Annotated in this window: 55 protein-coding genes and 1 riboswitch (2 of these 56 running past the window's edge); of the genes, 9 read left to right on the top strand and 46 right to left on the bottom strand. The window is 38.7% G+C overall.

All coding sequences use genetic code 11. From position 1 onward, the window contains the following. The 11 genes from ftsH to GKE48_RS11185 form a co-directional block, all read right to left on the bottom strand. Positions 1-1,733 carry the 5' portion of an ATP-dependent zinc metalloprotease FtsH gene (ftsH, locus tag GKE48_RS11235; RefSeq protein ID WP_022099042.1) on the bottom strand. It extends 136 nt beyond the left edge of the window, so 1,733 of the gene's 1,869 nt are visible here — the first part of the coding sequence; its start codon is at positions 1,731-1,733; its stop codon lies beyond the left edge, outside the window. Between the two features lie 17 nt (positions 1,734-1,750). Next, positions 1,751-2,287: a hypoxanthine phosphoribosyltransferase gene (gene hpt, locus GKE48_RS11230; protein ID WP_012740090.1), complete on the bottom strand. Its 537-nt coding sequence runs from the start codon at positions 2,285-2,287 to the stop codon at positions 1,751-1,753. Between the two features lie 33 nt (positions 2,288-2,320). Continuing rightward, entirely contained in the window at positions 2,321-3,781 is a 1,461-nt protein-coding gene (tilS, locus tag GKE48_RS11225) for a tRNA lysidine(34) synthetase TilS (RefSeq protein WP_154301098.1), read from the bottom strand. Between the two features lie 12 nt (positions 3,782-3,793). Beyond that, on the bottom strand, positions 3,794-4,906 hold the full coding sequence (locus GKE48_RS11220; protein WP_055216342.1) for a PP2C family protein-serine/threonine phosphatase: 1,113 nt from the start codon (positions 4,904-4,906) through the stop codon (positions 3,794-3,796). A 124-nt stretch (positions 4,907-5,030) separates the two neighbouring features. Beyond that, positions 5,031-5,360: an FtsB family cell division protein gene (locus GKE48_RS11215; RefSeq protein ID WP_012740093.1), complete on the bottom strand. Its 330-nt coding sequence runs from the start codon at positions 5,358-5,360 to the stop codon at positions 5,031-5,033. Between the two features lie 7 nt (positions 5,361-5,367). Further along, complete coding sequence (gene yabQ / locus GKE48_RS11210) at positions 5,368-5,805, bottom strand: spore cortex biosynthesis protein YabQ (RefSeq protein WP_022099038.1); 438 nt, start codon at positions 5,803-5,805, stop codon at positions 5,368-5,370. Beyond that, a complete protein-coding gene (yabP, locus tag GKE48_RS11205; protein ID WP_012740095.1) occupies positions 5,802-6,086 on the bottom strand; it encodes a sporulation protein YabP in 285 nt (94 codons plus the stop codon). The genes yabQ and yabP overlap by 4 nt, the downstream gene beginning before the upstream one ends. A gap of 74 nt (positions 6,087-6,160) precedes the next feature. Beyond that, positions 6,161-6,400, bottom strand: a complete 240-nt coding sequence (locus tag GKE48_RS11200) for an RNA-binding S4 domain-containing protein (protein ID WP_012740096.1) — start codon at positions 6,398-6,400, stop codon at positions 6,161-6,163. 24 nt (positions 6,401-6,424) lie between these two features. Beyond that, positions 6,425-6,967 (bottom strand): stage V sporulation T C-terminal domain-containing protein, encoded by a 543-nt coding sequence (locus GKE48_RS11195; RefSeq protein ID WP_012740097.1) that lies wholly within the window; start codon positions 6,965-6,967, stop codon positions 6,425-6,427. A 209-nt stretch (positions 6,968-7,176) separates the two neighbouring features. Further along, the gene (locus GKE48_RS11190; RefSeq protein WP_012740098.1) at positions 7,177-8,169 is read right to left on the bottom strand and encodes a hypothetical protein; all 993 of its coding nucleotides are present in this window, start codon (positions 8,167-8,169) and stop codon (positions 7,177-7,179) included. Beyond that, positions 8,170-8,505: a PadR family transcriptional regulator gene (locus GKE48_RS11185; protein WP_012740099.1), complete on the bottom strand. Its 336-nt coding sequence runs from the start codon at positions 8,503-8,505 to the stop codon at positions 8,170-8,172. Between the two features lie 191 nt (positions 8,506-8,696). Between GKE48_RS11185 and GKE48_RS11180 the strand changes: the two genes are divergently transcribed. Both GKE48_RS11180 and GKE48_RS11175 read left to right on the top strand, forming a co-directional pair. Next, on the top strand, positions 8,697-9,200 hold the full coding sequence (locus GKE48_RS11180) for a hypothetical protein (protein WP_154301097.1): 504 nt from the start codon (positions 8,697-8,699) through the stop codon (positions 9,198-9,200). Positions 9,201-9,241: 41 nt separating this feature from the next. Then, positions 9,242-10,477 carry a glycoside hydrolase family 28 protein gene (locus GKE48_RS11175; RefSeq protein WP_154301096.1) on the top strand — a complete coding sequence of 412 codons (1,236 nt, stop codon included), beginning with the start codon at positions 9,242-9,244 and terminating at the stop codon, positions 10,475-10,477. A gap of 45 nt (positions 10,478-10,522) precedes the next feature. Here the strand turns inward: GKE48_RS11175 and GKE48_RS11170 are convergent, their stop codons facing one another. Further along, a complete protein-coding gene (locus GKE48_RS11170; RefSeq protein ID WP_012740102.1) occupies positions 10,523-12,262 on the bottom strand; it encodes a carbon starvation CstA family protein in 1,740 nt (579 codons plus the stop codon). A 1,059-nt stretch (positions 12,263-13,321) separates the two neighbouring features. Between GKE48_RS11170 and GKE48_RS11165 the strand changes: the two genes are divergently transcribed. Further along, a complete protein-coding gene (locus GKE48_RS11165) occupies positions 13,322-15,433 on the top strand; it encodes a methyl-accepting chemotaxis protein (protein WP_154301095.1) in 2,112 nt (703 codons plus the stop codon). Between the two features lie 60 nt (positions 15,434-15,493). Here the strand turns inward: GKE48_RS11165 and GKE48_RS11160 are convergent, their stop codons facing one another. The 4 genes from GKE48_RS11160 to GKE48_RS11145 all read right to left on the bottom strand — a co-directional run bounded on the left by GKE48_RS11160 (position 15,494) and on the right by GKE48_RS11145 (position 18,854). Then, positions 15,494-16,582 carry an ABC transporter ATP-binding protein gene (locus GKE48_RS11160; protein ID WP_022099032.1) on the bottom strand — a complete coding sequence of 363 codons (1,089 nt, stop codon included), beginning with the start codon at positions 16,580-16,582 and terminating at the stop codon, positions 15,494-15,496. Between the two features lie 32 nt (positions 16,583-16,614). Continuing rightward, a complete protein-coding gene (gene cysW, locus GKE48_RS11155; protein WP_154301094.1) occupies positions 16,615-17,460 on the bottom strand; it encodes a sulfate ABC transporter permease subunit CysW in 846 nt (281 codons plus the stop codon). Positions 17,461-17,474: 14 nt separating this feature from the next. Further along, positions 17,475-18,317 carry a sulfate ABC transporter permease subunit CysT gene (cysT, locus tag GKE48_RS11150; protein ID WP_022099030.1) on the bottom strand — a complete coding sequence of 281 codons (843 nt, stop codon included), beginning with the start codon at positions 18,315-18,317 and terminating at the stop codon, positions 17,475-17,477. A gap of 360 nt (positions 18,318-18,677) precedes the next feature. Next, entirely contained in the window at positions 18,678-18,854 is a 177-nt protein-coding gene (locus tag GKE48_RS11145) for a hypothetical protein (RefSeq protein ID WP_154301093.1), read from the bottom strand. Positions 18,855-19,039: 185 nt separating this feature from the next. On the opposite strand from GKE48_RS11145, the gene GKE48_RS11140 reads away from it, so the two are divergent. Next, on the top strand, positions 19,040-19,423 hold the full coding sequence (locus GKE48_RS11140; RefSeq protein ID WP_154301092.1) for a GntR family transcriptional regulator: 384 nt from the start codon (positions 19,040-19,042) through the stop codon (positions 19,421-19,423). A 60-nt stretch (positions 19,424-19,483) separates the two neighbouring features. Beyond that, on the top strand, positions 19,484-20,887 hold the full coding sequence (locus tag GKE48_RS11135) for a PH domain-containing protein (protein ID WP_154301091.1): 1,404 nt from the start codon (positions 19,484-19,486) through the stop codon (positions 20,885-20,887). Positions 20,888-20,946: 59 nt separating this feature from the next. Here GKE48_RS11135 and GKE48_RS11130 read toward each other — a convergent pair whose 3' ends face one another. Beyond that, entirely contained in the window at positions 20,947-22,845 is a 1,899-nt protein-coding gene (locus tag GKE48_RS11130) for an AAA family ATPase (protein ID WP_154301090.1), read from the bottom strand. 243 nt (positions 22,846-23,088) lie between these two features. Continuing rightward, a riboswitch (Fluoride riboswitch) is annotated at positions 23,089-23,161 on the top strand. A gap of 69 nt (positions 23,162-23,230) precedes the next feature. Between GKE48_RS11130 and GKE48_RS11125 the strand changes: the two genes are divergently transcribed. Further along, entirely contained in the window at positions 23,231-24,436 is a 1,206-nt protein-coding gene (locus GKE48_RS11125) for a cation:proton antiporter (RefSeq protein WP_154301089.1), read from the top strand. Between the two features lie 332 nt (positions 24,437-24,768). Here the strand turns inward: GKE48_RS11125 and GKE48_RS11120 are convergent, their stop codons facing one another. From GKE48_RS11120 to GKE48_RS14965, 6 genes are all read right to left on the bottom strand, one after another. Next, positions 24,769-25,824, bottom strand: coding sequence for a sulfate ABC transporter substrate-binding protein (locus GKE48_RS11120; RefSeq protein WP_055286526.1), 1,056 nt, complete (start codon positions 25,822-25,824; stop codon positions 24,769-24,771). 335 nt (positions 25,825-26,159) lie between these two features. Continuing rightward, positions 26,160-27,749: a sulfate adenylyltransferase subunit 1 gene (locus GKE48_RS11115; protein ID WP_154301088.1), complete on the bottom strand. Its 1,590-nt coding sequence runs from the start codon at positions 27,747-27,749 to the stop codon at positions 26,160-26,162. A gap of 1 nt (position 27,750) precedes the next feature. Next, complete coding sequence (gene cysD, locus GKE48_RS11110) at positions 27,751-28,650, bottom strand: sulfate adenylyltransferase subunit CysD (protein WP_154301087.1); 900 nt, start codon at positions 28,648-28,650, stop codon at positions 27,751-27,753. 11 nt (positions 28,651-28,661) lie between these two features. Then, positions 28,662-28,976, bottom strand: coding sequence for a 4Fe-4S dicluster domain-containing protein (locus GKE48_RS11105; protein ID WP_022099023.1), 315 nt, complete (start codon positions 28,974-28,976; stop codon positions 28,662-28,664). Beyond that, complete coding sequence (locus GKE48_RS11100; RefSeq protein WP_154301127.1) at positions 28,957-30,681, bottom strand: adenylyl-sulfate reductase subunit alpha; 1,725 nt, start codon at positions 30,679-30,681, stop codon at positions 28,957-28,959. The genes GKE48_RS11105 and GKE48_RS11100 overlap by 20 nt, the downstream gene beginning before the upstream one ends. A gap of 235 nt (positions 30,682-30,916) precedes the next feature. Continuing rightward, positions 30,917-31,042 carry a hypothetical protein gene (locus GKE48_RS14965; RefSeq protein ID WP_279238058.1) on the bottom strand — a complete coding sequence of 42 codons (126 nt, stop codon included), beginning with the start codon at positions 31,040-31,042 and terminating at the stop codon, positions 30,917-30,919. A gap of 409 nt (positions 31,043-31,451) precedes the next feature. Here GKE48_RS14965 and GKE48_RS11095 point away from each other — a divergent pair, with 409 nt between their 5' ends. Further along, positions 31,452-32,279 carry an amidohydrolase family protein gene (locus tag GKE48_RS11095; protein ID WP_173016927.1) on the top strand — a complete coding sequence of 276 codons (828 nt, stop codon included), beginning with the start codon at positions 31,452-31,454 and terminating at the stop codon, positions 32,277-32,279. A 114-nt stretch (positions 32,280-32,393) separates the two neighbouring features. On the opposite strand, the gene GKE48_RS11090 is transcribed toward GKE48_RS11095, so the two are convergent. Then, a complete protein-coding gene (locus GKE48_RS11090; RefSeq protein ID WP_154301085.1) occupies positions 32,394-32,663 on the bottom strand; it encodes a DUF1294 domain-containing protein in 270 nt (89 codons plus the stop codon). Beyond that, a complete protein-coding gene (locus GKE48_RS11085) occupies positions 32,663-33,157 on the bottom strand; it encodes a hypothetical protein (protein ID WP_154301084.1) in 495 nt (164 codons plus the stop codon). The genes GKE48_RS11090 and GKE48_RS11085 overlap by 1 nt, the downstream gene beginning before the upstream one ends. A 229-nt stretch (positions 33,158-33,386) precedes the next feature. Here GKE48_RS11085 and GKE48_RS11080 point away from each other — a divergent pair, with 229 nt between their 5' ends. Next, positions 33,387-33,881, top strand: coding sequence for a QueT transporter family protein (locus GKE48_RS11080; RefSeq protein ID WP_118008616.1), 495 nt, complete (start codon positions 33,387-33,389; stop codon positions 33,879-33,881). Between the two features lie 89 nt (positions 33,882-33,970). On the opposite strand, the gene GKE48_RS11075 is transcribed toward GKE48_RS11080, so the two are convergent. The 21 genes from GKE48_RS11075 to GKE48_RS10975 form a co-directional block, all read right to left on the bottom strand. Next, entirely contained in the window at positions 33,971-36,184 is a 2,214-nt protein-coding gene (locus GKE48_RS11075; protein ID WP_154301083.1) for a hypothetical protein, read from the bottom strand. A 34-nt stretch (positions 36,185-36,218) separates the two neighbouring features. After that, on the bottom strand, positions 36,219-37,409 hold the full coding sequence (locus tag GKE48_RS11070; RefSeq protein WP_055216375.1) for an SMP-30/gluconolactonase/LRE family protein: 1,191 nt from the start codon (positions 37,407-37,409) through the stop codon (positions 36,219-36,221). 592 nt (positions 37,410-38,001) lie between these two features. Next, positions 38,002-39,183: a hypothetical protein gene (locus GKE48_RS11065; RefSeq protein ID WP_154301082.1), complete on the bottom strand. Its 1,182-nt coding sequence runs from the start codon at positions 39,181-39,183 to the stop codon at positions 38,002-38,004. Between the two features lie 478 nt (positions 39,184-39,661). Beyond that, positions 39,662-40,330 carry an ABC transporter ATP-binding protein gene (locus tag GKE48_RS11060; protein WP_154301081.1) on the bottom strand — a complete coding sequence of 223 codons (669 nt, stop codon included), beginning with the start codon at positions 40,328-40,330 and terminating at the stop codon, positions 39,662-39,664. Further along, complete coding sequence (locus tag GKE48_RS11055; RefSeq protein WP_154301080.1) at positions 40,327-41,448, bottom strand: FtsX-like permease family protein; 1,122 nt, start codon at positions 41,446-41,448, stop codon at positions 40,327-40,329. The genes GKE48_RS11060 and GKE48_RS11055 overlap by 4 nt, the downstream gene beginning before the upstream one ends. A 13-nt stretch (positions 41,449-41,461) precedes the next feature. Beyond that, on the bottom strand, positions 41,462-42,664 hold the full coding sequence (locus GKE48_RS11050) for a hypothetical protein (RefSeq protein WP_118363020.1): 1,203 nt from the start codon (positions 42,662-42,664) through the stop codon (positions 41,462-41,464). Positions 42,665-42,700: 36 nt separating this feature from the next. Further along, entirely contained in the window at positions 42,701-43,642 is a 942-nt protein-coding gene (locus tag GKE48_RS11045; RefSeq protein WP_154301079.1) for a hypothetical protein, read from the bottom strand. A gap of 147 nt (positions 43,643-43,789) precedes the next feature. Next, positions 43,790-44,770, bottom strand: a complete 981-nt coding sequence (locus tag GKE48_RS11040; RefSeq protein ID WP_154301078.1) for a hypothetical protein — start codon at positions 44,768-44,770, stop codon at positions 43,790-43,792. Between the two features lie 271 nt (positions 44,771-45,041). Then, a complete protein-coding gene (locus tag GKE48_RS11035; RefSeq protein ID WP_154301077.1) occupies positions 45,042-45,515 on the bottom strand; it encodes a prefoldin domain-containing protein in 474 nt (157 codons plus the stop codon). A 44-nt stretch (positions 45,516-45,559) separates the two neighbouring features. Next, positions 45,560-46,234 carry an ABC transporter ATP-binding protein gene (locus GKE48_RS11030; protein WP_154301076.1) on the bottom strand — a complete coding sequence of 225 codons (675 nt, stop codon included), beginning with the start codon at positions 46,232-46,234 and terminating at the stop codon, positions 45,560-45,562. Positions 46,235-46,242: 8 nt separating this feature from the next. After that, positions 46,243-47,361 carry an FtsX-like permease family protein gene (locus GKE48_RS11025; RefSeq protein ID WP_154301075.1) on the bottom strand — a complete coding sequence of 373 codons (1,119 nt, stop codon included), beginning with the start codon at positions 47,359-47,361 and terminating at the stop codon, positions 46,243-46,245. A gap of 6 nt (positions 47,362-47,367) precedes the next feature. After that, positions 47,368-48,540, bottom strand: a complete 1,173-nt coding sequence (locus GKE48_RS11020) for an ABC transporter permease family protein (RefSeq protein ID WP_154301074.1) — start codon at positions 48,538-48,540, stop codon at positions 47,368-47,370. Between the two features lie 106 nt (positions 48,541-48,646). Continuing rightward, complete coding sequence (locus GKE48_RS11015) at positions 48,647-49,564, bottom strand: hypothetical protein (RefSeq protein WP_154301073.1); 918 nt, start codon at positions 49,562-49,564, stop codon at positions 48,647-48,649. Between the two features lie 76 nt (positions 49,565-49,640). Further along, complete coding sequence (locus GKE48_RS11010) at positions 49,641-50,018, bottom strand: hypothetical protein (protein WP_154301072.1); 378 nt, start codon at positions 50,016-50,018, stop codon at positions 49,641-49,643. An 80-nt stretch (positions 50,019-50,098) separates the two neighbouring features. Beyond that, positions 50,099-50,230 carry a cyclic lactone autoinducer peptide gene (locus tag GKE48_RS11005; protein ID WP_118010223.1) on the bottom strand — a complete coding sequence of 44 codons (132 nt, stop codon included), beginning with the start codon at positions 50,228-50,230 and terminating at the stop codon, positions 50,099-50,101. Continuing rightward, positions 50,214-50,864: an accessory gene regulator B family protein gene (locus GKE48_RS11000; RefSeq protein WP_154301071.1), complete on the bottom strand. Its 651-nt coding sequence runs from the start codon at positions 50,862-50,864 to the stop codon at positions 50,214-50,216. Before GKE48_RS11000 ends, GKE48_RS11005 begins: the two co-directional genes overlap by 17 nt. A gap of 89 nt (positions 50,865-50,953) precedes the next feature. Further along, entirely contained in the window at positions 50,954-52,258 is a 1,305-nt protein-coding gene (locus GKE48_RS10995; RefSeq protein WP_154301070.1) for a sensor histidine kinase, read from the bottom strand. Further along, a complete protein-coding gene (locus tag GKE48_RS10990) occupies positions 52,255-52,941 on the bottom strand; it encodes a LytR/AlgR family response regulator transcription factor (RefSeq protein ID WP_154301069.1) in 687 nt (228 codons plus the stop codon). Before GKE48_RS10990 ends, GKE48_RS10995 begins: the two co-directional genes overlap by 4 nt. Positions 52,942-52,965: 24 nt before the next feature. Continuing rightward, positions 52,966-53,538 (bottom strand): indolepyruvate oxidoreductase subunit beta, encoded by a 573-nt coding sequence (locus GKE48_RS10985; protein WP_118009934.1) that lies wholly within the window; start codon positions 53,536-53,538, stop codon positions 52,966-52,968. 31 nt (positions 53,539-53,569) lie between these two features. Next, positions 53,570-55,315 carry an indolepyruvate ferredoxin oxidoreductase subunit alpha gene (iorA, locus tag GKE48_RS10980; protein WP_173016926.1) on the bottom strand — a complete coding sequence of 582 codons (1,746 nt, stop codon included), beginning with the start codon at positions 55,313-55,315 and terminating at the stop codon, positions 53,570-53,572. A 26-nt stretch (positions 55,316-55,341) separates the two neighbouring features. Beyond that, entirely contained in the window at positions 55,342-56,976 is a 1,635-nt protein-coding gene (locus tag GKE48_RS10975) for a class I adenylate-forming enzyme family protein (RefSeq protein ID WP_055216401.1), read from the bottom strand. Positions 56,977-57,425: 449 nt separating this feature from the next. Here GKE48_RS10975 and GKE48_RS10970 point away from each other — a divergent pair, with 449 nt between their 5' ends. Next, on the top strand, positions 57,426-57,671 hold the beginning of the coding sequence (locus GKE48_RS10970) for an NAD(P)-dependent oxidoreductase (RefSeq protein WP_055286492.1). 990 nt of this gene lie beyond the right edge of the window; 246 of the gene's 1,236 nt are visible here — the first part of the coding sequence; the start codon lies at positions 57,426-57,428; the stop codon falls past the right edge of the window.

The raw sequence follows: 57,671 nt of genomic DNA, 5'->3' as shown, positions 1-57,671 counted from the left end.
TCAGATATTATCTTCTTAGCCTGTGCATAACAGTCATCAATAATATTCTTAACCTCTTCATCAATGGCTGTAGCAATATCCTCGCCATATGGTCTTGTATGTGCAAGGTCTCTTCCGATGAATACCTCATCCTCATCACTGCTTGCATAATTAATAAGTCCAAGTCTGTCAGAGAAGCCATACTTGGTAACCATATCTCTTGCTGTCGCAGTTGCCTGCTTGATATCCTGTGACGCACCTGTTGTAATATCATCAAATATCAGCTCCTCAGCAACTCGTCCACCAAGACTTACAATGATATTCTGTAACATCTTGCCCTTGGTATTAAACATCTCATCCTTCTCAGGAAGTGGCATTGTGTATCCCGCTGCTCCCATTCCGGTTGGAATAATAGATATAGTGTGTACAGGTCCGACATCAGGGAGTACATGGAAAAGAATTGCATGTCCTGATTCATGATATGCAGTAATCTTCTTTTCTTTCTCTGATATAATCTTGCTTCTCTTCTCAACACCGATACCAACTTTTACAAATGCATAGTTGACATCCGCATTAGTAATGAACTTTCTCTTGCTCTTAGCCGCATTAATGGCAGCTTCATTAAGAATATTCTCAAGGTCTGCACCTGTAAAGCCTGCTGTAGTTCTTGCAAGGCTATCAAGGTCAACATCATCACCTAAAGGCTTCTTGGCTGCATGAACATTAAGAATCTCAAGACGTCCTCTTACATCAGGTCTTCCTACTACTACCTTTCTGTCGAAACGACCCGGTCTTAATATAGCAGGATCAAGAATATCAACTCTGTTAGTAGCCGCCATAACGATAATTCCTTCATTAACTCCGAAACCATCCATCTCTACGAGCATCTGGTTAAGAGTCTGCTCTCTCTCATCATGTCCGCCACCCATGCCGGTTCCTCTTCGTCTTGCAACAGCATCAATCTCATCAATAAATATGATACAAGGTGCATTCTTCTTAGCTTCCTCAAACATATCCCTTACTCTTGATGCACCGACACCAACGAACATCTCAACAAAATCAGAACCTGATATGCTAAAGAAAGGTACTCCTGCCTCACCGGCTACAGCCTTTGCAAGTAAAGTCTTACCTGTTCCCGGAGGGCCTGTAAGAATAACTCCCTTAGGAATTCTCGCTCCAAGGTTAGTGTACTTTACAGGATCTTTAAGGAAATCAACGATTTCTTCCAGTTCTTCTTTCTCTTCATTAAGCCCTGCCACATCCTTGAATGTAACCTTATTGGCATCACCACTTATCATTCTTGCACGGCTCTTACCAAAATTCATCATCTTGGCATTACCGCCACCACCAGCCTGTCTAGTCATCATCAGCATAAGTGCTACAACAACGATAAGACACATACCAAATGGCAGAATAGTTGTCATCCATACACTGTCTCTTTTAACATCCCTTACAGTATATGTAATATTTTTATCATCAAGCTTTTGCTGTACAGAAACAACATCAGATACATTAAGAGTATCCCTGCTTCCATCAGTGAATGTAATTGTAAGTGTACCTGTTGGGACTTCTGCATTCTGACTTATAACAACATCTGTAATCCTGCCGCTCTTTAAATCAGATTCAAAATCCTTATACTTATAATTACTTGTTCTCTGGCTCATCTGTGCGATAACAGCCCAGACAATACCAATTATAATAATCATGAAGAAAATGCTTCCAAATCCTCCAGACCTTTTTTTCTTAGTATCCATCACTTCCTCCTTATTAATTATGCCTCTTCGTCAAGGTGTAAAACTCCTACAAAAGGAAGGTTTCTATAGCTCTGGTCATAATCAAGTCCATAACCGACAACGAATTCATCAGGAATGTTAAAGCCATTATACTTAACATCCACCTCAACCTCTCTTCTTTCCGGCTTATCAAGCAGAGTACATATACATATATCTGCCGGCTTTCTCTCCTCTAACATAGGCATAAGTCTTGCAAGAGTATTACCTGAATCGATAATATCCTCAATAACAATTACATGCTCTCCCTCAATGCTCTCATCAAGATCCTTCTTAATCTTAATCTGACCGCTTGATGATGTCCCGCTTCCATAACTTGACACCTGCATAAAATCAAACTTAACAGGTACAGTAATTCTCTTGGCAAGCTCGCATGTAAATATAATACTTCCCTTAAGAATACAGATAAGTTTAACCTCCTTACCCTCATAGTCTTTACTTATCTGCTCTCCAAGCTGTGCAATCCTTTCATTCAGCTTTTCCTCAGATATAAGCACACTGATAAATGGTTCTTTCATCGTTTCTCTCCTTTGTCAATCTTAATATTCACTCTATTGTATAGTTATATCCAGCACATTCCTTGTTTCATCATCGATCAGGGCGCACTCACTTCTTCTTACCCCGACAGCCCATAAAACTCCCGAATCATCAGAAACAACAAGCACATTATCTCTCATATCGGCAGGTACTTTACGGTCAATGAATTCTTTTTTCAGCTTGCGCCATGTTCCCGCCCTGTTCACAACAATCCTGTCGCCATCAGTACGGTGTCTTATGCAGAGCTTTCCTTGTATTTTATCATAATCAAAGGATTTCGCATAGCAACTATTAGCGTAATTTCTGTTTTTTTCATAATTAGAATGAAGTGAAATTACAATATGCACCTTTCTTAATTCCGTCTTGCCATCATTATTATAATAAATGTTTTCTTCTATGGTAATATTTTCACCTGAATTAAGTCTTTTAAGCTCCTGCGGCGTAAGTACATGTATGAGGTCCGAAGAAACCTGTATCCGAGATGCCACATTTTTCCTGCTTATTGTGATATCCTCATACCCTTTTACCGCACACAGTCCATAACATATATCTGCACTGCTGCCAACCTGTTTTCGTATAAGCTCATCTACAGCATTCACATGAACCTTATATATATCCTTTGCTGTCTGTGTAAGTGCATGTACTGCCTTGTAGATAACTCTCTTTCTTATGACCTCATGAAGTCCTGCAAACTCCTCCCCATAAAGCCTTAAAACCACCGTATCTCCCACATATACATACTTATCATAAGCCTTTTTGGCCTCTGCCTCAATAAAATCAAAATTCTTCTGCAGCTCCTCTGCTGCATCAGCAATATTTTCAACAGTGTGTGCATTAACCTTTTCTGTCATGTACGGAATAACAACATTTCTTAAAGAATTACGCGTATAATCATTGCACAGATTCGTTGCATCAGTAACATATGGCTGGTTAAAGTCTTTAAGTACTTCCTCAACCTCAGCTCTCGTCACTGAAAGCAGAGGTCTTATAATATTATCCCTTACCGGTCTGATTCCACCTATTCCTTTAAGTGAAGTTCCTCGGGAAAGATTCATAAGAACTGTTTCTGCCTGGTCATTCATATGGTGTGCAACCGCAATCCTTGCATTACGCCCTTTACATGCCTCATTGAATATACGGTACCGTTCTTTCCTTCCTGCTTCCTCAACACTCATTCCAAGCTGCTTTGCAAGGCCGGCGGCATCTATATGATACGCCATGAATTCAACACCCATGCGTTCACACAAGATTCTGGCAAACTCCTCATCATCTCCTGCCTCCTGCCTTATGCCATGATTGACATGCACCACACATAATTCTGTCTGTAGATGCTTCCTCTCTATATACCCCTTAAGCACCATAAGCAGACACACAGAATCCGCGCCGCCTGAAAGACCGACAACCACTCTTTCGCAGTCCGTAAGCATATTATTCTGTTCAATATATCTGTAAATCTTATCTATAATTTCATTCATGCGAGAATTATATTATACGTTCACATAAGTGTCAAACACTCCCAGTACCATAACTGTACAGTCATCAAAAGCCTCCATATTATTATTCTTCAGGGACTCCTCAAGAATCTTTTTCGCAATGCCTGCCGGCTTCTTTACATTTATATTATTAATAATCTCCACCATCTGTTCCTCCTTATTAATTCCAGACAGATTATCAAGCACACCATCACTTATCATTATAATATAATTACCATCATAAAGCTTTTTAGTCGTACAATCGTAGTCCACCTGTTCTAACACTCCCATCGGAAGCGTTGTTGACTTAATAATCTCAACCCAGTTATCTCTTTTTATAAATGTGGATACAGCTCCAAGTTTAATACAGTTAATAACTCCCGCCTGACAGTCAATAATACTCATATCCATAGTTACAGGATTGTTAAATGTAGTTCCCGCAATATACGCAGAATTAATAAGATCAATCGCTGTCTTTTCCTCGAATCCTGCTTCAATGCAGTTTTCCATAAGTTCAATCACCATACGGCTCTCTGCAAATGCCCTTTTACCACTTCCACAGCCATCTGCAATTGCTGCAACCATTTTTCCACAGTTCAGCTTCTTTAACAGGAAGTTATCCCCACTTGTATTCTCTTCCTCTTTACATTTTCTCGCCATACCTGAAAGAATCCTGAAACGATTCTCCTGATAGAACACATACTGGTCCGGTTCTTCATTTATAATCACCCTGTTGTCCTGATTAGAAAAGAATTTTGCCTTAAATACACTGCTCACTGTTTCTCTTAATACACGCTCAGACACACACCCCTTCATAAATGTTTTCGCAGTTACAAGTATCTCACGCCTCTTTCCGTCAACCAGTTTTATATCCTTAACAGATATCCCCATTGCCATACATTTACGCTCAAATTCCCTGCGCTCCTGTTTATCCGGCGCTTTAGCATCAAGATTCATTGCAACACATTCCTCTAATATATCTGCAGCCAGAATCAATTGTCTTTTAAAACCCGTCTGCTTCTGATTAGTTTCTCCATATGCATCTCCAAGATTTCTGAATGTTCTGGCTGTTTCCTGCAGACGGTTAATAGTATAAGTATATCCGGCATCTTTATATGTATTTTTCATTCATATCCACTTCCTTTCCGGCACTACACCAATGTGAAGTATATATGACTGCTTATAAATAAAATGTCGAAGCATGAAAGATTCAAAAAATCTTCCAGCTCCGACATAATATTTGGTATGAATTTTACTTGTTATTAGGCTTAAACACCAGTTCGTCAGGATATATAAGCCCGAATTTATTCTTGGCAATCTCCTCAACGAACTTCTTTGTCTTGACATACTTCTCATATTCAGACAATTCATCACTTCTTTTATTCTCGTCATCAATCTTGGATTGTAACTCTGTAATCTGAGCCTGATAATCAGCATTCTTTTCTTCAAGTCCTGCCTTGCCTCTCCACAGAACAACGCCAAGTGCCACGACAACAATAATTGCAATAATCATTCCTGCCAGCGTTGACCTTCTCTGCTTCTTAAGCCTTTCTGCACGCTCTCTTCTAGATTCTAATTTCATATATTCCTCACCCTTGTGCTTCCTTCTTACCCATATCTTTCCTGCGTTTCATATACATTTTAAGGCTTCTTACTGGTATTGTAATAATACGCACCACATTTTTCAATATAAAACATGCCGGTTTTAGTAAAATTTTTATAATTCTTACTGACCACCTTATATAAAAACTGCTTAAAAACTTAAAATACAGAAATGCCCCCACAGCAATCCCCATAATTATGAATCCGCGGATAATTCCGTCTGCAACCTTAAAGCACATCACAAATACACTTAATCCGGCATATATTCCATATATAATATCTTCCACACTCATAAAAACAACTGTTTTATGTCGTACAATTCGTCTGAAAGCCCTTATATTATCGTATATCCATGCAAGCAGAACACCATTAAAGAAGCTTACCACAAGTGCATAAAGCTCCCAATATATAATCTCATTAATCATCGAAGAAGCCTGCTCATGAACGAATCCTGCTTATTCTTCATGCCAGCCTCCGAATAACATACAGAATCCACTCTTCCGTCAAGGTCTAATTCACCCTTCTCGACAGAAAGCCTGTTAACATGCAGTCCTTCCCCTTTGATTGTAATATGCCCATAATCAGATTCAAGTACAACCTTAACCGGATCAAATGACACTACATCTGTTATTCCTGTAAAATCAATTCTTTTCCTGTCCTCCATATTCAGCCTGTGTGGACGCTTCACCCTTACCTTTTCCTCCATATACCCTCCTTATAGATATTCCGTTATATGAGAATATATGCATGACCATAATATATGATTACAGGTACTTTGAATTAAAGATATTCAAACATTTCCTTTGCTTCTTCTTTCTTAACAGTATCCTTGACATCTGTAACCCTTGCTCTTACATTCTTGTTACCAAACTGGATTTCAATAATGTCTCCGACTTTAACATCATAAGATGCCTTCACAACCTTGTCATTAACCATTACTCTTCCTGCATCACATGCATCGTTGGCAACAGTCCTTCTCTTTATAAGTCTTGATACTTTTAAATATTTATCTAATCTCATGTTCTTCTCCTTAATCTTCTCTTTCTACGACTCCATATGCTTTCCTAAAAAGTTAGCTGCCGTCTTTACCATTTTCTTTTCATTATCTGTAAACTTTGGCTTCATGTCAATAGACATCATAAGCACAGTACCTAAAACATCTCCCTGACATATTATCGGATACATAATTTCCTGCTTAAACTGCGCCTCATCAGTGACTTTCACAAATCCATCCTCTCCTTCACCTGCAGCAATGGTACATCTTCCCTCCATTGCCTGATTAAGCTCCTTTGTGACAGGCTTATTCATCAGATTCTTCTTATCGTCACCTGATGCAGCAATAACCTGTTCCCTGTCAGTTATACATACTGTCATTCCGGTCGCATCCGACAGTGATTCTGCATATTTTCCTGCAAATGTGCTAATATCTCCTATTGGTGAATATTTTTTCAGAATAATCTGCCCCTCAGCATCCGTAAATATCTCCATCGGGTCAGTTTCCCTTATATGAAGTGTCCTTCTTATCTCCTTTGGAATGACAATTCTGCCTAAATCATCTATCCTTCTTACAATTCCTGTGGCTTTCATATTAATAATTCCTCCCGATTCTTACATACTTTCCATAATTTATAATGTATGGGTAGTATGTGGAAAACAGGAAGAATTATGCATCTCATGTAATAATTTTCATATGGCCCCCAGTTTCAAAAGTTTAAATTTTTTCATTTTTTGAAACCGCTCTGTAATGTTTATTATACTGTCTGCAAATAATATATACAAACTGCTATATTCTTACCTTATTTCCTGCTATATTTAACTGATTTCACAACTGTCTCAATACAGTTAATTGCTAATGCAAAAATAATAATTGCCAGGAACAGCTTATTAAAATGCATAAAAATTTTCGAAATCATTTCTGCATTTTCTCCGAATAACTGCTCAACTCCATCAAAAAATGCAGAATTCATAATTCTTCCGTTTAACAACCAAATGAATGTTAATAAACCATCAATAAGATTGGTAATAATTGTAACAATCATTACTCTTTGGGTATAGCTTCCATCAATAAGTTTCACACTTTCTTTTGCAATACCTAAGATACCAAATGCAAGAATCAGATACCATGTTTGTCTGATGTATTCCAGATTAAAGAGCGGTTCATACACACTGACACCATTCTTTACAAAAGCAATACATATAATCTGCGGACAAACAAGAAATACAAGAGTAAATATAACTGAAAAGATAATTCCAATAATTGAATCTGCTTTTGAAATCTGATTCGTTTTCTGTGGAACAGGCGGCAGATTATCTATCCCATTACTTAAACCTTCCACCTTAATTCCTCTTTTATAGAAGAACGCAAACAACAATGTAACAAATGCAAATCCTGTCAATACACCGCCAAAAATTCCACCTATAATCCTGAATATGGCTATATACCAGATAGTATGCGATATCACTGCTGCCATAATCTGTGCGAGTAACATCCCCCCGATAACACATGCCGTTACAATTTTCAGTACATACACATACAGATTGTAATAAGGCTGACCAATTAAACAATCCTGTGTTTCACTCTTGTATTTCGAAGCAAGTTCTGCCGGAGTTCCCAGTTCTGTCAGAACAACTCTGATATCATGTTCAGTTGGCATAACATCTCCGCATCGTTCCTCTAGCATATCTTGTATTATTGTCTCTAATTCTGCCGATACATCTTTTTTCAAATCAGCCTTCATATATTTTGTAACTGCATAAACATATCTTTCAATCAAATCATTTTTCACCATTTATTCCACCTCCATAAGAGCATTAATTGACTGGGAAAATTTTTCCCAGTGTGCTTTAATTTTTTTATAAACCAGTTTTCCATCTTCTGTAATGATGTAATACTTTCTCGGCTTCGTTTCATCTGTTTCCCATTCACTTTTTAAAAGTCCCTGACTTTCCAGTCTTCTCAGTAGCGGATATAAAGTATTCCCTTCTATTGAAATCCCCTTTCCTTCTAATTCTTTTATAAGTGAATACCCATACATCGGCTTGTTTAGCTGTGCTAACACTACCATGATAAGTGTTCCTCTTCGAAATTCCAGAATCAGTCCTGAAACAATTTCATCGCAATTCATTCAATCTCTTCCCTTCTTAATTATCCAAATCAACAATATTCATCAGATTGTAGTGTGTCACACACACTATCATTTTAATTCATCATACTGTATGTCACACACTATGTCAATATTTTTTTCTTATAAAAATATTGTGATTTACCCGCGATACCTTTATCATATTAATATGAAGTTATATTGGAGGTTCATTTATGAATGGGGTAAATGATTATGATAATTTTGATGGACCAACATCGGCATATGTTAAAAGAAACCGGAAAACCAGTTTTGCATATAAGTTTAAGAAAATGCTTTATGAAAGAAAAAAAGCTGAGGTAGAAAAAAGCATTTCTTTTGACGATAATCATGCAATTGAGGAAGTATGTCAGTATGTTCAGGAACAATGGGGATTTAAGGAAGCTGACAGAAATTCTGCTGAATATAAATTCATGTATAAGCAGATAAAGCATGACATGAATAGCGAAATTAACCTGTTTCTGTATGTGCGTGAGGATAATGACGCACATATGGATATTGAAATAGAAACTACCACTGGTTATATTACAGGCGGCGTGACCGGAAAGAAGTCCTCAATTAAGGAATTTAACAAAATTTTGCGTGACATATTCATATATTATGGTGTCATGCAGGACGACATAATCGAGAAAACCAAAAGATACAAGAATCTTGTGAGTATTCTGATGCAGGAAGCTTAAAAGGAATACAGTTTTTAACAAATAAAAACGGAGTTATATATATGGACACTATACATTCAGACATTTTCCCAGACGGAACTCCTGTTGATGGCTGGTTTCACAATACCAGCATTCCAGAACTCACCAAACTGGGAAAGCAATATATTATTACAGATTATGGTATACATGATGATGGCAGAATATACACTGATAATTTCCAGAAGCTGATAGACCTTGTATACAATGCTGGTGGCGGTGTAATCGTTATTCCGCATGGTACATACATGACTGGAGCTTTATTTTTCAGACAGGGAGTTAATCTATATATTGAAGACGATGCAACACTTAAGGGAAGTGACGACATCAGCGATTATCCGGTCTGTGAAACAAGAATAGAAGGTGAAACCTGTCAGTATTTTACTGCACTTATCAACGCTTCTGGAATCGATGGCTTTACATTGTGCGGTAATGGAACGATAGACGGTAACGGCTTACGAAGCTGGAAAGCCTTCTGGCAGCGAAGAACCTGGAATCCCGACTGCACCAACAAAGACGAACAGCGTGCAAGGCTTATCTATATGTCAGGCTGTACCAATGTTACTGTTGCCGGATTGCACATTTGTAATTCGCAGTTCTGGACTAATCACCTATATAGATGTTCTCATGTACGTTACCTTAACTGCCGCATTACAAGCCCCTCTGCGCCTGTCAAAGCACCTAGCACTGACGCAATAGACATTGACGCCTGCACTGATATTCTTATTAAAGGCTGCACAATTAATGTAAATGATGACGCAGTTGCTTTAAAAGGCGGCAAAGGACCATTTGCTGACAACGACCCGGACAATGGTGCTAATGAACGCATAATTATTGAGGACTGCACATTTGAATTCTGCCATGGATGCCTTACATGCGGCTCAGAATCCATACACAATAAGAATATAATAATGCGTCACATCAAGGTCGACTCAGGTTACAATCTGCTCTGGCTGAAAATGCGTCCCGACACGCCACAGATATATGAATATATTACATTGGAAGATATCAGAGGACAGATATTTAACTTCATAAACATCAACCCATGGACACAGTTCTATGATAATAAAGGCTGCGCAGATATACCAGCCTCCATTGCAAGACATATTATAATAAGAAAGAGTACCTGCACTTGTAACGTTTTCCGCAACATAAAAGAAGCACCAAAACAATACACTCTCGCAGATATCCAGATTGACGACAATATAATAGAAGAAATCGGAACACCTTCCGATAAGACAAAACATACCGGAGCAGAATAACTGCCCCGGTATATTTTATTATGTATAGCTTATTATATTTACCAATTAAGCTACTGTCTTCTCAGAGTTCTTCTCGCTCTTTGCATAGCTCTTTACTGAGTTAACTACGATGATTACACCAAGTACAATAAGGAGTATAGCAATTATAAGCTGAAGTCCGTTAGCGATGAATACGCTTCCCCAAGATGTCTGTCCAGCAGGAATTGTAACAGAAGCTGCTAACTTGATAGCCTTAACCATTGCAATTGTTCTCTGTACAAGTGCTGTAAATGTTACACAAAGCATGATGATAAGAGGAGGGAAAAGCATTTTGTTGCTTCGTCCTGTAACCTTTAAGAATACGCAGAGTGTAAGAATTACAAGAGCGCTTAATAACTGGTTAGCTGAACCAAATAATGGCCAGATATTTGCATATCCAATCTTAGTAAGGATGAATCCACATACTAATGTTACGATTGTTGAGAAGTATGTATTGCACAATAACTTTCTCCATCCTTCTGCATGTTCCATATCATCTACGCTGAAGAGTTCCTGGAAACTCATACGACCGATACGGGCAACTGCATCAAGTGATGTAAGAGCAAGAGCAGATACACACATTGTCATGAATACTGTTGCAAAATGTACTGGAACACCAAACATTTCAAAGAATCCTGCTACACCACTACTGAAGATTGCGAATGGTGTCTTAGCTGGAAGCGCTCCGTTAGTGGCAGCTGCACCAGCAACACAAAGGGCAAGTACTGCAAGTAAACTCTCAAGTACCATTGCGCCGTAACCAACCTTAAGCATATCCTTCTCGTTCTCAACTGTCTTAGAAGATGTACCAGAAGATACAAGGCTGTGGAAACCAGAAACAGCACCGCAGGCAACAGTTACGAAAAGAATTGGGAACATTGTTCCAAGCTTTGCATTATTGAATCCTGTATATACAGGAAGATTCATTGAAGGATGTGCAACTACAAGACCAACTGCTGCACCTACGATCATGCAGATGAACATGAATGTTGTCATATAGTCACGAGGCTGCTTCATTAACCACATTGGCATAACTGCAGCGAAGAAGATATATACAAATGTGATATAACTCCATACATCTTTGTTGAACTCAAGTGGGAAGAACATACCAACAGCAAATGCTGCGATAATAAACACAATACCAAGTACTGCTTCTTTCCAGCCTGAAAGATTTAACTTCTTCTGGATAAGACCGAATACTACGGCAAATACCATAAACATGATAGATACCATACCAGCTGAACCATTTGTCTTAGCTGCTGCTGATAAAACAGTAGCACCATCAGCATTTACTGTGTAAGCATTAAATGTACCTGCAACCATATCTGCAAATGCTGCAATAACGATAAGTGTGAATAACCAGCAGAAAAGTAAGAAAATCTTACGGCCAAACTTACCGATGTACTTCTCAATGATCATACCCATTGACTTACCTTCATTCTTAACTGAAGCATAAAGTGCACCAAAGTCTGTAACTGCTCCGAAGAATACACCACCGATGAGGATCCAGAGTAAAACTGGTAACCATCCAAATGCTGCTGCCTGAATAGCACCTGTTACAGGACCTGCTCCTGCGATTGATGAGAACTGATGACTGAAAACTGTCCAGCCATTAGTTGGAACGAAATCCTTACCGTCGTTATATTTAACGGCTGGTGTCTCTGCCTTAGGGTCGATACCCCATTTCTTTGCTAACCAACGGCCATAAACCATGTATGCACCAAAAAGTACAACTGCCGCGATAAGCACGATTACTAATGTGTTCATAATGTCTCTCTCCTATAAAAATATATTTCACCAGTCAAACGCAGTGGAAGCGGTGCTATGATTCTCAGTGCTTCCATAGCTCGTAGCTCATATGTCAGAACTGCGTTCTGACATTGTCGCGGTGCTCGCACAAAAAAACCTTCGTCGATGCACTAATCCATTACTGGATTATGTGCAAAGACGAAGGTATATTATTTCTACTTCCGCGTTACCACTTTGCTTGCCGGATACTCCGACCACTCTACTGCCACTTGGTATATTCATCTCTTATGGCATGCCCTTTTAACGATGGGTACCGGTTCCAACTACTAGACATCTGCCTGTCTTTCACCAGAACTGCTCGCAGGTGAGGGCTTAATCATTCCTTGCTGCCATCTCTCATCAACTGACGGCTTTCTGTGAGCGGTGATATGAAGAAGTCATTTCCTGTTCTTCGCATTTGACTGTTGATTTGTACATTAAAATATTCCTTTACGGATAATTTGTCAATAAGAAAATTAAACATTTCTTAAAAAAGCTTAAATTTCTTAATAAAATTAACATCTTCTGATACGTTTCTGTTTATACACAGCCAGAACACTTTAATATTATTAAGTAAATCTACCTTTTGATTATTATGTAAAACCGCCTGAGTAAATATAACCAGGTAATTATATTTCTCTGTTTAATCAGAAATTTATAATCAGCCCACATATATTTTATCAGTCTCTCCTATATATTCATATAAATCAATCATCCTATAGGTAAATTTTTCTTCTTTTACTGTCTGAGACTATTCTTTCGTTCCGCTCTTAGCAGAAATTTCCTATAAGCTTGCATAATATTATGCTTTGATAGGTTGATTTTCATTCTAATATTATAGTCATATTTGTTTTCTACCTATAAGATGTTTCAAAATGCGACTACCTATCGGTATCACATTCTCCCTATATTTTCCCCCCATATTTAAGATATTCTTGTTGAAAATAGTAAATATTTGCTATAAAATAGAGATAGTTTATTTTCGTGATAAAATACTTCACTAACTTAACAATTTTATATTTTATAGGAGATTATTCTATGAACTACGATGCTAATGTTTTTAAAGCCAAGGCTAATATTAAAGCCCGTCGGATATGGCTTGTTTTCTCACTCCTTTTGACCGCCAATTATGGTACTGATGCAGCTAATGGAATCTATCCAAAAAGCAGCTACATAATATTTGTTGCACTTTGCTGGATACCTTTCTTTATTGGAGAATTATTTTTCAGAATCAAGGGAAAAGCAACTGATGCGTACAGATTATGTCTTGTTATTGGTTATGGTATTTTCTATACATTTGTAATATGCACAACTGATTCTCCGATTTCATTCACATATATTCTCCCGGTTATGAGTCTTCTCGTTCTATATAAGAACAAGAAATTCATGATTAACTGCGGTATTGCTAATGTACTCTCTGTTATTGTCAGTGATGTGTACAGATATGTTGTTCTCGGATGCAGGTCTGATGCAGATATGAAGAATTACCAGTTACAGGTTGCATGTCTTCTTTTATGTTACATCTGCTATGTTATGTCTATCAGACACCTTAATGAATCCGATGGTGCTTTGAATGGAAGCATTAAAGCTGATCTTGACAGAGTTGTTTCAACCGTTGAGAAGGTTAAGACTTCAAGTAATTCTATTATGAGTGGAATTACTGTTGTACGCGAACTGGCTTCAGAGAATAAGCATGGTTCTGATGTTATCATGCTTGGCATGAACGAACTTTCAAGCAATAATGAAGATTTAAGAAGCCATACTGCTTCTTCCACTGATATGACAACTGACATAAGCTCACAGGTAGAACATGTTGCTCAGCTTATTGACGATATGGTAAGCCTTACTTCTGAGTCACAGGAGCATGCATACACAAGCTCAAGCGACCTTGAAAACCTTATTACAACAGCAACTACAATGTCTGAGCTTTCTTCAGAGGTTGAGCATATCCTGCATGATTTTGAATCAGAATTCAAGACCGTTAAAGACCAGACAAGTGCTATCGACAATATATCCAGCCAGACCAATCTTCTTGCCCTCAATGCTTCTATTGAAGCTGCAAGAGCCGGGGATGCAGGTAAAGGCTTTGCTGTTGTAGCTGAACAGATTCGTGCATTAAGCACAGAAACTAAGACCTCTTCCAGTGAAATACAGAGTGCATTAGACCGTCTTGCTGTAATCTCCGATAAAATGCTTTCTTCTATTGGAGAGACTTTATCACTTATACAGGTTACTCTTGACAAGATTAAACAGACAAGTGAAAGTATCAGTCTTATCACATCTGATTCTACTCAGATTGAAGACCATATACATATTATTGATACAGCCATTAAAGATGTTGAATCTGCTAACAAGCAGCTTGTAAGCAACATGTCCCAAGTATCAGATATAGTTGATACCATGACAGAGTGCATAACTAATTCAAGAGATATCAGCAGCCGTATTGTAAGTAAATATGACGAAAGTGCTACTAATATCAATACCATGGAAAATACAATACAGGCTCTTATGTGTGAACTTGGTGTTGGCGGTTTCATGGGTATTGAGGATATTAAGACAGGCATGAAGGCATCCGCAATCCTTAAAGGTACTCATGGTGAAAATGTTGAATATCACGGAACCATTAAGACACATAATGACAACAGCATAACTCTTGAACTTGAGAAGGCACTGCCTGCAGTTAATTCAGCAATTGAATGTGACATGTTAGTAACAGTTGAAAATGTAATATACCATTGGGAAAACGCTAAGATTGCAGCTGACAAAAAAGCATCTGCAACAACGGGCATTGTTACAATCACAACAAGACCGCAGATTCTTAACCGTCGTAAATATCCTAGAATTGATATGAATAATCACTGTACAATTACAGTAAAGGGTACAGACGAAACATTTGAAGGAAAACTTGATAATCTGAGTGCCAATGGTTTTGCATTTCTCTCAAAAGACAGATTTTTCTCTAATAACAAAGGCAAAATCATTACTGTTTCAATTGATAATTTTGATTTGCCTGCACATTCTGTATTAGAGGGTCAGATTATAAGATGTTCTGATAATGACGGCATCTACATAGTAGGCTGCCAGATGCCAGAGGATAACTACTACATTATGGAATATGTAGAGCAAATGATACGGACTCAAAAAAAATAATAACTAAAATCATAAAATGGAGAAAAGCATATTAATCAGCTTTTCTCCATTTTGTATATTCTAGATAACCATCCAGTCTTCGAACTTATTTGCATTTTCAACAATGTTGACAATTCCATCTGCGCCGTAAGTAAATGCCCTGTGAATAAATACATTTACTTCCTCACCCTTCTTTATCGGAGCTTCCTCTACATTTCTTGTCCCGACAACCTCTATGCCGTTGACATTGACAGTTATCTCGACTTCCTTTCCCATGAAAAGCTTACCTACAACCACGCCCTTCTCAACAGAAGCGGCTGAATCAACTTTCTCATCAAGCCTTGTGATGTTGACATTCTCAGGTCTTAATACCGCCTTAACAGAATCGTCAAGCTGGTTAAAACCTTTAATCTTATTAATCCGGTCAACATGTACCGGATGTCCCATGAATTCCGCCATAAATGCTGTCTCAGGCTCTCTGTATATCTGTCTTGGCGTTCCAATCTGCTCTATATGTCCCTTGTTAGTGACAATAATTTCATCAGCAACCTCAATTGCCTCATCCTGGTCATGTGTTACGAATATACTTGTGATTCCAACCTTTGTAATCATATCACGAAGCCAGCTTCTTAATTCCTGTCTTACCTTCGCATCAATTGCTGCAAATGGTTCATCAAGAAGCAGAAGCTCCGGATTAGGTGCTAATGCCCTTGCAAATGCTACTCTCTGTCTCTGTCCACCTGATAACTGGCTAGGGTATCTTTTCGCCATGCCTGAAAGTCCGACAAGCTCAATAAGCTCATCAACACGTTTCTTAATGTCCGATTTTTTCCATTTATTGACCTTTAATCCAAATGCAATGTTATCATACACTGTCATATATCTGAAAAGTGCGTAGTTCTGGAAAACAAAACCTATTCCACGCTTACTTGCCGGCACATCATTAACAACCTTGCCGTCAATAATAATATCACCTGAATCCGCAGTCTCAAGACCTGCTATCATTCTTAAGATTGTAGTTTTGCCGCTTCCGCTAGGTCCAAGCAGTGCAATAAGCTTGCCCTTCCCTATTCCAAGATTAATATTATTCGAAGCTTTAAATGTGCCATATGTCTTATTGATATTACGAAGCTCTACATATTTCTCTGTATCCTGCTGTAAATCTGCCATAATCTGTTCCGCCTTTCTGTTGTAGTGCGTTTCTATCCTTCCTGCTGCCCTTTCTCTGCCTTAGCTGCCTGCTGTCCCTTGTATTCAAGTACACTTCGAAGCACAAGTATAATAACCGCCATCAGCACAAGAATTGCTGACACTGCAAATGCTCCTGTAAAATCATATCCCTGATACAGAAGTTCAATATACAACGGCATCGTGTTAGTTCTTCCGCGCAAATGTCCTGAAAGAACGGATACCGCGCCAAACTCCCCCATAGCTCTCGCTGTACACAGTACAATACCGTAGAGAAGCGGCCATTTGATATGCGGGAATGTAACCTTCCAGAATATAGTCCAGCCATTGGCACCCATAAGCGCTGCGGCCTCCTCCTCGTCAGTTCCCTGCGAGGTAAGAACCGGTATCAGCTCCCTTGATATGAATGGAAACGTTACAAATATAGTCGCAAGCACGATACCCGGAACTGCGAATATAATTCTTACTCCCATAGCCTTAAGGTATGGATATATAAAACTCTGTCTACCGAATGTAAGCACATATATAAGACCTGCTATAATCGGTGAAACTGTGAGTGGTAAATCTATTAAAGCAGATATAATCTTCTTGCCCTTAAACTGGAATTTCGTAATAAGCCATGAAGCAAATATTCCGAAAAATGTGTTGCACACAACCGCAATAAGCGAAACCTCTATTGTCAGCTTAATTGAATGAAGCGCGTATTTGTCGGTAACTGCTGCCAGAAACACCTTTATGCCCTTAGAAAATGCTGTGTACATTACATAGCTGAGGGGCAGAATAAGCATCACAAATAAAAACAACACACTTATACCTATTAGAATCCATTTTAACAGACCTGAATCTTTTCTGATGTTCATACACTAACCCCTTTCTATGAAATTCCACTTACAATCTTCGATGTCCTGCTCTGTAACACTGCATTTATAAAGAGAATAATAAATGCGATGAAAAGCATTACAAGTGCTATTGATGTTGCACTTGCGTAGTCATATTCCTGTAATTTTGACATAATCATAAGCGGTGCTATCTCTGTCTCATACGGTGTATTTCCTGCTATGAATACGACACTGCCATATTCGCCAAGTCCTCTTGCGAATGACATTGTGAATCCGCCGATAAGTGCTGGAAGTATCTCTGGAAGAATTACCCTGAATACTGTCTGTCTGTTGGTTGCTCCAAGCATGTTGGCTGCCTCCTCGTACTGGATATCCACCTTTTCCAGCACCGGCTGGACAGCCCTCACTACGAATGGTATTCCAACGAATATAAGTGCGAATATAATTCCCAGCCTTGTATATGCAATCCGGATTCCAAATTTGCCAAAAAATGCTCCAAGCCAGCCATTAGTTGTTGTCAGATGTGTGAGTGCTATACCCGCAACAGCTGTCGGCAGTGCAAATGGAAGTTCAATTATTCCATTCATAATCTGCTTACCCGGAAAGTTGTATCTTACAAGAACCCATGCAAGAATTGTTCCCATAACTGCGTCTATAAGTGCTGCGATTAACGCTGTCTGAAGACTTACTCTGTAGCTTGAAAGCACTCTCGGCCTTGTAACTGTCGTTATGAATTCAGTAAACGACAGCTTTGCCGAGAATATCACAAGGGTACATAAAGGGATAACAACAATAAATCCTAACATTGCAATTGTTATTCCAAATGAAAGACCAAAGCCCGGTATTACTCTTTTTTTCTTTCTTTTCTTCTCTTTCATTCTGTCGTTTCCCCTTCCCTTAATCACTTCTTCTCATATATCTTGTCGAATACTCCGCCATCCTTGAAATGTTTATTGATTTTTAATTCCTACTAATTTTATATGTTACTATGTTGCAGATTATATACCTACTAGGTTTATATGTCAATAGTGTTTATAGGATTTCTGGTTGTTTTCCTGATGCCTCTTTTCTTCAGAACGCTTTTTTCTCCGTAAACCTACTAAACATCTTGTTTTCTTAGCTTGCGTAGGTCTTTTTCCTCCTAGTTTCTCTTTTATTCCTTCTCATCCCTCTCGAAAGACCTACTATCCTGCCAATTTTCCCTCCCTGCGTAGGTCTTTCTCCTTCTAGTTTCTCTTTTATTCCCTCTCATCCCTCTCAAAAGACCTACTATCCTGCCATTTTCCCTTCCTTGTGTAGGTCTTTTTCCTTCTAGTTTCTCTTTTATTCCCTCTCATCCCTCTCGAAAGACCTACTATCCTGCCAATTTTCCCTCCCTGCGTAGGTCTTTCTCTGTCAATATTCTCTTTTACCACTTCGCATTCTCCTCAACAGACCTACTAATCTACATAATTACCATAATTGTGTAGGCATTTCCCAAATATTATCTCATGCCTATAATTATCCTCACCCTGTTCTCTTGACTTCTTGTCTTATCTGTATTACTATATATAATACAAATAAAACATAAATCACCTCTCTTTACAGAAAGGAGCTTCACATGGTTATTGAACTTGATTTTGCGAGCGACACACCCATATATGTACAGTTAAGAAATCAGATTGTTAAAGGAATTGGCAAGGGAGAACTTAAGGCTGGTGAGAAACTGCCGACCGTCAGACAGCTTGCTTTTGACGCAGGCGTTAATACAATGACCGTCAATAAAACCTACCAGATTCTTAAAGCTGAAGGTTTTATTAAAACCGACAGAAGGCTTGGTGCATTTGTCGCCGAGAATATTAATATGGATATTGAATTCAGGGAAAAGCTTGAATCAGAACTTGAGCTGCTGTCAGCAGAAGCAAGCATTACTGGAATGGATAAAGAAGAATTCTTAAAAATGTGCGAAAATATTTATTCCAAGATGAATCCCTGCACAATGTAATATACCTGTATTCACACATGCATTAACACACACAGTCCCACTATACAAGGAGGTTTCCTTATGAAAATCGCAATGTTTATGCTATTCTTCGTATGCAACATGTTCACAGTCCTGATCATGAGATTTGCATATGAATCCAACTACCGATACAACAATGGAATGCTTATCGGAGTCCACATTCCAGGCGACCATGTTAACGATGACGATGTCACCCGACTTATGACACACTTTAAGAAAAGCATGAAATATTTTCAGAATATCAATGCAGTACTCTCAATAGCCATATGCTTTCTTAATTTTGTGAACATAATCATTTTCGTTATTATGTATACAATCTGGATTCTCGTGTTCGTTTTCGGAATTATGTATATCCAGCTTTCAGCGCATCGGAAAATGTATCTGTTAAAGGTACAGAATGGCTGGTTTGTGGAATCCCAGAAACAGAAGGTCTTTATAGATACGCGTGCTTGTGCAAATGCAGATGCAACTCCAATCAGCTTTAGATACCACATCATCATAATTGCAGCAGAACTGCTGGCTTTGATTCCATTCTATTCATGGACGGACAGAGCATATTTTTCAATGATTATTGTATTTGCAATATGTACTGTCATAGTTTCTGTATTCGGGTTTGTGTTCCACATTTATATGAACAGACGACAGAATCAGGCATACAGCCTTAATTCGGACATTAACAACATTGTTAATATGACTATGAAGAAATACATTGCTTCAGCAATGCTTGTAATGTCACTTCTTAACTTCGTGGCATGGATAACATTTGTCTTAATGTGTATTATTCAGGATACTGTTGGAGATTTAAGTTTCTGGATGTACATTATTCTGCAGTTGTTAAGCGGCTGCACGCTCACTGTCATTCTTATTCTTGCACGCAACAGAAAGAATGAAATGCTTAAGGCTGACACACAGCCAGTATTTGTTGATGATGATGACTACTGGAAGACCGGATTTTACTACAATCCTAATGACCCGCACCTTTTCGTACCCGACAGGCTGTGTTCGACCAACTACTCGCTTAACTACGCCCGCACAGGTGCTAAGATATTCACCGGAAGCATAACGGCTGTTATTCTTGGATTACTAATATGGACAACTATTGTATTAATTCCATACATTCATGTTACTATCGACATCAGGACTACTGATAGCACTGTAAATGTATCTTCATGCGGTTACTCAAGCAGAATTAACATTGACGACATTACCGAAATTACTCTGATGGATTCACTGCCTGATGACCATTTTTTCAGATATAACGGCGGCGCAACCGACAGTTACCTTGTCGGCAAATTCAAAGGAAATACTTATGGCAAATGTAATCTCTACATTTTTAATGATGTGTCTCCTGTACTTATGATAAAAACTGCTGACCAGACTGTGTTCTTGAATTCCAAGAAAGATGGCGAGATTGTTAATCTGTATAATGCAATTAAGGATAAATAATCCGTGACAAAAAGGACGATAAGAATTAACTTCTTACCGTCCTTTTTTCTGCAATTCTTCTATTCGCGTGACTTGCGCTTCTTCACATCATGCTCCTCATACGCCACACTCACTTTCTTACCACTGAATGCAACTCCGAACATGCCAATCCCAGACACGCCATGCTTTTCAAGATTGGCTGTGTAACTTTTCTGCTGAATCTGTCTGACTGCACTGCCAGCCATCTTCTCAAGCTCAGCTTCCTTACATGCTTTGAATTCTATGATATATCCGTGTCCGCCACGGCTCTTCGGTTGCAGCTCTATGTCAAATCGTCCCTCACCTGACTCCCTGTTAGACGAGATATAATAATTGTCTGACAATACCGCAAGCATTCCAAATACCACCCCATGATAGAAATCCTCATGTGCCGTATCAAACACGCTTGCAGACTGCAAAAGATACTGCTGCAAGGTTTCTGTTAATAAATGTGCATTTCCCGTACGGATTGATTCCGCAAAGTTTCTTAGCAGCGCACCTGTAAATATGCCGTTATATCTGTCAATAATCTCCTTCTGGAACACGCTCTTTATCTCATAATTAGGTATCGACAGCGCGCATATCGGATTGTCGTACAGAGAGCCAATATGCTCTGACACACACAGATATCCGGCAACCAGAAGGAAGCTGTATATTGTATCAATGTCTCCATTAATCTCAGGATATATGATATCTGTGTCAACAATTGCCTGAATAGTACTGCCCTGCAGCAATCTTAATAAGTTGTCTGCAAATGTGGTATCAGCACTATTAAACAGCTCGCCGATTATCTCATTGCCACTTGTTCTTGACCAGAAGGCTTTGGGAACACATTTGTTATTGAAGTAATTAATAACCGACCACGGATTATATATTCCGGTTCTGCCAAACATATAGCCGTCATACCATTCCTTAATCTCACCCAGCCGGTCAGACACGCCGTAGTACTGCGCCATAGCAGAAACTTCCTCTTCCGTAAATCCAAAATATTGCGAATATTCATCATCAAGAATTGTATTAACCACAAGATTGTTAAGCCCGCTGAACAGGCTTTCCTTAGCTATGCGGAGAATTCCCGTGAGAATCCCCAGTTCCAGACTTGGATTGTCCTTTAAGACAGCCGACAAAAGATTTCTCATAAAGCCAATCACTTCATCATAATAACCGAATATATGTCCTTGCTGGATTGGCGTATCGTACTCGTCAATTATCACGATTACATTCCTGCCATAATGCTTTGAAAGCATTGCCGACAGCTTCCCCAGTGCAAACTGATAATCTATTATCGTTGCCTCATCATCAAGTATTGACTTAAGATACTTCTTATCATAGTCACTTAATCTGGCGCTTGTCGTCAGTTCAATATGTCGCAAAAATTCATTCCTTAATGTAAAGCAGAGACTTGCGTACATGTCCTGCCATGTTGACTGGTGGGCGTCTTTAAATGTAAGAAAAATCACCGGGTACTGCCCCTGCTTCTCCTTATACAGCGCGCCCTCTCGCCATATCTTCTTATTCTTAAAATACACTGATGTATCCGTATCAGTCTTTTCAAAAAATGTGCGAACCATGTCCATAGTAAGTGTCTTTCCGAATCTTCTCGGTCTTGTAAATAAATACACCTTACTGTGATTATCTATAATGTCCCTAATAAGCAATGTTTTGTCTACATAATAACATTCATTCGACACTTCTTTATAAGATGTTATTCCAACCGGGCAGGGACGCTTCCTGTTGTATACAGCGCTGTCTTCCCTGACATAAAGATTCCTATTCTCCCTTAAACAATCCGGTCTGCCCACATCGTCAGGTATCATCCAGAACTTGCCTTCCTTATAAGCTCCCGGCAGCTTTCCCTCTGTACACAACTGGTTAATTCTTCTCGGCGTCACGCCCCATCTTGCGGATAATTCCTTCGCCTTAATATATCTAATATCCATAAAGCCCCTCTTTTCTGTGCATTACTGCACATACTGAAATCCGTGTCATGTACACAGATTCCACACCGCCTCTTACTTAATTCACAACATTTATATACATCTATATTATATTCTACGCAATTTTTCGGAAATATCAAGGCATTTTCAAGAAATATCATTTTAATTTTCGGAAATTATATATTTTTCTTTAAATATTATATATTTCCTCATTTACATTTGACAATCCTGCCCCAAAGTATTATAAATATCAAAGGGAATGAAGTACTCCCTTGGGAAACCTAAACTGCTTATTCAAGCTGATGACTTCTACGATTTTATGTCGCAGGAAGCATCAGCTTTTTTTGCGTTCATAAATGCATTTACTACATTTTTAAGGAGGCTTATTATGCTGACATCTTTATCACTTATCTTTCTGGTTGGGCTCGTCATGGGCGCAATCTGCCAGAAGCTGAAACTGCCAAGAATCATCGGTATGCTTGTTACCGGTATTGTCCTCGGGCCATATGTCCTTGATTTTCTTGACCCATCAATCCTTTCAATATCGGCTGATCTGCGAAAAATGGCTCTTATCATTATTCTTATCAAAGCCGGTCTGTCGCTTGACTTAAAAGACCTGAAAAAAGCCGGACGAAGTGCTATTCTCATGTCCTTCATTCCGGCTTCCTGCGAAATCATCGGTTATATTCTGCTTGCCCCTGTAATTCTTGGAATTAACCACGCCGAAGCTGCCGTGATGGGCGCGGTTCTCGCCGCTGTTTCTCCTGCGGTTGTCGTTCCACGAATGGTAATGCTGATTGAGAAACACTACGGAACTGACAAAGCGATTCCGCAGATGATACTGTCTGGGGCTTCATGCGATGACATATTTGTAATAGTGTTGTTCACTACATTTTTAAATGTGGCACAGGGCGGCAGGGCTAATGTTATGGATTTCGTAAATATTCCTGTGTCTATTATACTCGGCATAATACTTGGCATAGTAACCGGATTGGGACTGTATCTGTTCTTTGAAACATCATACGCCCGCAAACATACCGTAAGAAACAACATGAAGGTTATCATCGTGCTTGGCTTCTCTTTCCTTCTTATTGCAATTGAGGGCTGGCTTGAAGGAAAAGTGTCTGTTTCAGGGCTGCTTGCTGTTGTCGCTATGGCATGTACTCTTAAGTTTAAATGTGTCCCCGCCGTATCAGCCCGTCTGTCCGAAAAATTTGGCAAGCTATGGCTCGCTGCTGAAGTAATATTGTTCGTGCTTGTCGGCGCGGCTGTCGATATCCGCTACACACTGAAAGCCGGACTTCCAGCCTTGCTTATGATTCTCGCCGCACTTGTTTTCAGAGCTGCCGGAGTGCTTCTCTGCACCGTAAAGACAAACCTTACATGGAAGGAACGCCTTTTCTGTGTAATTGCCTATCTTCCTAAAGCAACCGTCCAGGCAGCCATCGGCTCTGTTCCTTTAGCCGCCGGACTCGCCTGCGGACAGATAGTGCTTTCCGTAGCTGTGCTCGCAATCATAGTTACTGCTCCGCTTGGCGCGCTTGGCATCGACTGTACTTATAAGAGGCTGCTGAAAGAGGATAAAACCTACTAAAAGCCATTATACACTCAATATAGTAGGTCATTTCCATAGTTTATGCATATACTTTCTGGCTCATAACCTACTATATTGTTAAATTAACATATTTTCGTAGGTCTTTTTCCACATTTTACTAAGAACTGTAAGCAATTTGCGAGTGAAAGACCTACTAATCATATCTTCCCTGATTGATTAGTAGGTCTTCTCACTTAAACAACTTATAATATTCTCCGCAGAAACCTACTAAACCAACAACTTGCTCTATATTAGTAGGCTTCATGTACCTGTGCATAGTCAGATTCGCTCAATATATTCAACCGCGCAGTATATTCAACAAAACATTTTAATTAATCATATATCTTATCAAATATTCCACCATCAGAGAAAAACTTCTGTGTAGCCGCTTCCCAGCCGCCAAAATACCCGATATCCGCCATGTCAATGTTCTTGACAATCCATTTGCCGTCGGAAGGGATTTCCTTGATATTTCTTGAATCACTGGAAGCCTCGTATTCCTTCTGGATATCCTTATTTACAGGGCGGTAGAAATTCTGCGCCTCAAGCCTTTGTGCGTCATCAGTGTACAGGAAAGAAAGATAGGCGTCTGCCAACCATTCTGTTCCATTCATCTGTGTGACCTCGTCAACCTTTGCAACCGTTGGCTGGCACAATACAGATGCGGACGGAACGACAATCTCATACTCGCCCGGATATTCCTGTAATGCAAAAAATGCTTCATTTTCCCATGCAATCAGAACATCCCCCTGTCCGTTCTCTGCAAATGTTGTAGAAGAGCCTCTTGCGCCTGAATCAAGCACTGCCACATTCTTGTAAAGCTTGGTAACACTTGCCTGAACCTGTTCATCATTCTGTCCCTGCTTCTTAAAATAATACCATGCCGCAAGGAAATTCCATCTGGCTCCTCCGGAAGTCTTAGGATTAGGGGTAATAACCTTAACCCCGTCATTAAGAAGGTCATCCCAGTCCTTAATATTCTTAGGATTGCCCTTTCTTACAAGAAAGACAATCGTAGAAGTGTAAGGCGCGCTGTCATCAGAATAATCATTGATATATCCGTCATCAATCAGCCCTTCGTCCCTTATAACATTAACATCTCCCTCAAGAGCAAGCGTGACAACATCAGCACCAAGACCGTTAGCAACCTCAAGCGCCTGCTTTCCTGAACCGCCATGAGACTGGATAACCTCAACCTTCTCGCCAGTCCTGCCATACCAGTAATCCTCAAAAAGCCTGTTATACTCCTTATAAAACTCTCTTGTGGCATCATAAGAAACATTAACAAGTTCCGTCTTCTTCTGCCCACAGCCAGAAAGTCCAATAAAAGTCAGGCTGAAAATCATACCTAAACATATTAACTTTTTAAAAAATCCATATTTTTTCATCTATACCTGACTCCCACATAAATATATTCCTAAACTAGGCAAAGCAGCGAAGCAAGCTTTGCCAAACCCAAGGTAAAGCAGCGAAGCGCCCTTTACCGCACGTCTGCCAACACTTCCAACCCTGAAGTAACCCCACGCAGCGGGAAAGAACCCCAGCAGCACTAAACTTATAAAGCAACGCAGGTGCTTTGGAGCCGCCGGCACTTAGCTCGTCAGGACAGCCTCACAAAGTGAGGCAAATCCTGACAAGCTTAGTACCGCTGCGAGCGACAAGCAGCGAAAGCGTGCCTGCGTTGCTTTATAAGTTCTAGTGCAGCGTCCGTTCTTCCCCCAGCCTACGCATTCTTCTTAATAAACTCAGCCACATCCACAGTAGTGGCGTCAACCTCAGACTCCCAGCCTGCAAGCACTTCTGCGCCATCAATCTTAAGATCAGCTGCCTTACTAAGTGCAAGAATAACAACAATACCTGCATTTACAAGGTGAGTCACAACATTTGTATAATCCTCGCCTTCTGCTGGAACATACAGATATACATGCTTGCTGTCAAGAAGAAGCTCCTTCTCAACCTTGTTTAAGAAATCAACATTAATCTTGTCTGAAAGAACTGTCTCTACAACAACAGGCTTCTGGTTGTTAAGCTCAGCTCTGAAAGCTGCGTCAACTTCCTTAACATCATCAGCTTCCTCATTAACTTCACGGACAACGCCACAGGCACTAGTCATATTAGTAACACGGTCTATGAGGATAAGCTCCCCCATAGTCTTGTGAAGGTCAAATTCATCAACAACAATTACATCAGCAAGAGAAATCTTGCATACAGCGATTTCATTTTTCTTAAGGAAAGCTGCCGGCTTCTCCTCACCTGTATTAACATCAATAGTATTGACAATCTCAGTAACAACGCCCGGAATAAGTCTTGTTCCAATCTTTACAAAAAAGTTCTTGTTATTAGTAAGAACATCATCGTCCATCCAGAGAATAGTAGCTGTAATCTCAGTTGCAAGCTTTAAGTCAGCACCTGCTGCAAGAACAGAACCTCTTGAAACATCAACCTCACGGTCTAACTGGATAGTAACCGGCTGTCCGATAGAAGCAGTCTGGGCTTCCTTGTCACCGACATGGATGCTCTTAACATGAACATGCTCCTTAGTTGGAAGAGTGATAATCTCGTCACCAACAGATACGCTTCCTGCCTCAATCTGGCCCTGGAAACCACGGAATTCATGATTTGGACGGCATACTCTCTGAACAGGCATGTAGAAGCCCTTTTCTTCCTCAGTATCATCAACATCAACCTGCTCAAGATAAGGAAGAAGTGCCTGACCCTTATACCAAGGAATATTTTCAGACTTAGTTGTTACATTGTCACCCTCAGTTGCCGAAACAGGGATAACAACTACATCTGCTAAAGAAAGCTCCTTTGTAAGCTCTGCTATCTGCGCATTAATCTCGTTGAAACGCTCCTCACTGTAACCAACAAGGTCCATCTTATTAACTGCAAATACAAAATGCTTAATTCCCATGAGTGCGCAGATTCTTGCGTGTCTCTTAGTCTGGATAAGCACGCCCTGCTTTGCATCAACAAGGATTACTGCAAGGTCTGCAAATGAAGCACCAACCGCCATGTTTCTTGTGTACTCCTCATGTCCCGGAGTATCAGCAACGATAAAGCTTCTGTTGTCAGTTGTAAAATATCTGTAAGCAACATCAATAGTAATTCCCTGCTCTCTCTCAGCCATAAGACCATCAAGAAGAAGTGAATAATCAATCTTACCTTCACGGCTTCCGACCTTGGAATCAAGCTCTAACGCCTTCTCCTGATCTGCATACAATAACTTTGAATCATATAAAATGTGTCCGATAAGTGTAGATTTTCCATCATCAACACTACCGCATGTAATAAATTTAAGTAAACCTTTCATTCTAGAAGTACCCCTCTTTCTTTCTTCTTTCCATGCTTCCTGCTTCCTCATGGTCTATAACACGGCTTGTTCTCTCTGATTCAACCGCACTTAAAGTCTCTTCGATAATCTCGTCAAGAGTTTCTGCGTCTGACTCAACACCGCCTGTAAGTGGATAACAGCCAAGAGTTCTGAATCTTACCTTCTTCATCTGTGGCTTTTCGCCTGGAAGAAGTCTCATTCTGTCATCATCAACCATGATGATATTGCCGTCACGGTATACAACAGGTCTTTCTGCTGCAAAATAAAGAGGTACAATATCAATCTTTTCTCTCTGGATGTACTGCCAGATATCCTTCTCAGTCCAGTTAGAGATAGGGAAAACTCTCATACTCTCGCCCTTGTGAATCTTAGTGTTGTAAAGCTTCCACATTTCCGGACGCTGGTTCTTAGGATCCCATGCCTGTGCTGTATTTCTGAAAGAGAAAATTCTCTCCTTAGCTCTTGATTTCTCCTCGTCTCTTCGTCCGCCGCCAAATGCTGCTGTGAAGCCGTATTTGTTAAGTGCCTGCTTAAGAGCCTGAGTCTTCATGATATCAGTGTAAGCTGAGCCGTGGTCAAATGGATTAATTCCCTGCTTAACACCTTCTTCGTTAGTGTAAGTAAACATCTCAATTCCAAGCTTCTTGGCCGTCTCATCTCTGAACTTAATCATTTCCTTAAACTTCCATGTTGTATCGATGTGAAGAAATGGAAATGGCGGTTTCTCAGGATAGAAAGCTTTCATTGCAAGATGAAGCATAACTGAGCTGTCCTTTCCTATAGAATACAGCATTACCGGCTTTTCGCATTCTGCTGCAACTTCCCTTATAATATATATCGCCTCTGCTTCGAGTGCGTCCAAATGTGATAAATTACCCATGATATTCCTCCCTAATATTTATTAGATTCTTGTCTGTTGACCTCAAGCGTCTTAACTGTTCCGTCTGGCGAAGTCACCGTCCATGTATTGATGCTTCCATTCTGTCTGAACGAAAGAGTGCTTCCCTTGCCGCCGACATCAGCACCCAGAAAGAAATTAATTGCCTCAAAACGACATTCTTTAAGACATGATGTGCAACCCCAGCAGTCCTTGACATGCTTTATAAATGCTTTTCCATCAGTATCTTTCTTAATAAGATTGCCAGGACAGGCTTCAACGCACTTCCCGCAGCCAACGCATTTTAACTTATTTATCTGAATGCTCATAGCTGTCGCCTCCCCTCACAAGGTCTCTTATGATTATCTTAATCTCGCCATTCTCCTTGCGGGAGTTGACATATTTTAACCAGTCATCACTCTTAGCCGGATAATCCATATTCTCCGCAAAGCTGTGCCAACGGGTTTCTTTTCTTGCTTTCAAATGTGCTATAACACTTCTGCACACCGTAAGTCTTTCTCTTATCTCATAGATTCTAAGCAAGTCATCTGCATCCTGTGCCGCAAGATTATCAATGCTCTGCTCTAAGAATTTAATCTTCTCATCTGCAAGCTCAAGTCTTGCTTCATTGTACTGATAATCAGTGCTTATGCCACCTGCGTACTGGTCCATAATCTTCTGCATTGCTTCCTCAGTCTGCTCGATATCAACCAGTCCCTGCTTATTATTAAGAAATCTCTCATACTCGCTCTTCTTTGCAAATGCGTTCTCAGACAATTCTGAATCTGCCACCTCATTTACAACAAAGCCCTTTCCTGAGCCTTCAAGCCTTTCAGCTATTGCCTGTGCTGCAATCTCGCCCTCTGCCAGAGCTCCTGTCACATATTTCTGAGGACATCCGCCTGCAACATCACCCGCTGCAAAAAGCCCGTGAATTGTAGTCTCGCGGTTGTTATCAACCCAGTAACCACTCGCTGTATGACCTCCGACTATGTATGGCTCAGTTCCTTCTATCTCAACATTTTCCTCAGAAGGACCGCCCGCTGCCTCAAGCCACTTAAGCGTCTGGCTCGGTGCCATGTTAAGATATGCTTTGTAAAGGTCTTTCTCCTGCTCCCTGCTTATTCCCTTAGTTCCAAGATAGCAAGGACCTCTGCCCTCGCGGTTTTCCGTAACTGTTCCGTAAAGTCTCTGTGAAGTTGTAAGACCATATTTGTTCTCATACACTTCACCGTTGGAATTAAGCTGCTTTGCCGGAACTCCCTGTGCGATAGTTCCTGTCGGAGCAATCGTATCTTTACATCTTAAAGCAATGAATCTCATCTCAAATGTGGTCATCTCCGCACCTGCATTGATTCCCATTGCATATCCGGCTCCTGTATTGAACGGTGGATACCACATTTTATGTCTTGAAAATCCAGGATTGTTAGGTCTGTAAAGGCCTGCCGCTCCGCCAGTAGCCACAAGAACTGCCTTCGCATTTATCTCGTAGAACACTGCATCATTGACATCAAATCCGTATGCACCTTTAATCTTGTTATTCTCTACTATGAAATCTGTTATATTCAGGTGATTGATTACCGCTACATTGTCCTGCTTCTTAACTGCATCTGCCAGTATCGGCTTGATATTCTCACCATTTATCTTAATATTGCGGTTTCCTCTCGCAACATAATCTCCATTCTCATCTTTAAGGATTACAAGTCCTAAGTCCTCCATTACCTTAGTTACATGATTGAGTCTTTCCGACATTGAAAGAAGCAAATCCTCTCTTACTATTCCATCTGCGTCCTTCTTACAATAATCAACATAATCCTGTAGAACTCTGCCTTTAGTGATATAAGCATTAATTGCATTAACGCCTGCCGCAAGACATCCGCTTCGTACAATGTTCGCCTTCTCAACAATCAGTACATCAAGGTCTTTCTTCTTTCCAAGCGTAATACCTGCAAAACACCCTGCCGTTCCGCCACCTATAATAAGTACATCTGTGTCAATAATTCTATTCTTCAACCTCCATGTACCTCCTTGCATATTTCTGCATAATCTTCTTGCAAAATCTATTTCCATATAAACATAGTATATTGGTATGTAAATCATTATATTCTCAATTTCTTATTTGTCAATAGGGTTTTTGCAGATTATTGTTATTTGAATTGTGGGGGAGCCAGGTATTGGCTCGGTATTAGCTGAGTATGGGGCTGGATATTGGCCTAGTAAGGAGCTGGGTATTGGCTAGGTGCCTACTAATCTCCCTCTTTTCTCAACTTTAATAGGTCTTTCTCGGTTGATTTCCTCCCTCCTGCTCTTTATCTTGCTTGATTTCACCTACTAATTCTCCTCTTTTCTCAACTTTAGTAGGTCTTTCACAACTATTTTCTTCCCATCCGCTCATCTTCTTGCTAGAATTTGCCTACTAATTTACCATTTCCCTCAACTTTAGTAGGTCTTTCACAACTATTTCCTTCCCATCCGCACCCCTTCTTACTTAATTTCGCCTACTAATCTGCTGCTTACGCTCTCTTTAGTAGGTCTTTCCCGGCTGTTATCCTCCCTACTGCTCTTTATCTTGCTTGATTTTGCCTACTAATCTTCCACTTCTATCAGCTTTAGTAGGTCATCCCCCAAAAAAGAACTTGATTTTATACGAAAAATATATACATAATAAAGCGGAGCAAATATAACACTTAAACAATTGTATACACCATGACAAAATGGTTATTATATATGTAGTGACTGATATGCGGCTGTCACCTACACAGCAGCAGATGACAGCCGTATATCCCCATTCTCAAGGAGGCTTTATGATAATAGATTTCCATACACATACATTTCCAGATGAACTTGCTGACAGAGCAGTTGGCACATTAGCCCACAGCGGAGGAATACACAATTATCTTGATGGCAGAGTACATTCTCTTACAGATTCAATGAAAAAAGCTGGAATTGATTACTCCGTACTGCTTCCCGTGGCAACCAAGCCTAATCAGTGCGACACAATCAATACACTTGCTTTAAAGACTAATGAAACAAGTAAGACAACCGGGCTAATTTCATTTGGGGCAATACACCCGGCTTGTGAGAATTTCAGAGAAATATTAAACTGGCTTTCCAACAATGGTTTCAAAGGCATCAAGCTTCACCCGGTTTTCCAGAAAACCAATATAGATGATATGCAGTCATTAAGGCTTATCGAATATGCATCAGCACTCGGGCTTATAATACTTATACATGCAGGCTTCGATGTGAGTTTTCCGGGCTGCGACGAGTCAAGCGTAGACAGGCTTACGACAATGATTCAGGAAGTAAAACCTGAAAAACTCGTCCTTGCACACATGGGTGGCTGGGGACAATGGAACGAAGTTTCCTCCATATTAGAGGAAGATTACATGAAAAATGTATATCTCGATACATCATCATGCATCAAGAAGCTCAATCACAACACAAGCCTTCCAATAGAAAAATTCAAGAAAATGGTCAACATTCACGGTGCAGACCACATATTATTCGGCTCTGACAGCCCATGGGACGACCAGAAAGACGCAGTAGATTTAATAAAAGAGTGTGGATTTTCAGAAAAAGATACCGATGCAATACTTGGTAAAAATGCGGTTACACTCCTTAATCTATAATTCAATCAGAAAGTTTTGCGGTTATAACCTAAAAATTTTTTACAGTTTATTTTTTCGACAACGCACATATTCACCAAACATAAATCAAGCAGGCTGTCCCACATAACAGCCTGCTTACAATTTAACCACCAATATAATCATCCCCACCACATGCACAACAAGCATAGCAGGAACCGTATACTTAAAATACCACTTTTTTGTCTTATGCCTGAACATCTGCATTGCAATAAAAGCTCCAAGCGAACCGCCGATTAGTGCTGTAATAAGAAGAGTCGCCTCCCTTATGCGCCATTTGTTGTGTATCGCTTTCCACTTATCAATTCCATACAAAGCAAATGTTACTACATTAATAATCAATAAATATATTCCTATAATCTTAAGCATTACTTTTCTTTAAATGCATAATCCCAAGTCTTAGCATTGCCTAACTTATTCTGCACAATCGACATCTGCCATTTTGCATCATCTTTATCCGTGCTGTCCTTAACAGTATAATATGGCGACTTTCCGCTATCCGACATATAGATTATGACGCTGTCTCCTTTCGCATCTGGTGTATCCATTGTACCATAGAATACGTAAGATGCATACGAATATTCCGTATCAATGCTCTTGCTGCTAATATACTGCGTATTCTCCTGCGGCTTATGCTCTTCGACATACATTTCGCGCTTCTCAATCACAACTTCCGGATACTTAGTCTTAAGAAATTCTTCCGCTTCCTGTGCCGTTTCCTGAGACACCTTTGCTGTGCGATTCTCCTGAACCTTAGACATTACTGGCTTGATAAGCAGTATTACTGCAATTACCACAACAATGAATACTGCAAATACAATAGCCAAAGTCACCCTTTTCTTAACAACATTTTTATCATCCATAAATCTCGCCCTCCTTTTTCAATGTCTCTTATTAAAAATGTGCTTCTTTATTTACCACAATTATATAACACGAAACTTACATCCAGCTTACATTCACATATAATATACATTTGTACTTGCCAATCTCATGATAATCTGCTAAACTACACAGGCTGTGTTATGACACAGTAACAAATCGTGTGTTCGAGACCTTCCACACGCAAAACAAAACTAAAGGAGATAATTGAATATGAAGAAAAAAGGAATGAGTGTGAAATTCATCACACAGGCCGCTGTTATCGCAGCAATCTATGTCGTACTTGTAGTAATCTTTAACTACATCAGTTTCGGACCAGTGCAGTTTCGAATTGCGGAGGCACTCACAATACTGCCTTACTTTACACCTGCAGCAATCCCTGGATTATTTGTTGGCTGTATAATTGCTAACATCCTTGGTGGCGCAATTGTATGGGATGTAGTATTTGGAAGCATTGCAACACTTATCGGCGCAATCGGAACATACCTGTTAAGAAAGCATAAGTGGCTTGCACCAGTTCCACCAATTGTTGCTAACACAATCATTGTACCATTCGTACTTAAGTTTGCTTACGGCTCAGAGGGCATGTTTGCAATGTTCTTCGTTACAGTTGGTGCTGGCGAGATAATCGTATGCGGAATCATCGGCATGATACTTTTATATGCACTTACACCAGTAAGACATGTAATCTTCGGTGATGCGGAATAATTCACACAACACATAAAACACAAGGCAGAAGAACTACCTGAGAAATTCAGGTAAATCTTCTGCCTTTTTCAATATCCTTATTCACCCTTTCACCATATACTCACATTTCCCATCACAGCCGCAATCACAATCACCGCAGCCATAAGAAGCACAGACACAACCCTTCCGCGCACCTCAGAAAAACGGCTGCACAGTACATATGTAACTGCAAATGTAATGAGCATTGCAATCAGCCTTACAATCAGTCGGATTATCATAAATGTTCCAACAGTAATATAAAACCCGCAATCCCTCATAAATGTGAGACTCATAAGCGGTGCGTCCGTGTACGGCATGCCATAATAGCTTCGCAAATGTATCATATCAATTCCATACACAAGAACATACAGGACTATGCACAACACTAAAGATGCCACAATCCGCTTAACCTTAACAGTGTTCTTTCCGCTTGCAGCATTGACAATATATTTAGTTCCTGTGCTTGTCTCAATTCCGATATTCTCAGAAACAATAAGCACAACAGACACAAGCAGAGCCATAAGAAGAACAGTCTCTCTTGCCTTTCCGTACTTGCCAAATATCTCCTCATATCCCCTGTCTGACATCATGTAACCATCAATACCAGTCTCTTCCTTAAGATTCTCAAGATATTCCTGCTTCTGCTCAAATTCCCTCACCGCAGCATAACGCGACGCATATATAGACACAGTCGAATTAATCTGCGATAACTCGTCAATTCCAATCTCACCATTCTCATACTGTTCAGAAGCTTCCATACTTTTCTCTACAGCCTGCATATAATCAGCTCTGCGCTCATCAATCAGGGCGGATATCTGCGAATAATCAGCACCACCCTTTTCAAGATATATCCTGTCACGCTCTCTGGAGTTGTCCGAGAAAGCCATCTTTCCATAACTGATAAAATACATAACAACCAGCAGAAGCACCACAATAACCGTAAATCCCCTGCTTGTCACAAGCAGCTTGTGAAGTTCCTTGAATACAACAGGCACATTTGCAAAAATATGCTGATATCCGGCATACAGCTTATCAGTAAGCCGTGTCAGCACATTTTTACCCTGACTCGGACGCATAAGCACAGTTCCCATTACCGCAACAGCCACGGACACAACAAGAATCACCATAAGCGCCCAGAACATAATAGCCGACTCAGATATAACAAAGCTTCCCCTTCCGCGGTTCGCATATGTGCTGATGACCGCGTTGACCTTCATAAGACGCACAATATTAATCTGTTTAAATGCACTGTAAATGCTGTGAAGCCCTATTCTGTAATACATAAGCACTTCCAACCCCACAACTACTCCGGTCAGAATAAGCGCATGATTCCGCTTCCTGTTGACAACGAATACAGCCCATAACGCCACACTAAGAACCACTACCGCCAGCACACTATATTCATAATTGTACAGCACGAACCCAATCTGGCTCATCGGCATAGCAAATCTTTCAAATGCCTGTATGGACTGAACCGGCGCATTGAGCGCCCCTGCTCCGCCGTATAACAGCAGTGCTGCTGCAAATGTTGTAAAATACAGACCCGCTGTTATAACCACGCCAGAGCCTGCGATAATAAACAGTCTGTGCAACGCAAGCCGAAGCCTTCCGCTTCCTGCCGAATGTACAATCCCCCACATTCCATTATCACGCTCACCCGACAGACCGTATATTATGAAAACCATCATAATCAGCGCGAAATAAAATGTGTAATAATAATTCACAAAACTGCCTGCCGCCTTATTATTAACAAGATAAAGCGATACATCAGCTACCTTTTCAAAATCCTTACCGGTCTTTACAATATTATTATATGTAAAGCTGTTCTTGTCAGAAAATATAGAGAAAGTCATAAGCTGCTGTGCATTAGTCTGAATCTGCTTCATATCTTCAGGATACTTCTTTATATATTCCAACTGGCTTTCTATATCCCTTAATACCGTCAGAAACAGAAGCTGCTCACTCTCAGACAGTGCCTTATATTTCCCCAAAACTTCGGTCTCCGCACCAGCCTGTACCTCGGATTCCGCCACAGTCCCCTGCTTATCAGCCTTCCTGTAACTTAATATCCTCTTTATATCCGAATCCACCGCATTTATCGCAACCTCAATATCATAATTGCCATAGTAATCAACACACCACTGCCGCTGCGCGGTTTCAAACCTTAATTCCTTAATCCCTGCGCCCTTTGTCTGCTGATACACATACAACGATACATTAATAATAAGTAATGCGATAAAGCCAATGACAACTTTCCTGTTAATCAGTCTCCTAAACTCGTTCATATTCCGCCCCTCACTGTGTAAGCCCACTTCAAAATCACTTAACAGGAACTATCTCCACACTGCTGCTAATATTGCTCTTATCAATATACGACAGCTTATTAGAGTAGCCTATGAACAGGTACTTGTCGTCGCCGTAGTACAGATTACTCATTTTCCTTCTGTCGAGTTCTATAGTATTGACAAGTGTTCCGTCTGGATTGAGTACAAATATTTTTTCATCAATAAAATTAGTAATCTGGGTTGCACTTCCTGCACCACCGTTACACATATATATGTACTTTCCATCATATGACAAGGCTGCCATTACTATTGAATCATCAGCCTTATACAACAGTTTGCCATCATTTTCATTAAGCTTTCTTGAATAAAGCCCCTTATCTATCACGAAATAGTACAGAATTCCATTGTCTGTATCAACATAATAATCAGATATATTCTTATCAGATACCAGTTCTGCGCTGCCTGTGGCATAATCATAACAATAAAGCTTGTAATTAACGTCTGCCGTTAATGTTTCTTTATCAATTGAATTATGATTTATCAGGAAAAACAGCTTATCACCGAAGCTTCTTGCCTCGTTAATAGCGTTATTTGCTCCCTCATATGAGAACACTTCACTTGTCTTTCCATTTGCAAGTTCTGCCTTTACAATCACTACTTTATCAGTATCTTTGCTCTCAACTGCCCCCATGTGTCCAATTCTGTCATATGCATATACACAATCATCATGGAATACTAAAGACACTGTTCCATCATCACTGGCAAACAGATCTGCAACATCCTCTCTGCTGCTTCCATCTTTCGCAATTCTTTCTAACTTAGCCATACCGCCTTCCACTTTAACAACATATAGACTTCCCTTATAGTAATGAAGCGGAGAATTGTCGTAACTGCTGTCTAATACTGCATTACAATCTGATGAATTATGCTTACATTCAGCTTTGGCACACACTGGAATAATCTTATGTGTACTGTCATCAAGATACATAAGCATTGTAGTCGAATCAGTATCACTCCAGTCCAGATAATAATATCCCGACTCCGCTTTAGCCACACGATGTCCGTCAGTTCTCCAGCTGCTCATCTCGTCTGACTCTGTTGCATTGCCGACATTAATTGTTTTGTCTGATTTCCCTCTTCTCATCCCCAGAACTACTGCCACCACGATTCCAACAACTACAACTGCTGCAATAATACCTATAATAACCTTTTTCTTACCCTTCATATGAGACACCACCCTTCTTCAATTCATAACTATAATTATAGCACTTTTAGTTATCTATTAAAAGACATATTGAACGAAATAACATAAATACTGCTTAAAATGCATCATTTTGATTAATTATCCTGTAATCTCACCACACAGACTATTACCCTAAGCGGTGGGTACTCTTACCGCTTTCCAAAGTTACCCGGTAAACCTACTATTTCATCAATTTTCACAATCTGGTAGGTCTTTTTTACATTGTAAGTTGGATTATGATGCTTCTTTCCATCTTAAATGCCTACTAAATCTGTCACATCTCACACTTTAGTAGGTCTTTTTCTGATATATCTGTAATATTAGTCGCATCTCGTCAGCTAAAAAGCCTACTATTCTCGCATAAATCACAACTTTAGTAGGCAATTTTCTTTAGCCACTTTAATTCCCATCAAAATTTCTTTTCAAAAGACCTACTATTTCATCTCATTTAGCAACATTAGTAGGCTTTTTACCAACTACTCAAGCAATTTCCTGTCAGAACACTTAACTTATACATTATTTGCCTCTCCACAAATAATAAATTCTTTCCTTTCATCAATAAATTTAGAGTATATTAATTAACTTCCGCCTTTTTAAACTCATAATTTCCCAGAATATCCTTTTTATCTATATATACAAGTTCTCCTCCCGTTTTTGCAAAAAACATATATCTGTCATCTCCAAAATATGCTGTTCCTGAATTCTTGTCGAGTGCAATTGTATTAACAACCGTTCCATCAGTTTTCAGAACGAATATTTTTCTTTCTATCTTCCTGCTGTAATCAGTCGCACTTCCAGCCCCACCATTAGACATGTATAGATAATTTCCATCATATGACATTGTGGCACGTACTATTGTTTCATCTACTTTATACAGCAATGTTGACTCTGTATCGTTAAGTTTTCTTGAATACAGACCTTTTCCAATTACAAAATAGAACAATATCCCATTATCTTCATCTACATAATAATCCGATATATTCTTATCTGAAATCATACTTGCCTCTCCTGTATTATAATCATAACAATACAGCAGAAATGATTCATTAATCTCATGTTTATCTCTGTCTAACGAATAAGTGAATATCTTAAAAAATAATTTATCCCCAAAACTTCTTGCTCCTGATATAGCAGCATTTTTGCCTTCATATGAAAATGCTTCTTCTGATTGTCCAGTCTTTAAATCTATCTTTTTAATAACTTCTTTTCCGACTTCATCACTTGCTGTATGTCCCAGATGATCATAAGCATATATGCAGTCACCATGAAAAACCATTGATATTGATGTAACACCATCATTAGCAAACAATTCTGCCACATCTTCCCTCTTGCTTCCATCTTTCTGTATTCTTACAACCTTCGCCATACCTGCATCAACTCTTACCATATATATGTATCCTTTATAATAATAGACAGGTGTCGAAAGATAATCCATTGAATAAAATGCATTACAATCAGAGCTGTCATGCGTACAATCAGGCTTTGCACATACAGCTATAGACTTCTTTGCAGTATCATCAAAATATCTCAAAGTAGTTCCATCAATATCATATGTGAGATAATAATAACCATCCTCTGATTTGGCAATTCCGTGAATATCCGGATTCCAATAGCTCTGTTCATCTGTTTCTTCGCTGCTCTTGCCTAAGTTTATTGACTTTTCCTTCTTTCCCCTCACCATTATCAAAGCAACGGATAATGAAGCCACACAGATTACAGCCCCAATAATTATCATAAATAATTTCTTTTTTGACATAAAAAGCACCTCCCCCAATTTATGATCATAATTATAGTACTTTTAATTATATATTAAAAAACATATTGAACGAAATAACATAAATACTGCTTAAAATGCATTATTTTGATTAATTATCCTGTAATTTCACCACACAGCCTATTACCCTAAGCGGGGGGACTCTTACCGCTTTCCAAGGTTACCCGGTAAACCTACTATTTCATCAATTTTCACAATCTGGTAGGTCTTTTTCTTATTTATCTACAATCTTAGACATTTATTATCAGCCAAAAGACCTACTATTCTCGCATAAATCACAACTTTAGTAGGCAATTTTCTTTAGCTGCCTTAATTCCCATCAAAATTTCTTCTCAAAAGACCTACTATTTCATCTCATTTAGCAGCATTGGTAGGCTTTTCACCAACTTATACACTGATTTCATATGCTATTTGACACTGCCCCAACAATAACATATACGAAAAATGTATCTAAAAAGTTTTAATTATCCCCAACAATCTTTCCATCACTGATAGTAATAATCCTGTTCGTCATCTTAGCAATCCCCTCATCATGGGTTACTATGATAACAGTCTTTCCAGACTTGTTAATCTCTTTAAGAAGCTCAAGCACCTCATGTCCTGTCTTCTGGTCAAGTGCCCCGGTCGGCTCATCCGCAAGTATTATGTCCGCATTGGTTACAAGCGCCCTTGCTATCGCAACTCTCTGCTGCTGTCCTCCCGACATCTTTCCCGGCAGCTTATTTCTTTCCGACAGTATTCCAAGATGTCCCATCTGCTTTAATATAATCCTTTTCCTGTCCTTTCGCTTTACATTGGCTGCAAGCAGCGGAAGCTCTATATTCTCATACGCAGTATAGTAATCCATCAGTGCAAAATGCTGGAACACATACCCGATCTTTTCCTTGCGCAGCTTATGTACCTGTGAACGGCTTGCCGCTGTAACCTCAGTATCATCAAGATAATACTTCCCTGATGTCGGGCTGTCCATGCAGCCGATAATCTTAAGAAGCGTACTCTTTCCACTTCCTGACGCTCCCATAACCGAAATGAATTCACCGTCCTCTATCTTAAGGCTTACATCATCAAGTGCCTTAGTATCATCAACCTTTTCATTGTATATCTTCGTAATATTCTCTAATCTTATCATTCCATATCCTCCAATGTAACAGCCGGGTTCATCCTCATTATCCTGTATACAGGAACAATTATTGTACACACAAGCGCCGTAAGGTTAATAAACAGTACAGACGCTATAAGCCTTAAGTTCCAGCTTATCGTATACAGCTTTATTCCAAGAACTCCCGCTGCAAACAGATGAACAACAACATATATAACAAGCGATGCCGAGCCAAGTATAAGAATATCCCTTGCAATTCCTCCGATTAATCTTAACTGCCCGAAGCCATAAGTCCTCTTTATTGCAAATTCCTTATTTCTTTCTATAATCCAGAATTCAGACATAAGCATACAGTTAAGAATACAGAAGATATATACGACTTTATTTATCCTGATGTTCTCTTTCTGGAGAGTTTTTTCAACTGTACTCTGTCCGTTTCCTGAAACTGAGCGGCTCTCAATTGCACAGTTAATATCAGCTCCATATACATTGTTATATACCTTTTCATATGTATCATTAAGTTCCACTGTATTGCTGTCAATCATAATCGTGTATTCCTTCAGCTCATTGACAGTTTTTCTTACATTATCTCCAAGACATCTGTTATCGAATACAATCATATTGTCAGAATAATCAGAGCCTTCATTGCCGATTACGCCTGTAACCTCATATGTTTCATTCTCAAATGTTACATAATGCTTTCCGTTTTCTTCATACGCATATCTGTACTGTGACCTTCCGAGAGCTACGAGTCTCTTTCCATAATCTTCTTCTGATGTTCCGGGAATCCTTCCACTCTCCATCACATATGGCAGTTCTTCGTTCACTGCCAGTATAATCTCCGGTGCAACAGTGGAAGATTTTCTTTCCGTATAATATAATCCTACCTTCTTTGCCCTTATATTGCCTTCTGTAACTCCGTCCGTACATGCCGATAAAATGTCCGATTTATTCAATGATACAACTGACATCTCTATACGGTTCTTATACAGTGCAGCAAGCCTGTCCGCTTCCTTCTGGTATGCCTTGTTATATATTCCCAGTGCCCCGAATATCGTAACGTACATTATAAGCTGTCCTATTATGAAAAAGCATGCTGTAAGTCTGTATCTGAATACATTCTGTATGATTCTCTTTATTATATTCATACCTCACGCCACCTCATTTCTTCATAAGGTCGATAAGACCTTTTCCATGCAGATACACAACAGGTACTATGCACGATATGACTGTCATAATCACAGCCTCTGCTGCAATAATAATAGGAACATATATGCAGTGTGCCATTATCTTTGCTGTATAATTTAATTCATTCCCATACTCACCTGCTGTCTGTACTATTATCTTTCCGAATGTCTCCCACTGACAGTACAGCCATGCAGCAAGTGCAGATACTATAATCAGTATCAGATTCTTAATCAGTATCATCGAATAGACAGCTTTTCTGCTGATTCCGTTAATTATGAATATTGCATAATCTCTTCTGTTAATAAGACACTCAATAATCGTAACTGCTGATATCGCAACTATTGCTATAACATACAGAAGCACCGATGCTATAAATGTCTTGTCATTAGTTATTGAATTGTCTTTAACATCCTTATCAAGCTGCTCTCCTTCATTAATAATAGATGCCCTTATCCCTTTCTCAGCCTGATAATCCATAAGCTTACTCTTTATTACATCATTGTCTTTATAATCTGCGACATAATAGACAGGTGTCGTGTATTCCAGACTCTCTCCCCAGTCATACTTAGATGTATCCTTTGTTACCACAAGTCCACTCTCCGACAGATCCGGTTTCTCAAGTGTTATGGTCTCATTAACAAGCCATTGTGCGTCGTCCTTAAGAAATCCCACAACTACACATTCTGATGCCATTGTCTGGCATCTCTGTCCTATCTCATAGACTCCCTTATATGAACTTCCAATCCACACAAGGTCATATCCTTCCCACTCTGCCTGCTTCTGTTCAATATCTGCCCTGCTTACTCCTGTATTACACATGTCAGCTATATCAGAATCACTTATTACAACATTTACATAACCATTATCAAACTGCACATCATTTTTTATAATCAGTCCATATGCTGATATTTCTTCTATTGAAGCAAGTCCTTCTAGCATGTCACTCTGCTCAGCATGAACACTTCTTGTAGAAAATTTAATCTTATTAATATTATAGGGACTTATACTGTAAGCCTTCCGTTTTATTCCAGTCTCACATCTGTTCTTCGTATATGTATTCCATGTCCTGTCTGTCATATAGAAGGATATAACACATATGAACATAAGCATTATCGTTACAAATGCCCGTTTTATATACTCCCTGTATATAATAATTAATTTATTAACCAGTTTCATCTATTGTATCCGCCCCCTTTGTCTCAATCCCATCTTCTATTCTATGAACTTAGCCTTATTGGCTTCCTTCCATGCGGCATATGCAGACTCCCCGCCTTCATCCATTACATATCCCATTCCTTCACTTATATAAAATGAATACTCACATGGAATATCTTCCATCTCAAGGACCATAAGAAACTGTTTATATCTGTTATCCTTATTAAACCAGGCATAATCCATATAGTATACATCTGTAGTCTTTATTTCCCTGTCCGCTATCAGGTCACACTCTGAATAGCCGTTGCTTCTAAAAGCTTCAAGCATTTTAGTATTCTGATCCCTTGAATATCTGTCATCCGCTGAAAGATACTTATTCCACACCTCATGTGGTATGCCATATATACTCAGCTTAATATCCGGAACACTTTCAAAAAAGTCCTCGTATATTGCAAATGATATTGCCAGCACATCAATTGCAGAAATCTCATGTGGTAATATTGCATCGTTTCCTCCGTCACGATTTCCATCTTCGATTGTTTCTGGATCAAAAAACACCTCTGTTACTGTATAATTAAATTCATCTACTTGCTTTTGCAATTCTTCACTATATTCACGATATGGCATACCAATACCAAATCCGTCTGCATTCTTTATTTTCATGCCATCGGGCTTATTAATCTTTTTATGGATTTCATATAGATCCATATCTAAAGAGTAGGCATCATCTACATATTTAACGCCTCTTTTTTTGTCAGCTTCTGCAATATCCGGAAGATACAATTCCAAATCCCCAAACTGGATTTTCTTAAATTTCCCCGCAGAAGTACTGTCAGAATCTGCACTTCCGCTTTCTAATTCCTTAGCTGATGCCTGTGTAACCTCTGGTTTAGCAAGCAATTCAGAACTTTCATCCGATACAACATCTTTGTTTTCAGAACATGCACTGAATGTAAGCATAACTCCCAATAATGCTGCTGTTAATAATCCCCTTCTCATGTGTTCCCTCCATACTTTTTAATACGACATTATACACACAATTTATTTTACTTTATACATTTAATTATAGCTGATTTCATGTTCTATCTGACACTATCAATACATATACACAATTAGTATCCGCCCCTTTGTCTCAATCCCCATCTTCTATTCTATAAACTTATCCTTATTATCCTCTTTCCACTTAGCATAATCCTGTGAATTACTTATGTTATAATTCATGTCATCATTTATAGCCACTGCATAATCAATCGGCATTTCATCAAATTCTGCCACTATGAATAACTGCTTGTATATGTTATCTTTGTTATACTCACTGTAATCCATATAATATACACCGCTCTTATCAATTTTCCTGCTGGCAAGTTTATCACAGTCCGAATAATTATTTTCAGCCAGTGCTGTCATCATGGCTTTAGTATCATTAATAGAATATACATCATCTTCTGGCATGTATTTATTCCATGTTGAATAACTCATTCCATAAACATTTACTGTAAGATTAGGTATTGTTTCATAAAAGCTCTCATATAAAGCAAATGACACTGCCTGTACATCTACATGTTTGAACTCATGCTTCATTTTTTTATTTCTATCAGCTTCTTCATCTCTTTCATAACTTACATTTGTTTCTTCATCTGATTCTCTATATGCCCTTGCCACTCTTGTCTTAATCAATTCATTCTTTGATTTAGCCATTTCATCTCTTGTAATTTGCTTTTCTTCCGAATCAACAGCAAATTCTGGAAACGCTGCTGCACAACAACTTAATTGCGTATTACCTTCTGCTGAAGAAGTTCCTTCTGGACGATTTATTGATTTATGTACATTTACATTTTCCGCAAAATACGCGTCATACAGATACTCCACGCCTCGTATTTTGTCACTTTCTTTTATTATTGGAAAATATAATTCATATATTCCATACTGGATTTTCTCATATTTTCCCGTCTCATCTGTTTCTGAATTATCATTAAAACTTTCGCCTTCTTTGGTTGCTGCCTGTGTAACCTCTGGTTTTGCAAGCAATTCAGAACTTTCATCTGATACAACATCTTTGTTTCCTGAACATGCACTCACTGTAAACACAGTTCCCAATAATGCCATAGTTAATAATAACTTTTTCATAGATGCCCTCCTTTAACAAACACGATTACAATCACTTTCCCTGACACACATATATACGAATCCTGTTAAAAAAAAGTTGGAAAATACGTTTCATTCCGCACAACAATTACTAATTTAATTATAAAAAAAAGCTATAACCAATGCAACTCAATTCTCACAATCTCTGTTACATTAATTATAGCTTTTTTTATATTTTATCCTAGATAAATGTCACGAAATGACGAAAAAGTAGCATGAAATGCATTATTTTTCTTTACTATCCCCAACAATCCTAATATCCACTCGATATTATTCTCCACTTACCGCCTTCAGTTCGAGCAAGATACCAGCCATAACCTGTTTCCTCATCATCTACATCAAAGCCGGTATTTTCCACATCTTTCTCTTTCTTTGATGTATGAAAATCACTTTTGAAATATATAACCTCAGTAAAATCATCTGTCCAGCCATCTCTTTTGGCTAATTCATTTATCCATTTCAAAACACTATCTGAATTACTGGATTTATCACCTGCATAATAGACTTTATGAAGCTCAAATCCTTTCATATGCCTAATCTTTCTTTTTATTACCTTAATAGCTTCATCCATATCTTTTTGTGTATAGATATCTGAAGTTCCATAGTCTATCTCTACTTTAGGCGTTGTTACTATCTTTGTTATTACAAAGCCTATTACTGCGGCAACACAAAGAACTACTATTACTATTATAGTTACTTTTTTCTTTTTTGATTTTTCTTTATCCATATTAACCTCCTTATCCAAACACGCCCCACATTATTCATGCCACATTATTCTTTACTATCCCCAACAATCCTGCCATCACTGATAGTAATAATCCTATCCGTCATCTTAGCAATCCCTTCATCATGGGTTACTATAATGACAGTCTTTCCAGACTTATTAATCTCCTTAAGAAGCTCTAACACCTCATGTCCTGTCTTCTGGTCAAGCGCTCCTGTCGGTTCATCAGCAAGTATGATATCCGCATTAGTCACCAAAGCCCTTGCTATCGCAACTCTCTGCTGCTGTCCGCCTGACATCTTTCCCGGAAGCTTATCCTTTTCTGACAATATTCCAAGATGTTCCATCTGCTTTAATATAATTCTTTTTCTTTCCTTGCGTTTGACATTGGCTGCAAGAAGCGGAAGCTCTATATTCTCATATGCAGTATAGTAATCCATCAGTGCAAAATGCTGGAACACATACCCAATCTTTTCCTTGCGCAGCTTATGTACCTGTGAACGGCTTGCCGCAGTAACCTCAGTATCATCAAGAAAATACTTTCCTGCTGTAGGTGTATCCATGCAGCCTATAATCTTAAGAAGTGTACTCTTTCCACTTCCTGACGCTCCCATAACCGAAATGAATTCGCCGTCCTCTATCTTAAGACTTACATCATCAAGCGCCTTTGTATCATCAACTTTTTCATTGTATATCTTTGTAATATTTTCTAATCTTATCATTTAATATCTCACTCCGTTTTTCCTACAATATATAATGAATCCTTTCTCAGTATTTTAACAACCGGATATCCCATAAAAAAAGCAATTGCAATTATTATTGCAGCAAACATCACCAGTACACCTGTTAAATTTATTTCTATAAAATTCGTTCTCATTATTAATACATTTATAATAAATGCACTTAAAATAAATATAATCAGTGCCGTTAAACATAGAAACAATATATTTACAGATATATCAGCTATTATCCTTAGGTTGCTCATTCCATATATCTTTTTTATTGCAATCTCTTTCTTTTTCTGTATAAACAGAAATTCCGATATAAGCAAACAATTCAGAATACAGAAAATGTATATAATAATGTTTGTGTTCATTTCCTCTCCAGAAATATCCTTTAACATATCACCATTCCCTGTTAAATTCATCTTCTGTGCTGATATCTGTGCTGTCTTATCAACACTTTTTATATTTCCATATACATTTGCGTAAGAATCGTCCAGTGCTTCAGTATTACTTGCTAACTGAAATGTATATGTGCCCTTAGAAATTATCTTGTTCAGAGTGTTTTCTCCTATACATTTCATATTAAAAACCATAGTATAATCCCAGTAATCTGAATTTTCACTGCCTATAATTCCACATACCTCATATGGTTCGTTTTCAATTGTTACATACCTTTTCCCATCTTTTTCATATGAATCTTTATACTTATACCTGCCTACAGCTACAATGTTTTTACCTTCATCTTCTTCCAAAGTTCCGGGAATATGCCCATTTACCATCTGATATGGAAATGATTCATTTTCTTTTATTATAACTTCACATTTGGTATTCCGTCCAATTTCAGCATATGCTAATGATAACTTACCACATACTGTCAGATTTCCTGCGTCCGCACCATTTGCAACATATTTAAACATATCATTAGCATTACCGGTTGTTATATTCATTTCTATGTCATTTTTATATAAAGAATCAATCCTGTCCTGCTCTTTTGCATATGCTTTATTATATATTGAAAGCGCTCCAAAAACAGAATAGAACATAACCAACTGACTAACTATAAAAAACACAGAAATCAGTTTGTACCTGAATACCTTTCTTAATATTCCTTGCATATATTTCATAATTATTTACCAATCTCTCCCTTCCAGCATATCAGTAACAGAAGCCCGCCTTATTATGATATATGGTATAATGTTTGATATCAGCATAACAACAATAATCTCAATTATTAATATAAACGGCATATAATATGTATGTGCCGCATATACACCCTCATAATAACGCCCCGTACTCTCAATTACTTCTTTTGGGAAAAATGTGCCAAATAACATTTTTATTCTTATGCACCAAGCCCCCACACCTGCTAATACTAAAACTATCATATTCTGTGCAGTTACTATCCACATTATATCTCTTTTAGACATCCCAGTACTCATCATAATTCCATAATGCATTTTACTCATAATACAATACATAATATTAGAAATAGATATAGCAATCACTGCAAGAACTACAATCATCACAGTTGCAGTAAATGTATTATTATCATCAATTATATTACTCTTTATATACTGTTGTTTAATTTCATCTCCATAATTAATAACACTGATATTTATGCCTTCTTCATAGCAGAAATTTTTAATATCATCAGTTACATTTTCAAACATTCCATCTTTACATTTGAAACAGATATTCTGTATCATATTCGAATAAACCTCAGAATCTAAAATTTTTTCAAGACTTCCAATTATGATAACAGCATTATCATCTAAAACATAATTATCCTGTGCTCCAAACGATGCGCCAAATAACTTATCTTCATGTATCCATCTTGCTCCAGCTTTTAAACAACCATCTGCCTGCACAACTGTTATCTCATCACCCTCATACAGCTGCATAACCTTATCCTTATTAAGTCTTTTCCTAAAAAAATTCCCCAGCAGTACAATCTTTTCATCATCTTTTAATACATCGACTTTATCTCTTATGTTTTGGTCTAATTTCAGATTACCTATATCTATAATATCTTTATCTATTATATATGCACCAATATAATCGCCATTATCTATGTCTCCATCAACAAGTGATGTACTGATAAAATACCCACACGAATCAATATCCTTAAGCTGCTTCATATATTCACATACCTTACTCGAAACAGTCTGGTCCTGCTCTCTATCAACAAAATATATAAATCCGCTATCATCAGGATTTACAGAAAATGACCTTTCTACCTGCCATATGTCATATCTGTCACCTATATACTTTGTAACAACCCTGTCCGTCATGTAAAAAGCCATATACGACATTCCAAAAAGAAGAAGCGTTACAAATATCCTTCGTGTATATATACGAAAAACTAATTTTAACTTATTATACCATCTCATTATCTTTATCCTATCCGCTCTAATTAATCATCTTCTCCGCATGTTCCCTTTTCCAGCTTGTATACTTTGCTTCATCATTAATATTGTAACAACCGACCTTTACAGTATTAACCCAATTATAACGTGGTTTTTCACTAAAAGTATACTTTATAACATAATTTCCATACTGCCCCTTTTTACTAAACTCAGAATAATCTATATAATATACATCAGTTTCAGTAATCCTTTTAGTTGCAAGAAGCTCACATGATTTATAGTTATCTTTTTTTAGTTTATCCAAAAAATCATACAATTTATCGCTATTAAATTTCTTGCCAAGTTTCTCTTTAAATAAAGCCTGCGGTACTCCATATATTTCTACTGTACATACCGGACCGCCATAATCTTTAAAATCCTCATACAGTGCAAAAGAATATGCTGCAACATCAACATCCGCCATTGCATCATCACCTGATTTATATTCTTTATCACCATCATTAATAAGATATGAAAATGCAAAACCAACACGTTCATCACCTACTCCTTTCGATGAATCAGAGTTGTATTTCAATGCGAAATCTGGCGTAGACCATGCATTAACTATCATACTGTCACACGCCGAATTTCCAAGTTTGCTTGATGTACCATCTGGTCTTGCCTCCCCTTGTAATTCCTCATCTCTAGCAGAATTTCCTCTTATATACATATCATCAAGATAGCTCACACCTTTTTTCTTCTCTTCAACATATGGGTAATATACATACAATCCAGAAGGACTCGGTTCATCATAGACCATAAAATCATTAACTATTGAATATCCATTCTCACTCTTTGTTGTTTCATATTCCTGAAGCACATAGTTTGGTTCAGTCAGTGTCTCGTTACTATCATGTTGTCCGCAAGACAACAACTGCAGTGAAATTGCCGCTAATAATACACATGCTATTTTTCTTTTCATATTCAATTTCCCCTAAAAACAAGAGCTGTTGTTTCAGTCCTAATTATAAAAACAACAGCTCCTTTCCTACAATTTATCATCCACTCAATCTACAGTTAAAACCTACTTGATGCAGTGAATTTTCACATCTATGCATAGACTCGAATCCATCAGCATCTTCATAACCGCCAACATACTGTGCTGAAGCTTTTCGTCCTACTGCAGTCCTGCTTGTACTCCATTCACTTCCATCATTGTAATATGTAGTTACATCTAGAAATAAATATGTAAATTCTGATGTTTTAGTATATGTCATTGCTTCCGCCTTCGCCTGTGAGCCACTTCTCTTTACAATAAGTTCTCCAAATCCATAAGAATCTTCATATCTAGCCGCTAAAACCATACTGCTTGACATAACTACAAACATTGACGTAAGAATGATTCCCCTCCTTATTTTAGTTCCCATCTTTTTCATGATGTTTTCCTCCTTTACATTTCATATTGATACATCTAATATCAACGACTTTAGTTGCTCTGTGCCTCTGTTATGCACAACTACTTTGTTTCCTTCTTCTTTAACACATCAGGCTCTTTTGGCTGATACATACTAAAAAACGAGGCAGAATTAACAGAAGCCTTAGCTGTTTTCTTAGCTGCCTCTGCCATTCCTTTAAGAATCCTCTTCATGAAATCTACCCTCCTTTCGTACTCCCAATAGTAGCAACAGTCCTATTATCAGAAGCATTGTATTAATATACAGGCTTATCTGGCATAAGAATGAGTATTTACCATATCTTATAACCACACCTATAATATTCAATATAAAAGATATAAGCATAGACGCTATTCCAAGCACTGCACTTACAATCATATATTTTTCTTTCTGTTCCATCGTAAGCTTCTTGTTATGATGCTCTAATGGAGCATTAAGAACAATTATAAGATATCCAGCTAAAGCTATAAGCCATGTGATGATGGTTCCTCTTACATACATCTGGATTCTTAGCATCAGCAACGAAATCATATATGTTCCGCAGTAACATACATTACATCCCACATGTGTGTCTGCATGATATCCACCTGTATACAATCTGATGACAATCATCATTATGTTGTATACAACTGCATACCATATGCTGCCTGTTATCAATCCAATGATAATCACCAATGCTACGCTTATAATCCCTGATATTATCAACTCCATACCATATGCACACACTTCTTTTTCTTCTTCTGTAATAACATCCTTAGAAAATAAAAAATCAGCTATAACCAATGCAACTGAATGAATCATATACATAATTCCTTTCACTTTATACATTGATTATAGCTGATTTAATTTTTTAAAAAAGTAGTTTGGCATATTCGGTAATATATGGCATATTCTGCACAATTTTAATTATCAAAAAGCTATTGACAAACCTTTTCTAATGCGCATCTGCACATCAGATAATTATCTCCCTGCTGTTCATAGTTGATAGTTCCATTATATTTATCAATAATATCTCTGATATTCATAATTCCGAAACCATGCATGTTCTTATCCTTCTTGGTTGTATTCATGTGTGGATTGTTCTTTAATACATTACCACTTGTGGTATTACCTATGTCTATATACATGCTGGCATTATCCTCTGCTATCTGGAGCTTAATTGATGGCTTCTCACATTGTCCTGCTGCTTCAATAGCATTATCACACAGATTCTCAAGAAGTATGTATAAGTCCATATCATCAACACCTGCAATATTCCCCAGTATATAACATGCCATGTCAATTCCAGCCTCGCGGCATTGGTTAATCTTTCTGTTCAGCAGATAATTAAGCACAATGTTATCACTTACAATCTCTGTAAGATTATTGTTCTTATAACCTTCACTGTATTTATCAAGCATCTCTGTTGCTTTATTATACTGTTCATCCCGTATCAGTTCTTTTATAAGTAATATTACATTCTTAAAATCATGTCTCTGCTTACTATTCTGTCTGTGCATATCAAGTATTGATTCAATATCTTTCTCCTTCTGCTGATATGCACTAAGCATAACCTGCTGACGGGTTTTCTGTTCATATACCTTCTGTTCCATAATAAGCAGTAATATACTGATAACATTAATTATTATAATGCCCGCCATGGCAATAAATGTATATATTACATTCATCTCATAGCTCTTATCTAATCGATATACCATAAGGCAGCATACTATTACCGATATAGCTGGTATCAAAGACATTATAAGCATGTATTGATTATCTTTTTCCTTTAACATTTGTTTTAATTTTATTATTAAAACAAATAAAACAGATAATATTACCTGAACCAATATAATTCCTACATATCTTTCAGCAGTACCATATCTATGTGCATTAAGAAAATCTTTCTTAACAACAAGTGATACCAACCCACCACCTAATAGTGCACTTCCAACCAGACAACATATCATCATGACATTGTAGAATATCTTCTCAATAACACTTCCGCTCAGTATCACAAAACTGAACATCAGTGAATATGCCATATATACATAGATTCCCACGCTCTCGAAGAACACAAGATGATTAGATACAGTAAGATATATGAATGTAATTAATATCCCGGCTGCACTGACATATTTCTTATTATACTTATCCTTACAGCCAAGACTTATAATAAGGAACACTGTCACAACTACACTCTGAAACAGATTTATGAAACTTTCGAATATTATATCTGTCATATGAACATTCTCCTTATCTCATCGACTCTACTTCTGCTTATGTGATAGACTGTGCCATCCTTCATAATAAGGTTATCTCTTTTTCTTTCCTTTATATAATCCTTATTGACCATCTCGCCCTGTGATATCTTAATGAAACCGAACTGCTTTAGCTGCTCTTCATATGTACTTAGGTTTGCTCTTATTTTTCTCTCGCCATTAACACCTTTGAATATAAGGTCATGTTTTATTACATTCACAGACACAATATCTGAAAGTCTTATTATATCGCCTTTCTCAATTACAAGTATTTTCTTTTTTTCTCTGAGAAAATCCATAATATTATACATTGTCTGTACAATATCTTTTTCAATATTATTCTTTCTTATAAAATCAATAGGAGTAAGACCAAATACCTGATACACATAATTGCTATGTGATGTGCAGAATACTATTCCTGCATTTTTATTTAATCTGCGTATCTCCTTTGCAATATCTAATCCACTCGACTTTCCACACTCAATATCAAGTATGAATATATCTGTGTCTTCTATCGCTTCATCAAGCATTTCTTGTGGAGACTGATATACCACAACTTCTGCTATATCAGTCTCTGGCACATGCTTTGCATATTCAGTCTTTATATATTTACCTATTAATCTGCCATGCTCCGGCTCATCATCGCATATAGTAAATCTAGTCAAGCCACTTCCCCCTGTGTGAATTACTTAAGCATTTCTTCCCAGTTCAAATGCCTTCCTGTTAAGCTCGAGGAATTTAGCAGGTACATTTTTCTCTATGGCATCCTGCCACTGCTCGTCTGTAATATCAGGGAAGTATGTTGAGAATCTTCCCATAAGTGCTATATTAACAGCCTTGGAAGAACCTGCCTCCTCTGCTAATGCAAGGAAATCTTTCGCATCTACCCTGGCACCTGCTGTTGTAAGCTTCTCAATAAGTCCTTCCGGATACTCTGCTGCCCCTGTAATTACAGGCATTGGCTCCATCTTCTGTGTATTGGTGATGATGACTCCGTCCTTCTTTAAGAATTCAACCCATCTTGCAGCCTCTAACTGCTCAAATGAAATGATAACATCAGCCTCACCCTTATCGATTACAGGTGAATATACTTTTTCACCATATCTTACATAAGTTACAACTGAACCACCTCTCTGGCTCATTCCATGTACCTCTGAAACTTTAACATCATATCCCTGCTTTAATAATACATATCCTAACATCTTGCTGGCAAGAAGTGTTCCCTGTCCGCCAACACCAACTATCATAATATTCTTTGTCATATTGAATCTCCCTTCAGTTACCTGTCTATACTTACATTCCTATTGCATCGAATCTGCACATCTGCTTGCACACTTCACATCCGATACATAATGTTGGGTCAATATGTGCTTTCTTATCCTTGAATGATATAGCAGGACAGCCAATCTGCATACATGCCTTACAGCCCTTGCAGGCATCCTGATTAATTGCTATTGCAGGCTTATGTACAGTTCCCTTAATCATTACGCATGGTCTTCTGCTTATGATTATAGACGGTTCTTTGGCAGCAAGCTCCTCTGTCACTGCTGTCTCAACTGCTGCGAGGTCGTATGGGTCAACAACTCTTACCCTGTTAAAGCCTAAAGCCCTGCATAACGCCTCAAGGTCAACCTTTCCTGCCGGCTCTCCCCTTAAGTTCTTACCAGTTGTAGGATTCTGCTGATGTCCTGTCATTCCTGTGATTGAATTATCAAGAATAATAACTGTTGAATTGCTCATGTTGTAAGATATATCTGTAATTCCAGTCATTCCTGAATGCATAAATGTTGAATCTCCGATAACACCTACGCTGTTGCTCTCACCAGCTTCTCCCATAGCCTTATTGAAACCATGAAGTCCTGAGCATGATGCACCCATGCAGACATTAAGATCCATCGCATTAAGCGGTGCAACTGCGCCTAATGTGTAGCATCCGATATCTCCATATACCATAATCTTTTTCTTGTGAAGAATGTAGAATATTCCTCTGTGTGGGCAGCCTGCACACATAACAGGTGGTCTTCCCGGAATCTGTGCATCTATTGATGTGAATTCTGGTTCTTCCATTCCCATGCATTTCTTAATAAGATTCTGTGAAAACTCTCCACATATTGGAAATGTATCTTTACCATGAACCTGTATTCCCAACTGCTTGCAGTGATTCTCAATAATTGGGTCAAGCTCCTCTATTACATAGATTTCGTCCTTGCCCTGTGCGAAATCCTTGATAAGCTTCTCTGGAAGTGGATATACCATTCCAAGCTTAAGTACGCTTACTTTATCGCCAAATACTTCCTTAGTATACTGGTATGATGTTGATGATGTGATTACACCTATCTTCTTACCATTAATAAGACTTCCCTCTGCACACTCTTCAATTCTGTTAATTCCACTTGTCTCTGCATACTGTATAAGGTCAAGTGTTCTCTGCTCAACTCTTACATGTGCATCTCTTGAATTCTTAGTCATCATGACCTTAGTTGGGTCTTTTACATAAGGAACCTGTGCAGGCTCTACTCTTTCCTCAGGACATACAACACTCTGTGAATGTGCAACTCTTGTACACATTTTGATAAATACCGGTGTATTGTATTTCTCTGATATCTCATATGCTTCCTTAACGAAAAGTCTTGATTCTTCTGAATCTGCAGGCTCAAGCATAGGTACTTTGGCTGCAAATGCATAATGTCTTGAATCCTGTTCGTTCTGTGATGAGTGCATTCCCGGATCATCTGCTACACAGATTACAAGTCCTGCGTTAAGTCCCTGATATGATATTGTAAATAACGGGTCTGCTGCCACATTTAAACCAACATGCTTCATTGCACATGCTGCTCTTACTCCGCCGAGTGTTGCTCCGTGTGCTGCCTCTAATGCAACCTTTTCATTAGGCGCCCACTCGCAGTATATCTCATCATATTTCGCTGCTTCTTCTGTTATCTCTGTACTTGGTGTTCCCGGATAACTTGATATTACCTTACAGCCTGCTTCATACATTCCTCTTGCAACTGCCTTATTGCCCAGCATTAATTCTCTCATAACATTCTCCATTCTATGTATTCTTATCAGCCTTTATTTTCCTGTTCTACAAGTCTGTCTGCGCCGTACATCTTACGAAGCTTCGGCTTCTCAATCTTTCCTGTAGCATTACGCGGAATATCTGCAAATATAATCTCTTTCGGACGCTTGTATCTAGGAAGTTCCATACAGAAATCTTCTATCTCTTCCTTAGTACATGTAACTCCGTCCTTAACTTCTATGATAGCCGCTGTCTTTTCACCCAGTCTGTGGTCTGGAAGTCCGATAACAGCTACATCTTTAACTTTATTAAATCTTCTGATGAAGTCCTCTATCTGAACCGGATAAATGTTTTCTCCACCGCTTACGATAACGTCTTTCTTTCTGTCTACAAGGAAGTAGAAACCGTCCTCATCCTGCATAGCCATATCACCTGTATATAACCAGCCATCCTTAAGAACTTCCTTAGTAGCTTCCTCGTTGCGGTAATAACATGTCATGACACCCGGTCCTTTAACACAGAGTTCTCCGACATCTCCCTGTTTTACTGTATTACCGTCTTCATCAACTATCTTACATTCCCATCTGTAACCCGGAATTCCGATGGCACCAACCTTATTGATATTCTCCACACCAAGATGTACACAGCCCGGACCTGTTGATTCTGAAAGTCCGTAGTTGGTATCGTACTGGTGCTTAGGGAAGTATTCCTTCCATCTCTTGATAAGTGAAGGTGGAACCGGCTGTGCACCTATATGCATGAGTCGCCACTGGTCAAGTCTGTAATCTGATAACTTGATGTCTCCCCTGTCGAGTGCATCTAATATATCCTGAGCCCAAGGCACTAACAGCCACACGATTGTACATTCTTCATCTGAAACCGCCTTAAGAATTGTCTCCGGCTTAGTTCCCTTAAGAAGTACTGCTTTGCTTCCTGCCACAAGACTTCCCATCCAGTGGAACTTCGCTCCTGTATGGTACAATGGCGGAATACATAAAAATGTATCATATCTTCCAGTTCCATGGTGCTTCTGCTCCATCTCGGCAGCCTGTGTAAGGCTTCTGTGCTTATGAAGTATAGCCTTAGGAAATCCCGTTGTTCCTGATGAAAAATATATTGCACCATAATCGTCTTCTGTTATAGTCACATCAGGCGCTTTGCTTGAGCAGTCAGCAACAAGCTCTCTGTAGCTTTCTGCAAAGCTTGGACAATTGTCTCCAACATAGATAAGGAGTCTGCCCTTTGATAATCTCTCAGCATTTACTTCAATTCGTCCGATAAACTGTGGTCCAAATACGATAACATCTACTTCTGCAAGCTCTGCACAGTAATAGATTTCATCTGAATCATATCTGAAGTTGAAAGGCACTGCTATAGCACCTGTCTTTAACACTCCAAAATATATAGGAAGCCATTCAAGGCAGTTATACATAATAATAGCTACCTTATCGCCCTTCTTGATTCCTCTGCCGATAAGCATATTGGCGAATCTGTTCGCTTTCTCGTTAAATACACTCCATGTAATCTCTCTGCGGTATGGTGAATAAGTTGTAGGCTCAATAAGCCCGAACTCCTTCCATGTCATCCTTCTCGTATCCTTCTCATCAGGATTGAGCTCTACCAATGCAACCTCGTCTGGATATTCTCTTGCATTGCGCTCTAAGTACTCTGTAACTGGCATAATAATTCCTTCCCTGCTGCCCCCGACAGCATGCAATTTCATTAAGCTATATAATACTATATTTCACTCAAAAAATCTAGGAAACTCCCAACCTTTCTCCGCTCTTTCGTCAAACTTCCCCTTTAATTCCATATTAAAAAATGATATGATTTAGTTAGTTAAGTTGCGCGTGTGTATCAGGCTGTCCGGCACCTGTCTGTGGCGCGGGAATGAATTTTGACGAGCTGTGCAGGAGTTAAGCCGCTATCTGCATAAGTGCAGTGCTCAAAAGCTCGTCCAAGCGAAGCGCGTTTGCTTTTGTGCAATGTAATAAACTCTGCAGACAGCGGCTTTTACTCCTGCTAAGCGAGACTCACTGAATTCCTGCGCCACAGACAGGTGCCGGACAGCCGGCCTACCGGACGCACACATGCAATCTACTATATAACATCTTTAAAGGGGGATATATTATGGCTTTACATGTTATGGACGAGGCCAACCGCTGCTTACAGTGCAAAGTGCCTCAGTGTCAGAAGGGATGTCCTATCAACACTAACATTCCTATGGCAATCCGTTTACTTAAAGAGAATAAGCTTAACGAAGCTGGTAAAATGCTTTTCGAGAACAACCCGCTTACTACCGTGTGCAGTCTTATCTGCAATCATGAGAACCAGTGTGAAGGTCACTGTGTACTTGGAAGAAAGGGTGCTCCTGTA

Origin of the sequence: Lachnospira eligens (assembly GCF_009680455.1) — a bacterium.
GTDB lineage: Bacteria > Bacillota > Clostridia > Lachnospirales > Lachnospiraceae > Lachnospira > Lachnospira eligens_A.
Note: the sequence above shows the minus strand (reverse complement) of the source record. Positions and strands in the feature narration are given on the sequence as shown.

What these genes read in the sequence shown, in the direction of transcription:
- hpt (WP_012740090.1), bottom strand. Translation starts at nt 2,287, where the DNA reads ATGAAAGAACCATTTATCAGTGTGCTTATATCTGAGGAAAAGCTGAAT.
- GKE48_RS11020 (WP_154301074.1), bottom strand. Translation starts at nt 48,540, where the DNA reads ATGGCTTTTTACATGACGGACAGGGTTGTTACAAAGTATATAGGTGAC.
- GKE48_RS11050 (WP_118363020.1), bottom strand. Translation starts at nt 42,664, where the DNA reads ATGAAACTGGTTAATAAATTAATTATTATATACAGGGAGTATATAAAA.
- GKE48_RS11220 (WP_055216342.1), bottom strand. Translation starts at nt 4,906, where the DNA reads ATGAAAAATACATATAAAGATGCCGGATATACTTATACTATTAACCGT.
- cysD (WP_154301087.1), bottom strand. Translation starts at nt 28,650, where the DNA reads ATGGGTAATTTATCACATTTGGACGCACTCGAAGCAGAGGCGATATAT.
- GKE48_RS11100 (WP_154301127.1), bottom strand. Translation starts at nt 30,681, where the DNA reads ATGCAAGGAGGTACATGGAGGTTGAAGAATAGAATTATTGACACAGAT.
- GKE48_RS11045 (WP_154301079.1), bottom strand. Translation starts at nt 43,642, where the DNA reads ATGAGAAGGGGATTATTAACAGCAGCATTATTGGGAGTTATGCTTACA.
- GKE48_RS11035 (WP_154301077.1), bottom strand. Translation starts at nt 45,515, where the DNA reads ATGGATAAAGAAAAATCAAAAAAGAAAAAAGTAACTATAATAGTAATA.
- GKE48_RS11195 (WP_012740097.1), bottom strand. Translation starts at nt 6,967, where the DNA reads ATGAAAGCCACAGGAATTGTAAGAAGGATAGATGATTTAGGCAGAATT.
- GKE48_RS11010 (WP_154301072.1), bottom strand. Translation starts at nt 50,018, where the DNA reads ATGAAAAAGATGGGAACTAAAATAAGGAGGGGAATCATTCTTACGTCA.
- GKE48_RS11125 (WP_154301089.1), top strand. Translation starts at nt 23,231, where the DNA reads ATGCTGACATCTTTATCACTTATCTTTCTGGTTGGGCTCGTCATGGGC.
- GKE48_RS11185 (WP_012740099.1), bottom strand. Translation starts at nt 8,505, where the DNA reads ATGAATTGCGATGAAATTGTTTCAGGACTGATTCTGGAATTTCGAAGA.
- GKE48_RS11005 (WP_118010223.1), bottom strand. Translation starts at nt 50,230, where the DNA reads ATGAAGAGGATTCTTAAAGGAATGGCAGAGGCAGCTAAGAAAACAGCT.
- GKE48_RS11090 (WP_154301085.1), bottom strand. Translation starts at nt 32,663, where the DNA reads ATGCTTAAGATTATAGGAATATATTTATTGATTATTAATGTAGTAACA.
- cysT (WP_022099030.1), bottom strand. Translation starts at nt 18,317, where the DNA reads ATGAAAGAGAAGAAAAGAAAGAAAAAAAGAGTAATACCGGGCTTTGGT.
- GKE48_RS11170 (WP_012740102.1), bottom strand. Translation starts at nt 12,262, where the DNA reads ATGAACACATTAGTAATCGTGCTTATCGCGGCAGTTGTACTTTTTGGT.
- GKE48_RS11055 (WP_154301080.1), bottom strand. Translation starts at nt 41,448, where the DNA reads ATGAATATAATAAAGAGAATCATACAGAATGTATTCAGATACAGACTT.
- GKE48_RS11025 (WP_154301075.1), bottom strand. Translation starts at nt 47,361, where the DNA reads ATGAAATATATGCAAGGAATATTAAGAAAGGTATTCAGGTACAAACTG.
- GKE48_RS11015 (WP_154301073.1), bottom strand. Translation starts at nt 49,564, where the DNA reads ATGAAAAGAAAAATAGCATGTGTATTATTAGCGGCAATTTCACTGCAG.
- cysW (WP_154301094.1), bottom strand. Translation starts at nt 17,460, where the DNA reads ATGAACATCAGAAAAGATTCAGGTCTGTTAAAATGGATTCTAATAGGT.
- yabQ (WP_022099038.1), bottom strand. Translation starts at nt 5,805, where the DNA reads ATGATTAATGAGATTATATATTGGGAGCTTTATGCACTTGTGGTAAGC.
- GKE48_RS11075 (WP_154301083.1), bottom strand. Translation starts at nt 36,184, where the DNA reads ATGAACGAGTTTAGGAGACTGATTAACAGGAAAGTTGTCATTGGCTTT.
- GKE48_RS11000 (WP_154301071.1), bottom strand. Translation starts at nt 50,864, where the DNA reads ATGTATAAAGTGAAAGGAATTATGTATATGATTCATTCAGTTGCATTG.
- GKE48_RS11190 (WP_012740098.1), bottom strand. Translation starts at nt 8,169, where the DNA reads ATGGTGAAAAATGATTTGATTGAAAGATATGTTTATGCAGTTACAAAA.
- yabP (WP_012740095.1), bottom strand. Translation starts at nt 6,086, where the DNA reads ATGGAGGAAAAGGTAAGGGTGAAGCGTCCACACAGGCTGAATATGGAG.
- iorA (WP_173016926.1), bottom strand. Translation starts at nt 55,315, where the DNA reads ATGAGAGAATTAATGCTGGGCAATAAGGCAGTTGCAAGAGGAATGTAT.
- GKE48_RS11130 (WP_154301090.1), bottom strand. Translation starts at nt 22,845, where the DNA reads ATGGATATTAGATATATTAAGGCGAAGGAATTATCCGCAAGATGGGGC.
- GKE48_RS11160 (WP_022099032.1), bottom strand. Translation starts at nt 16,582, where the DNA reads ATGGCAGATTTACAGCAGGATACAGAGAAATATGTAGAGCTTCGTAAT.
- GKE48_RS11070 (WP_055216375.1), bottom strand. Translation starts at nt 37,409, where the DNA reads ATGAAGGGTAAGAAAAAGGTTATTATAGGTATTATTGCAGCAGTTGTA.
- GKE48_RS11030 (WP_154301076.1), bottom strand. Translation starts at nt 46,234, where the DNA reads ATGATAAGATTAGAAAATATTACAAAGATATACAATGAAAAAGTTGAT.
- GKE48_RS11140 (WP_154301092.1), top strand. Translation starts at nt 19,040, where the DNA reads ATGGTTATTGAACTTGATTTTGCGAGCGACACACCCATATATGTACAG.
- GKE48_RS11180 (WP_154301097.1), top strand. Translation starts at nt 8,697, where the DNA reads ATGAATGGGGTAAATGATTATGATAATTTTGATGGACCAACATCGGCA.
- GKE48_RS11215 (WP_012740093.1), bottom strand. Translation starts at nt 5,360, where the DNA reads ATGAAATTAGAATCTAGAAGAGAGCGTGCAGAAAGGCTTAAGAAGCAG.
- GKE48_RS11165 (WP_154301095.1), top strand. Translation starts at nt 13,322, where the DNA reads ATGAACTACGATGCTAATGTTTTTAAAGCCAAGGCTAATATTAAAGCC.
- GKE48_RS11080 (WP_118008616.1), top strand. Translation starts at nt 33,387, where the DNA reads ATGAAGAAAAAAGGAATGAGTGTGAAATTCATCACACAGGCCGCTGTT.
- GKE48_RS11060 (WP_154301081.1), bottom strand. Translation starts at nt 40,330, where the DNA reads ATGATAAGATTAGAGAATATTACGAAGATATACAATGAAAAGGTTGAT.
- tilS (WP_154301098.1), bottom strand. Translation starts at nt 3,781, where the DNA reads ATGAATGAAATTATAGATAAGATTTACAGATATATTGAACAGAATAAT.
- GKE48_RS11135 (WP_154301091.1), top strand. Translation starts at nt 19,484, where the DNA reads ATGAAAATCGCAATGTTTATGCTATTCTTCGTATGCAACATGTTCACA.
- GKE48_RS10995 (WP_154301070.1), bottom strand. Translation starts at nt 52,258, where the DNA reads ATGACAGATATAATATTCGAAAGTTTCATAAATCTGTTTCAGAGTGTA.
- GKE48_RS11120 (WP_055286526.1), bottom strand. Translation starts at nt 25,824, where the DNA reads ATGAAAAAATATGGATTTTTTAAAAAGTTAATATGTTTAGGTATGATT.
- GKE48_RS11200 (WP_012740096.1), bottom strand. Translation starts at nt 6,400, where the DNA reads ATGAGATTAGATAAATATTTAAAAGTATCAAGACTTATAAAGAGAAGG.
- GKE48_RS11105 (WP_022099023.1), bottom strand. Translation starts at nt 28,976, where the DNA reads ATGAGCATTCAGATAAATAAGTTAAAATGCGTTGGCTGCGGGAAGTGC.
- GKE48_RS11040 (WP_154301078.1), bottom strand. Translation starts at nt 44,770, where the DNA reads ATGAAAAAGTTATTATTAACTATGGCATTATTGGGAACTGTGTTTACA.
- GKE48_RS11065 (WP_154301082.1), bottom strand. Translation starts at nt 39,183, where the DNA reads ATGTCAAAAAAGAAATTATTTATGATAATTATTGGGGCTGTAATCTGT.
- GKE48_RS11175 (WP_154301096.1), top strand. Translation starts at nt 9,242, where the DNA reads ATGGACACTATACATTCAGACATTTTCCCAGACGGAACTCCTGTTGAT.
- GKE48_RS11115 (WP_154301088.1), bottom strand. Translation starts at nt 27,749, where the DNA reads ATGAAAGGTTTACTTAAATTTATTACATGCGGTAGTGTTGATGATGGA.
- GKE48_RS11085 (WP_154301084.1), bottom strand. Translation starts at nt 33,157, where the DNA reads ATGGATGATAAAAATGTTGTTAAGAAAAGGGTGACTTTGGCTATTGTA.
- GKE48_RS10975 (WP_055216401.1), bottom strand. Translation starts at nt 56,976, where the DNA reads ATGCCAGTTACAGAGTACTTAGAGCGCAATGCAAGAGAATATCCAGAC.
- GKE48_RS11095 (WP_173016927.1), top strand. Translation starts at nt 31,452, where the DNA reads ATGATAATAGATTTCCATACACATACATTTCCAGATGAACTTGCTGAC.
- GKE48_RS10985 (WP_118009934.1), bottom strand. Translation starts at nt 53,538, where the DNA reads ATGACAAAGAATATTATGATAGTTGGTGTTGGCGGACAGGGAACACTT.
- GKE48_RS14965 (WP_279238058.1), bottom strand. Translation starts at nt 31,042, where the DNA reads ATGAGCGGATGGGAAGAAAATAGTTGTGAAAGACCTACTAAAGTTGAG.